Origin of the sequence: Actinomadura sp. NPDC000929 (genome assembly GCF_040492065.1) — a bacterium.
GTDB classification, from domain to species: domain Bacteria; phylum Actinomycetota; class Actinomycetes; order Streptosporangiales; family Streptosporangiaceae; genus Spirillospora; species Spirillospora verrucosospora.
In genome coordinates, this window is the sequence record NZ_JBEUPA010000002.1 from 57211 (window position 1) to 114083 (window position 56873).

At 72.6% G+C, this 56873-nt stretch carries 49 protein-coding genes and 1 tRNA gene (2 of these 50 only partly in view); 29 read left to right on the forward strand and 21 right to left on the reverse strand.

The window, feature by feature from the left end; genetic code table 11:
- The 5 genes from ABWI04_RS01075 to ABWI04_RS01095 all read right to left on the reverse strand — a co-directional run.
- Positions 1–9 carry the start of a radical SAM/SPASM domain-containing protein gene (locus ABWI04_RS01075; RefSeq protein ID WP_353831046.1) on the reverse strand. The gene continues 1107 nt to the left of window position 1, outside the view, so the window shows 9 of its 1116 coding nt (coding positions 1–9); the start codon lies at positions 7–9; its stop codon lies beyond the left edge, outside the window.
- 588 nt (positions 10–597) lie between these two features.
- Complete coding sequence (locus tag ABWI04_RS01080) at positions 598–2109, reverse strand: RtcB family protein (protein ID WP_353831047.1); 1512 nt, start codon at positions 2107–2109, stop codon at positions 598–600.
- Between the two features lie 213 nt (positions 2110–2322).
- The gene (locus ABWI04_RS01085; RefSeq protein WP_345185152.1) at positions 2323–3246 is read right to left on the reverse strand and encodes a DMT family transporter; all 924 of its coding nucleotides are present in this window, start codon (positions 3244–3246) and stop codon (positions 2323–2325) included.
- 495 nt (positions 3247–3741) lie between these two features.
- Positions 3742–3817, reverse strand: a tRNA-Glu gene (locus tag ABWI04_RS01090).
- A gap of 71 nt (positions 3818–3888) precedes the next feature.
- A complete protein-coding gene (locus ABWI04_RS01095; RefSeq protein WP_345185150.1) occupies positions 3889–5529 on the reverse strand; it encodes a metallophosphoesterase family protein in 1641 nt (546 codons plus the stop codon).
- 23 nt (positions 5530–5552) lie between these two features.
- On the opposite strand from ABWI04_RS01095, the gene ABWI04_RS01100 reads away from it, so the two are divergent.
- Both ABWI04_RS01100 and ABWI04_RS01105 read left to right on the forward strand, forming a co-directional pair.
- Entirely contained in the window at positions 5553–5903 is a 351-nt protein-coding gene (locus ABWI04_RS01100; protein ID WP_378190846.1) for a metallopeptidase family protein, read from the forward strand.
- Positions 5904–5998: 95 nt separating this feature from the next.
- The gene (locus tag ABWI04_RS01105; protein ID WP_353831048.1) at positions 5999–7327 is read left to right on the forward strand and encodes an MFS transporter; all 1329 of its coding nucleotides are present in this window, start codon (positions 5999–6001) and stop codon (positions 7325–7327) included.
- On the opposite strand, the gene ABWI04_RS01110 is transcribed toward ABWI04_RS01105, so the two are convergent.
- Positions 7324–7638: a PspC domain-containing protein gene (locus ABWI04_RS01110; protein ID WP_345185144.1), complete on the reverse strand. Its 315-nt coding sequence runs from the start codon at positions 7636–7638 to the stop codon at positions 7324–7326. The genes ABWI04_RS01105 and ABWI04_RS01110 overlap by 4 nt on opposite strands.
- Before the next feature lie 138 nt (positions 7639–7776).
- Here ABWI04_RS01110 and ABWI04_RS01115 point away from each other — a divergent pair, with 138 nt between their 5' ends.
- Positions 7777–8928: an acyl-CoA dehydrogenase family protein gene (locus ABWI04_RS01115; protein ID WP_353831049.1), complete on the forward strand. Its 1152-nt coding sequence runs from the start codon at positions 7777–7779 to the stop codon at positions 8926–8928.
- Positions 8929–9025: 97 nt separating this feature from the next.
- Complete coding sequence (locus tag ABWI04_RS01120; RefSeq protein ID WP_345185137.1) at positions 9026–10048, forward strand: aspartate-semialdehyde dehydrogenase; 1023 nt, start codon at positions 9026–9028, stop codon at positions 10046–10048.
- Here ABWI04_RS01120 and ABWI04_RS01125 read toward each other — a convergent pair.
- The 4 genes from ABWI04_RS01125 to ABWI04_RS01140 form a co-directional block, all read right to left on the reverse strand.
- A complete protein-coding gene (locus ABWI04_RS01125; RefSeq protein WP_179844599.1) occupies positions 10045–10257 on the reverse strand; it encodes a DUF2277 domain-containing protein in 213 nt (70 codons plus the stop codon). The two genes, ABWI04_RS01120 and ABWI04_RS01125, sit on opposite strands and share 4 nt — an antisense overlap.
- A 134-nt stretch (positions 10258–10391) precedes the next feature.
- On the reverse strand, positions 10392–11900 hold the full coding sequence (locus ABWI04_RS01130) for a M28 family peptidase (protein WP_353831050.1): 1509 nt from the start codon (positions 11898–11900) through the stop codon (positions 10392–10394).
- Between the two features lie 83 nt (positions 11901–11983).
- Positions 11984–14395 carry a M4 family metallopeptidase gene (locus tag ABWI04_RS01135; RefSeq protein WP_345185132.1) on the reverse strand — a complete coding sequence of 804 codons (2412 nt, stop codon included), beginning with the start codon at positions 14393–14395 and terminating at the stop codon, positions 11984–11986.
- A 334-nt stretch (positions 14396–14729) separates the two neighbouring features.
- On the reverse strand, positions 14730–15758 hold the full coding sequence (locus ABWI04_RS01140) for an alpha/beta hydrolase (protein WP_353831051.1): 1029 nt from the start codon (positions 15756–15758) through the stop codon (positions 14730–14732).
- 138 nt (positions 15759–15896) lie between these two features.
- On the opposite strand from ABWI04_RS01140, the gene ABWI04_RS01145 reads away from it, so the two are divergent.
- Both ABWI04_RS01145 and ABWI04_RS01150 read left to right on the forward strand, forming a co-directional pair.
- A complete protein-coding gene (locus ABWI04_RS01145) occupies positions 15897–16628 on the forward strand; it encodes an isocitrate lyase/PEP mutase family protein (RefSeq protein ID WP_345185127.1) in 732 nt (243 codons plus the stop codon).
- Between the two features lie 175 nt (positions 16629–16803).
- Entirely contained in the window at positions 16804–17628 is an 825-nt protein-coding gene (locus tag ABWI04_RS01150) for an oxygenase MpaB family protein (RefSeq protein WP_353831052.1), read from the forward strand.
- 117 nt (positions 17629–17745) lie between these two features.
- Here the strand turns inward: ABWI04_RS01150 and ABWI04_RS01155 are convergent, their stop codons facing one another.
- Positions 17746–19170, reverse strand: a complete 1425-nt coding sequence (locus ABWI04_RS01155; RefSeq protein ID WP_353831053.1) for a pyridoxal phosphate-dependent decarboxylase family protein — start codon at positions 19168–19170, stop codon at positions 17746–17748.
- Between the two features lie 71 nt (positions 19171–19241).
- Between ABWI04_RS01155 and ABWI04_RS01160 the strand changes: the two genes are divergently transcribed.
- Positions 19242–20186, forward strand: a complete 945-nt coding sequence (locus ABWI04_RS01160) for a helix-turn-helix domain-containing protein (protein ID WP_353831054.1) — start codon at positions 19242–19244, stop codon at positions 20184–20186.
- A gap of 19 nt (positions 20187–20205) precedes the next feature.
- Here ABWI04_RS01160 and ABWI04_RS01165 read toward each other — a convergent pair whose 3' ends face one another.
- A complete protein-coding gene (locus tag ABWI04_RS01165; RefSeq protein WP_353831055.1) occupies positions 20206–20982 on the reverse strand; it encodes a phytanoyl-CoA dioxygenase family protein in 777 nt (258 codons plus the stop codon).
- 51 nt (positions 20983–21033) lie between these two features.
- Positions 21034–22869 (reverse strand): bifunctional metallophosphatase/5'-nucleotidase, encoded by a 1836-nt coding sequence (locus ABWI04_RS01170; RefSeq protein WP_353831056.1) that lies wholly within the window; start codon positions 22867–22869, stop codon positions 21034–21036.
- A gap of 225 nt (positions 22870–23094) precedes the next feature.
- On the opposite strand from ABWI04_RS01170, the gene ABWI04_RS01175 reads away from it, so the two are divergent.
- The 6 genes from ABWI04_RS01175 to ABWI04_RS01200 all read left to right on the forward strand — a co-directional run bounded on the left by ABWI04_RS01175 (position 23095) and on the right by ABWI04_RS01200 (position 29985).
- Positions 23095–23985 (forward strand): S1 family peptidase, encoded by an 891-nt coding sequence (locus tag ABWI04_RS01175; RefSeq protein ID WP_353831057.1) that lies wholly within the window; start codon positions 23095–23097, stop codon positions 23983–23985.
- Between the two features lie 365 nt (positions 23986–24350).
- A complete protein-coding gene (locus ABWI04_RS01180; protein ID WP_345185098.1) occupies positions 24351–25943 on the forward strand; it encodes an AMP-binding protein in 1593 nt (530 codons plus the stop codon).
- Positions 25940–27172: an acyl-CoA dehydrogenase family protein gene (locus ABWI04_RS01185; protein WP_353831058.1), complete on the forward strand. Its 1233-nt coding sequence runs from the start codon at positions 25940–25942 to the stop codon at positions 27170–27172. Before ABWI04_RS01180 ends, ABWI04_RS01185 begins: the two co-directional genes overlap by 4 nt.
- A 25-nt stretch (positions 27173–27197) precedes the next feature.
- Complete coding sequence (locus ABWI04_RS01190) at positions 27198–27956, forward strand: enoyl-CoA hydratase/isomerase family protein (protein WP_353831059.1); 759 nt, start codon at positions 27198–27200, stop codon at positions 27954–27956.
- A gap of 8 nt (positions 27957–27964) precedes the next feature.
- Complete coding sequence (locus tag ABWI04_RS01195; protein ID WP_353831060.1) at positions 27965–28912, forward strand: VOC family protein; 948 nt, start codon at positions 27965–27967, stop codon at positions 28910–28912.
- Positions 28903–29985: an acyl-CoA dehydrogenase family protein gene (locus tag ABWI04_RS01200; RefSeq protein ID WP_353831061.1), complete on the forward strand. Its 1083-nt coding sequence runs from the start codon at positions 28903–28905 to the stop codon at positions 29983–29985. The genes ABWI04_RS01195 and ABWI04_RS01200 overlap by 10 nt, the downstream gene beginning before the upstream one ends.
- 31 nt (positions 29986–30016) lie before the next feature.
- On the opposite strand, the gene ABWI04_RS01205 is transcribed toward ABWI04_RS01200, so the two are convergent.
- Both ABWI04_RS01205 and ABWI04_RS01210 read right to left on the reverse strand, forming a co-directional pair.
- Positions 30017–30628, reverse strand: a complete 612-nt coding sequence (locus tag ABWI04_RS01205) for a 2'-5' RNA ligase family protein (protein WP_345185161.1) — start codon at positions 30626–30628, stop codon at positions 30017–30019.
- 137 nt (positions 30629–30765) lie between these two features.
- On the reverse strand, positions 30766–31356 hold the full coding sequence (locus ABWI04_RS01210) for a TetR/AcrR family transcriptional regulator (RefSeq protein ID WP_353831062.1): 591 nt from the start codon (positions 31354–31356) through the stop codon (positions 30766–30768).
- Between the two features lie 85 nt (positions 31357–31441).
- Between ABWI04_RS01210 and ABWI04_RS01215 the strand changes: the two genes are divergently transcribed.
- Positions 31442–32437, forward strand: a complete 996-nt coding sequence (locus tag ABWI04_RS01215) for a hypothetical protein (protein WP_353831063.1) — start codon at positions 31442–31444, stop codon at positions 32435–32437.
- A 142-nt stretch (positions 32438–32579) separates the two neighbouring features.
- Positions 32580–33839: a hypothetical protein gene (locus tag ABWI04_RS01220; protein ID WP_353831064.1), complete on the forward strand. Its 1260-nt coding sequence runs from the start codon at positions 32580–32582 to the stop codon at positions 33837–33839.
- Positions 33840–33983: 144 nt separating this feature from the next.
- On the opposite strand, the gene ABWI04_RS01225 is transcribed toward ABWI04_RS01220, so the two are convergent.
- Entirely contained in the window at positions 33984–34796 is an 813-nt protein-coding gene (locus ABWI04_RS01225) for a hypothetical protein (RefSeq protein ID WP_353831065.1), read from the reverse strand.
- 174 nt (positions 34797–34970) lie between these two features.
- On the opposite strand from ABWI04_RS01225, the gene ABWI04_RS01230 reads away from it, so the two are divergent.
- The 6 genes from ABWI04_RS01230 (at position 34971) to ABWI04_RS01255 (ending at position 41206) form a co-directional block, all read left to right on the forward strand.
- The gene (locus ABWI04_RS01230; RefSeq protein ID WP_345185074.1) at positions 34971–36161 is read left to right on the forward strand and encodes a histidine kinase; all 1191 of its coding nucleotides are present in this window, start codon (positions 34971–34973) and stop codon (positions 36159–36161) included.
- Positions 36162–36216: 55 nt separating this feature from the next.
- Entirely contained in the window at positions 36217–36966 is a 750-nt protein-coding gene (locus ABWI04_RS01235) for a LytR/AlgR family response regulator transcription factor (protein WP_345185071.1), read from the forward strand.
- Between the two features lie 86 nt (positions 36967–37052).
- Positions 37053–37361: a DUF485 domain-containing protein gene (locus ABWI04_RS01240; protein ID WP_329096165.1), complete on the forward strand. Its 309-nt coding sequence runs from the start codon at positions 37053–37055 to the stop codon at positions 37359–37361.
- Complete coding sequence (locus ABWI04_RS01245; protein ID WP_353831066.1) at positions 37358–39088, forward strand: sodium/solute symporter; 1731 nt, start codon at positions 37358–37360, stop codon at positions 39086–39088. Before ABWI04_RS01240 ends, ABWI04_RS01245 begins: the two co-directional genes overlap by 4 nt.
- Positions 39089–39239: 151 nt before the next feature.
- Positions 39240–39599 (forward strand): DUF485 domain-containing protein, encoded by a 360-nt coding sequence (locus ABWI04_RS01250; RefSeq protein ID WP_378190867.1) that lies wholly within the window; start codon positions 39240–39242, stop codon positions 39597–39599.
- Positions 39596–41206 carry a monocarboxylic acid transporter gene (locus tag ABWI04_RS01255; protein WP_345185061.1) on the forward strand — a complete coding sequence of 537 codons (1611 nt, stop codon included), beginning with the start codon at positions 39596–39598 and terminating at the stop codon, positions 41204–41206. Before ABWI04_RS01250 ends, ABWI04_RS01255 begins: the two co-directional genes overlap by 4 nt.
- Before the next feature lie 138 nt (positions 41207–41344).
- Here the strand turns inward: ABWI04_RS01255 and ABWI04_RS01260 are convergent, their stop codons facing one another.
- Positions 41345–41929, reverse strand: a complete 585-nt coding sequence (locus ABWI04_RS01260; RefSeq protein ID WP_345185059.1) for a DUF2867 domain-containing protein — start codon at positions 41927–41929, stop codon at positions 41345–41347.
- A gap of 118 nt (positions 41930–42047) precedes the next feature.
- Here ABWI04_RS01260 and ABWI04_RS01265 point away from each other — a divergent pair, with 118 nt between their 5' ends.
- Positions 42048–42590 carry a TetR/AcrR family transcriptional regulator gene (locus ABWI04_RS01265; protein ID WP_345185056.1) on the forward strand — a complete coding sequence of 181 codons (543 nt, stop codon included), beginning with the start codon at positions 42048–42050 and terminating at the stop codon, positions 42588–42590.
- A 4-nt stretch (positions 42591–42594) separates the two neighbouring features.
- On the opposite strand, the gene ABWI04_RS01270 is transcribed toward ABWI04_RS01265, so the two are convergent.
- Positions 42595–43152: a maleylpyruvate isomerase family mycothiol-dependent enzyme gene (locus tag ABWI04_RS01270; protein WP_353831067.1), complete on the reverse strand. Its 558-nt coding sequence runs from the start codon at positions 43150–43152 to the stop codon at positions 42595–42597.
- A gap of 71 nt (positions 43153–43223) precedes the next feature.
- On the opposite strand from ABWI04_RS01270, the gene ABWI04_RS01275 reads away from it, so the two are divergent.
- From ABWI04_RS01275 to ABWI04_RS01285, 3 genes are read left to right on the forward strand one after another with little or no spacing between them, the layout of a single operon-like run.
- Complete coding sequence (locus ABWI04_RS01275; RefSeq protein WP_345185051.1) at positions 43224–43826, forward strand: TetR/AcrR family transcriptional regulator; 603 nt, start codon at positions 43224–43226, stop codon at positions 43824–43826.
- A gap of 57 nt (positions 43827–43883) precedes the next feature.
- Positions 43884–45245, forward strand: coding sequence for a vWA domain-containing protein (locus tag ABWI04_RS01280; protein WP_353831068.1), 1362 nt, complete (start codon positions 43884–43886; stop codon positions 45243–45245).
- 23 nt (positions 45246–45268) lie between these two features.
- On the forward strand, positions 45269–46900 hold the full coding sequence (locus ABWI04_RS01285; RefSeq protein ID WP_353831069.1) for a hypothetical protein: 1632 nt from the start codon (positions 45269–45271) through the stop codon (positions 46898–46900).
- On the opposite strand, the gene ABWI04_RS01290 is transcribed toward ABWI04_RS01285, so the two are convergent.
- Entirely contained in the window at positions 46890–48179 is a 1290-nt protein-coding gene (locus tag ABWI04_RS01290; protein ID WP_353831070.1) for an SDR family NAD(P)-dependent oxidoreductase, read from the reverse strand. The genes ABWI04_RS01285 and ABWI04_RS01290 overlap by 11 nt on opposite strands.
- A 120-nt stretch (positions 48180–48299) precedes the next feature.
- Here ABWI04_RS01290 and ABWI04_RS01295 point away from each other — a divergent pair, with 120 nt between their 5' ends.
- Positions 48300–49244 carry a leucine-rich repeat domain-containing protein gene (locus ABWI04_RS01295; RefSeq protein WP_345182879.1) on the forward strand — a complete coding sequence of 315 codons (945 nt, stop codon included), beginning with the start codon at positions 48300–48302 and terminating at the stop codon, positions 49242–49244.
- Positions 49241–51202, forward strand: a complete 1962-nt coding sequence (locus ABWI04_RS01300) for a hypothetical protein (protein WP_353831071.1) — start codon at positions 49241–49243, stop codon at positions 51200–51202. Before ABWI04_RS01295 ends, ABWI04_RS01300 begins: the two co-directional genes overlap by 4 nt.
- A gap of 28 nt (positions 51203–51230) precedes the next feature.
- Here the strand turns inward: ABWI04_RS01300 and ABWI04_RS01305 are convergent, their stop codons facing one another.
- Positions 51231–53108 carry an ATP-binding protein gene (locus ABWI04_RS01305; protein ID WP_353831072.1) on the reverse strand — a complete coding sequence of 626 codons (1878 nt, stop codon included), beginning with the start codon at positions 53106–53108 and terminating at the stop codon, positions 51231–51233.
- On the reverse strand, positions 53105–54643 hold the full coding sequence (locus tag ABWI04_RS01310; RefSeq protein ID WP_353831073.1) for a DUF2201 family putative metallopeptidase: 1539 nt from the start codon (positions 54641–54643) through the stop codon (positions 53105–53107). Before ABWI04_RS01310 ends, ABWI04_RS01305 begins: the two co-directional genes overlap by 4 nt.
- 183 nt (positions 54644–54826) lie before the next feature.
- Here ABWI04_RS01310 and ABWI04_RS01315 point away from each other — a divergent pair, with 183 nt between their 5' ends.
- The gene (locus ABWI04_RS01315; protein ID WP_353831074.1) at positions 54827–56605 is read left to right on the forward strand and encodes an ATP-binding protein; all 1779 of its coding nucleotides are present in this window, start codon (positions 54827–54829) and stop codon (positions 56603–56605) included.
- 146 nt (positions 56606–56751) lie between these two features.
- Positions 56752–56873 carry the 5' portion of a DegT/DnrJ/EryC1/StrS family aminotransferase gene (locus tag ABWI04_RS01320; protein WP_353831075.1) on the forward strand. Its footprint extends 988 nt past the window's final position, so 122 of the gene's 1110 nt are visible here — the first part of the coding sequence; it begins with the start codon at positions 56752–56754; its stop codon lies off the right edge, out of view.

Here is a 56873-nt window from a genome sequence, read left to right on the forward strand (position 1 = left end):
CGCCGTCACGTCGGGATATGCCGGCGTCAGTTCGTCGATCGCGTAGACGACCGGGCTTTCGTCGCCGGGGCGGACGAATGTCAGATAGGGCGAGGTCTGCAGCAGATCCGAAGTCCGCCGTACCCCCGAGGCGGAAGCGGGGGTTGATTGCTCAATTCGAGGGGATAATCCATCCGTTCGCAGGTCAGACCCATTCACTCGGGCGCCTCCCAGTTGCCGATGGCTTCAGGTGGTCACACACAAGCGTCATACGGCGGGCGCGGTTCGACATAAACCGCCGCCCGCGGCGGGAGCATCTGGGTGATCTTGACCTAACTTCCCGTGGATTTCAACCCCTTGTCCGCCGGGCGGCTACGGGTTGACGGCGAACGGGGAGGTCGCGCGTATGGAGCGGCGCTCCGCCACTTTTCGGACGGTCGATTAACCGGCCGCCCAGGCTTCCATTCGCCGATGGCGTATCAAGGCTGATCTTTCAACTATTCCGGTGAAGGCGGCCGGCTCGAAAGGGGCGGGCGGCCCGCGGGAAAGGGCGTCCGGCCTGCGGGAAAGGGGCGGGACCGGCATCCTCCGCCGGGACGGCCGGCCCCGCCCGGCGGGTCATCCCTTGACGGTCAGTAGCGGCCGCAGCTCGACCACCGGGTCCGCGACGCCGGCCCGTTCGAGGCTGGACACGACCGGGCCGATGTCCTTGTACACCCACGGCGCCTCCTGCTTGAGGTCGCGCCGCCAGGCGGCCATGACGTCCGCGCGGCGGGTGACCGCGGGGTCGCGGTGGTCGAGGGGCGTGACCACGCGGAACCCGGTGAGGAACGCGTCGAGTTCGGCGTCGCCGGCCCGGGACGCCGCGCCGCGCGGAACGCGGCGGCCGGCGCCGTGGCACGCGCTGGCCAGCGTCCGCGGGTCGCCGCGCCCCCGCAGCACGTAGCTGGCCGCCCCCATCGACCCGGGCACGATGACCGGCTCGCCCCACATCGCGTACGGCCCGCCCGCCGTGTCGGCGTACCCGCCCGCGGGCGTCGCGCCCTTGCGGTGCACGACCGACCCGTCGTCGTGCCGCCACAGCAGGTTGTGCGGGGCGTCGTAGACCAGGTCGCCGGTGAGGTCGCCGCACTCCGCGGCGAGGCCCTGGCGCAGCATGAGCGAGAGGAAGAACCGGTTGCCGACCGCGAAGTTGGCGGCGTTGCCGAACGCGTCGAGGTAGCGCCGCAGCGCGGCCTTGTTCCGCTCGCCGAGCAGGATGGGAAGGATCTTGTTGTCCGGCAGCGGGACGGACGCGGGCCACGCCTTCCTCGCCCGCTCCAGGCCGTCGGCGTTCGCCTGGTGCCCCAGCGACAGCGAGCCGCTGTGCACCATCAGCACGACCTGCCCGGGCTCGAACCCCCAGGCGTAGGCGGCCTGCCGGTCGTGGACCGACGCGACGTACTGCAGTTCGGCGAAGTGGTTGCCGCCGCCGACGCTGCCGATGATGCTGTCGTAGCTGGTCCCGCCCGCACTGTCGATCCAGTCGCGGAACGGCTCGGCGGTCGTGACCGGGTACCGCTCGCCGTGGATCCGGCCCGGCCGCACGTCCTCGGGCCGGTACTGCGACCAGATGCCGCTCGCGGGATCTCCCGGCGCCGCGAGCAGGCCGGGCAGCCCGTCGCGCAGCAGGGCCTCCCGCTGGAGCCCCGACAGCGCGATCCGCCGGCCGCCCTCGAAGAACAGGTGCCGCAGCCGCCCTTCCAGCGCGTCCAGCCGGGGACGGACCTGGTCGACGGTGAGCGAGGTCGTCTCCAGGCGCATGCCGCAGTTGATGTCGTTGCCGACCGCCTGCGGGATCAGCGCGCCGCTGGTCCGCAGCACGGTGCCGATGGGGATCCCGGCGCCCTTGTGGAGGTCCGGAGTGAGCGCGACGCGGTCGATGACCGCGCCCGGGTGCCCGGTCGCGTCGGCGAGCCGCGCCAGGGTGCCGGCGGTTTCGAGCACGGTGAGGATCTCGTCGATGGCGCTGGGCTCTATCGGCACGTCGGCGCCGGCGCAGATCTCGACGGGGATGTCCCACCGGTTGGGGAGACGGAGCCAGCCGTCGTCCATGCGGACGAGGCGGGAATCCTGCGGGGACGCGGTCATGGGCTTTCCTTGGTGGCTGCTGGATTTCGGGCATGGGTCTCAGACGTGATCGTCCAGAGCGGACGCACGGGACATCGCTCCGTGGGCGATGGACTCCCCGAGGTTCAGCAGCCGCGAGGTGGGACGAACATTAGCCGGGCCCGGCGGCCCGGCCAACCGGATTAGTCCGGTGGCACGCGAACGGCGGGGAGGCAGAGCCTCCCCGCCGCCGGGTCACTCAGAGCCGTCCTGACGACTCTGGATCACCGCCGCTCCTAAGGAGGCGACGAGGATCAGGCCGATCGCCGCCAGTCCCAGGGGGCCGGGGGCGGTGTGCGCCGCGACCATCCCCAGGAACGTTCCGAGGAGGGTTCGCAGCGGGGAGAGCATCACGGTCGTGGACGCGAGAAGCCCCCTGTCGAAGGCCCACACCATGACGACTCCGTTGAGAAGCGAGAGGACCATCCCGCTGCACGCGCAGATCAGCAGATACAGCCAGTAGCCGTCGGTGATGCCGGCCCAGTCGCTCTCGAACGCCAGCGCGCCCAGCCCGAGGACGACGAAGCAGGGGATGCCGGCGAGAGTGTTGATCTTCCCGCGGACATCCTTGCCGAAGACCTCCATCTTCCTGCTGTAGTAGGCGTAGGTGGCCGCGGTGAGGAACAGGGTTCCGAGTCCCAGCCCCCAGTCCGGAACGAGCAGGCCCAGCACCTGGATCCGCGGTATCGCGTCGGTGAAGGCTCGCCCGCCCGCGCCGCCGGCCGTGTCGGCGGACAGGAGCCAGATACCGAGCCCGGCCAGGACCGGCCACATGGCGGTCGAGTACCTCCCGCTCCTGGCGTCCCGCACGACCCTGGGGCCGATCAGGAAGATGGCACTGAACAGGAACGAGAGCGGCTGGAGGAGTTGCAACTGAACCCACCGCAAGCCGTTCTGGTAGGCCAGGTTGTTCACCCCCATGCTGAGGCCCAGCAGGAGGGACGGCATCCATACGGACCAGCGGCTTCGCAGCGACGGTCTGAAGAACACCCACATGACCGGCGTTCCGAAGAACACGGAGACGCAGGCCGCCGTCAGCGGCCCGACACTCTTGGTCACGCCCGTCAGCGCCAGGATGAAGCCGTTGGCGACACCCGCCGCGCTCGCGATCATGACCATCGCGAGCATTCCTTTGTCCGCAGCCCGGAGATCGCTCGACAGCGTCTCCAGGTATCTGCGGACGCCTGCGAGCAAAACTCGCGGGCGCCATTTCTTTTCCACCGGAACCCCTTTGTTTGTTGGGGCGCACAAAGGGATCCCGGAGGCGTTGGCCCCGGCCCTTCGTGCGCCCGCTTCCACGGACGACTGAAGAGCCGAGACGGCTTTTTCAGTTTTTATTTCGCGGCGATCTTATCAGGCGAGTGGAAGGGGGAACGGGAACCGTTTCCGTCCGAGAGGCCGCTCCGCCTCGCGCCGCCAGGGGCCGGGCGAACGCCGCCCGGGTGAACACGCCCCGGGTGCTCCGCGGCCGGTGCAGGGGGATCGCCGGAGGGGTCCTCGACGCCGATCTGAAGGGGCGGTGGAGGGCTGGGACCCCATGCGACTACGGAGTGCCATCGGAGGCGTCACGGGAAGTGACGACCTGGACGGCTAATGATCATGCAGCAGTGTGGGTGGTACCCCCTACCGGATTCGAACCGGCGCTACCGCCTTGAAAGGGCGGCGTCCTAGGCCGCTAGACGAAGGGGGCCCGTGGTGGCGGACTTGGTCGCCACTCGACTCGCCAAGTCTAGAGGACGCGGCGGGGCGGCGTGCAAACGGTTACCTCGGAGAGGTGGTGCGCGACGGGGTGACGGTCGGGGACGGGGTGCGGGACGGCCAGTCGGACGGGAACTCCGAGGGGAACGGGGACGTCGGGGACGCGGGCGGGGACGCGGCCGGGGGCTGGGGCGTGACGGGGCGGTCCGGGGCGGGTTCGAGGTGGCGTTCGATCTGGGCGGACGTGAGGCCGAGGCCGCCGAGGCGCAGGTCGTCCCAGCCCTGGAGGCGGTGGCTGGCACGGCTGAAGTAGAGGACGGACAGCTCGATGGGGGTGGGCTCCTCGTGTTCGAGGCCGCGCAGGCCGGCGCCGCCGGTGGAGCCTTGGACGAACAGGCGGGTGCCGGTGGGCAGGAGCTTGGTCGAGCGGGTGTGGGTGTGGCCCGCGAGGACCATGGGGGCGACGCCGGAGAAGCCTTCGCCCTCGGTGGGGTCGTGGGTGACGACGAGGTCGGGGAGCTTGCCCGCCTTGCGGAGCTCGTCGGCGTGCCTGAGGCCCTCGGCGCGGAGCTGGTCGGCGCCGACGTAGTCGTCGCGGGTGCTCTTGTCGGGGGTGAAGCGGGGGTCGCCGAGGCCGTACACGCGCAGGCCCGCGACCTCGCGGGTCTCACCGTCCAGGACGATGGCGTTCTTCTCCCGCCCGACGGCCTTCTGGGTGACCTTGGAGTCGTGGTTGCCGCGGACGTAGACGTAGGGGACCTTCAGGCCGGAGATCTCGTCGGCGAACTTGTCCTCGGGCTTGCTGCCGTGGTCCATCAGGTCGCCGCTGTCGATGATGAGGTCGACCTTGAACTGGGTGCTGACGGACTTGATCACGTTCCAGGCGGCGGGGTTGAGGTGGATGTCGGAGACGTGCAGGACGCGGATGGTGGAGGGGTCGGGCTCGTAGGTGGGGAGGGTGGAGGTGGTGGCGTACAGCTCGGAGACGTTGCCGACGAGGCGGGCGAGCTGGGCGCGGTAGGCGGAGAAGCGCTCGACGATGCTGCGGGCGTCGCCGACGACCTGGGGGGCGTTGGCGAGCAGGCCGGTGTAGCGGGGCTCGGCGATGGACTGGGGGTTGAACGTCCCCCAGGTGATGAGGGTGAGGGCGACGAGGCCGGCGGCGGCGGAGCCCAGGCCGAGCAGGGCGCGCCGCCAGGAGCGGAAGAGGGCCAGGGACGCGACGAAGCTCGTGGCCAGGCCGATGAGGACGGCGCGCAGGAGGAGCTCGGCGAGGCCGTGCCGGAGCTGGCCGGCGATCTGGTCGGTCAGGCGGTCGACCTCGGTGTCGTCCTCGATCAGCTTCTTGGCCTGGTCGGGGCGCAGGTCGGTGAGGCGGGCCTCCAGGGAGACCGGGCCCCCGTGGGTGTCGAGGCGGAGGGAGCCGAGCGGGGGCAGCTTCAGGGTCGTCCCGCCGTGCAGGGACGGGTGCAGGGTGAGCTGGACGTCCGCGGGGCCGACGGGGGTGACGTAGCTGCCGCCGGCGAGGAGGCCGAGATAGCCTCCGGCGAGGCCGACGACGATGACGAGGGAGAACCGCGTCCAGCGGCTGGTGAGGACGGGCCGGGCGCGGCGGGTGACGGGCGAGCAGGCGGCGCGGGCGCGCGCGGCCTGTGCGCGCACGGCGGCGAGGGCCTGGGTCGACGCGGCGCGGACCTTGGGCACGTGTTCCCCTTCTGTCGAGCAGAATGACCAGTGTGATGGAGTTGTCGCGAGAGGCGTTCGAGGACCTCGTGGCGGAGGCTCTCGACAGTGTGCCGCCGGAGCTGACCGCCCACATGCGCAATGTCGTCATCGTCGTGGAGGACGACGCGCCCGAGCGCGGCCTTCTCGGCCTGTACCAGGGCATCCCCCTCACCGAGCGGGGCGACTGGTACGGGGCCGTCCTGCCCGATCACATATCGATCTACCGCCACGAGATCCTCCGGATCTGCGACACCGCGGAGGACGTTGTGGAAGAAGTCCGGATAACAGTCGTACACGAGATCGCGCACCACTTCGGGATCAGCGACGAGCGACTGCACGAACTCGGATATTGATCAGGGAAATGCGCACTGTAGGTCACGCGACTGCCACGCAGCGTGAGTTAATAGGGGAGGGCGCCCGGCACCGGGCGGGCTGAACTGGAGCGTGCGTGGCGGGAAGGCAGACCGGCCGGCATCGTCGTCCGCCGGATGAGCAGGCGACCTACCGCGAGGTGTTCGCGGTGGGCGAGTTCCGCGCTCTCTGGCTCGCGCAGGCCCTGTCGTTCGTCGGCGACCAGCTCGCGCAGGTCGCGCTGGCCGTGCTCGTGTACGACCACACCAGGTCGACGCTGCTCACGGCGTTGATGTACGCGCTGACCTACATCCCGCCGATCGTGGGCGGGCCGGTGCTGTCCGGCCTCGCCGACCTGTTCCCGCGCCGGACGGTCATGGTCGTCTGCGACGTCCTGCGGGCCGGGCTGGTGGCGGTGATGGCGCTCGTGCCGATGCCGGTCGCGGGGCTCGCGGGGCTGGTGTTCCTGACGGTGCTGCTGGGGACGCCGTTCTCCGCCGCCCGCGCCGCGGTCATGCCGGACGTGCTGGAAGGCGACCGATATGTGGCGGGCTCGGCGATCGCGAGCGTCACCCAGCAGATCACGCAGGTCCTGGGCTTCCTCCTGGGCGGCGCGGCCGTCGCCGTCGTCGGGACTTACGAGGCCCTCGGGCTGGACGCGCTGACGTTCGGCGCGTCCGCCGTCGTGCTGATCGGCGGGCTGCGGCGGCGGCCCGCGCAGCGGAGCAGGGAGCCCCAGTCGCTCGGGCTGTGGCGGGGGACGCGCGACGGCGTGCGGCTGGTGTTCGGCGATCCGGTGCTGCGGTCGCTGGTGCTGTTCGCGTGGCTGTGCGCGTTCTACGTGATCCCCGAGGGCCTGGCCGTCCCGTACGCGGCGACGTTCGGGGGCGGGGCGGTGACGGCCGGGCTGCTGCTGGCGGCGATGCCGGCGGGCATGGTGGTGGGGTCGCTGATGTTCAGCCGGTTCGTCCGTCCGGCGAGCCGGCTCCACGTCATGGGCTGGATGTCGATGCTGGCGTGCCTGCCGCTGATCGGCGCGGGCGCGCATCCGCCGCTGTGGTGCGTCGTCGTGCTGTGGGCGCTGTCGGGCGTCGGCGGCGCCTACCAGCTCGCCGCCAACACCGCGTTCGTGGGGGCGGTGCCCGCGTCGGGGCGGGGGCAGGCGTTCGGGCTCGCCCAGTCCGGCATCCTCGCCGGTCAGGGCGTCGGCATCCTCGTCGGCGGCGCCGCCGCCCAGGTGCTGGGGCCGGAGACGGTGGTGGCGCTCGCGGGCGTCCTCGGCCTGTCGGCCGCCGCGATCCTCACCCTGGGCTGGAACCAGGTCCGCGGCGGCGTCGTCGCCGGGACGCGCGAGCACGTCGAACCCGTCGTCGTCACCCCCTCCGCCGGGGGCGGCGACGAGCTGTCCGGCATCCCGGCGTCCTAGGCGTGGGTGCGGTTCTTGTTGACCGCGTCCTTCGTCTTCTGCACCGCGTCCTGGACGGTCGGGGAGTCGCTCGCCTTCTTGAACAGGTCCTCGGCGACCGACTTCTGCGCGCCCTCCTCGGGGATGAGGAGCCACGCGATCGCGTAGAGCGCGACGCCGGCGCCGCCGAAGATCGTGAAGATGGCCAGGCCGAGCCGGAGGATGTTGGGGTCGACGCCGAGGAACCGGCCCGCGCCGGAGCACACCCCGGCGACCATGCGTCCCTCGTGCGTGCGGCGGAGTTGCCTGCCCGTGGTCTTGTCCATGTCCATGCCTCGATCATGCCCAGCGAAAGGTAACTCTGACATCCGGATTCGCCCTGATTCATCCCTGATCGCACCCCTGCCCGGTCAGGGTCGGCCCAGCGACGTACCCTCGTCGCGGACGGCCCCGGACGGAGGAGACCCCGCATGGACGTGCTGCGCGTAGACGACCGGCTCACCGACGAGGAGCGGATGGTCCGCGACACCGTGCGCGCCTTCGTGGCGGAGAAGGTGGCGCCGCACCTGGCGGCCTGGTTCGAGGACGGGACGTTCCCCGCGCGCGAGCTGGCCCCCGAGCTGGGCAAGCTGGGCCTGCTCGGCATGCACCTGGAGGGCTACGGCTGCGCCGGGACGAGCGCCGTCGCCTACGGGGTGGCGTGCCGGGAGCTGGAGGCGGCCGACTCGGGGCTGCGCAGCTTCGTGTCCGTCCAGGGCTCGCTGGCGATGGCGGCGATCCACAAGTACGGGTCGGAGGACCAGAAGAACGAGTGGCTGCCGAGGATGGCCGCGGGGGAGGCGATCGGCTGCTTCGGGCTGACCGAGCCCGACCGCGGCTCCGACCCCGGCGACATGCTCACCCGCGCCGTCCGGGACGGCGCCGGCTGGGTGCTGGACGGCGCCAAGATGTGGATCACCAACGGTTCGATCGCCGACGTCGCGGTGGTGTGGGCGCGCACCGACGACGGGATCCGCGGCTTCCTCGTCCCCAAGGGCACTCCGGGGTTCACCACGAGCGACATCCACCGCAAGCTGTCGCTGCGGGCATCGGTCACCTCCGAGCTGGTGCTGGACGGCGTGCGCCTGCCGGAGTCGGCGATGCTGCCCGGAGTGAAGGGCCTGAAGGGCCCGCTCGGCTGCCTCTCGGAGGCCCGGTACGGGATCCTGTGGGGCGCGGTCGGGGCCGGGCGGTCCTGCTACGAGGCGGCCGTCGACTACGCCAAGACCCGCGTGCAGTTCGGCAAGCCGATCGGGTCGTTCCAGCTCACGCAGGAGAAGCTCGCCTGGATGGAGGTCGCACTCGGCCAGGCGGGCCTCGTCGCCCTGCACGTCGGGCGGCTGAAGGACGAGGGGAACGCGACCCCGCAGCAGGTCTCGTTCGGCAAGCTCGCGAACGTCCGCGCCGCGCTGGACGTGGCCCGGGAGGCCCGCACCGTCCTCGGCGCCAACGGGATCACGCTCGAATACCCGGTGATCCGGCACATGAACAACCTGGAGAGCGTCCTGACCTACGAGGGCACCCAGGAGGTTCACCTGCTGACCCTCGGGAAGGCCGTCACCGGGCTGGACGCCTTCCGTTAAGCAGTGCTCGACCCCTCCGCGTAGGGTTAATCACTGGACGTCCTGTATCCGACCTGGGCAGACTCGCCCGGTCAAGCGATCTACACGAGGGAGCGGCATGAGAGTCGGCATCGTCGGGGCCACCGGACAGGTCGGGGCCAAGATGCTCGAGATCCTGGCCGAAAGAGGATTTCCGGTCGACGAGCTGCGGCTCTTCGCCTCCGCGCGCTCCGCGGGCCGCAGGCTCCCGTGGAACGGCGGCGAGGTCACCGTCGAGGACGCGGCGGCCGCCGACTACACCGGGCTCGACATCGTGCTGTTCTCCGCGGGCAAGACCACGTCCAAGGAACTGGCGCCGAAGGTCGCCGCCGCCGGAGCCGTCGTGATCGACAACTCCTCGGGCTGGCGGATGGACCCGGACGTCCCGCTGGTCGTGGCGGAGGTCAACCCGCACGCCGCGAGGCAGCGCCCGAAGGGCATCATCGCCAACCCGAACTGCACCACGATGGCCGCCATGCCGGTGCTGCGCCCCCTGCACGCCGAGGCCGGGCTGACCGCCCTCGTCGTCTCCACCTACCAGGCCGTCTCCGGCAGCGGCCTCGCCGGCGTCGCCGAGCTGCACGACCAGGCCGCCAAGACCGTCCAGACCGCCGACCGGCTGACCCACGCCGGGACGGCCGTGGAGTTCCCCGAGCCGTCGGTCTACGTGCGCCCGATCGCGTTCAACGTGCTCCCCATGGCGGGCTCGATCGTCGACGACGGCCTCGCCGAGACCGACGAGGAGCAGAAGCTCCGCAACGAGAGCCGCAAGATCCTTGAGCTTCCGGACCTGAAGGTCTCGGGCACCTGCGTGCGCGTCCCCGTGTTCACCGGCCACTCCCTGCAGGTCAACGCCCGCTTCGAGCGCCCGCTCAGCCCCGAGCGCGCCAGCGAGCTGCTGGCGGGGGCGCCCGGCGTCGTCCTCTCGGACGTCCCGACGCCGCTCCAGGCCGCCGGCCAGGACCCCACCTACGTGGGCCGCATCCGCCGCGACGAGACCGTCGAGAACGGCCTCGCCCTGTTCTGCTCCGGCGACAACCTGCGCAAGGGCGCGGCCCTCAACACCGTCCAGATCGCCGAACTGGTCGCCGCCGAGGGCTAACGGCGCCCCCGCACCTCCAGGGTTTCGAGAAGGGCGGCGGTGCTCCGCGCGATCTCCTCCACGGCCCGGTCGAACGCCTCCGCGTTATGCGAGGCGGGCGCCCGGAACCCGGAGATCTTGCGCACATACTGGAGCGCCGCCGCCCGCACGTCCTCGTCGGTGACGTCGTCGGAGTACGGCGGTCGAAGCGTCTTGATACTGCGGCACATGACTCAAGTCTGCCCCGCCCCACCGACAACCCGCACCGTGCCGCCAGGCAGGCGAGGCGATTCCGTCGCTGTGCCCTCCCCCGCCGGGCCAGAGGCCAGGCGGAGGAGGGCACTGCGATCGACACAGCCTGCGGCTACTTGGTGATCTTGATGGTGTCGAGGCCGGCCTCGATGAGGCTGCCGGTTCCGTTGTCGGCGGCCTCGGCGACGATGCGGACGGTCTGGCCGGCGTAGGCGGAGACGTCCGCGGTCTGCGTCTGCCAGGAGCCGGCGCGGTTGGCCGCCGCTCCGGCCTGGTCGAGGACGGTCGTGGAGCCGTTCGGCCCGACGACCCGCACCCGCAGGTAGTCGTCGGTGGAGCTGTTGTTCAGGTGGGCGAGGTACCAGGAGAACGACAGCGTCTTCGAGCCGGCGGGCAGCGCGATCGCGGGCGACTGGACGGTGGTGGTGCCGCCGTCGAGGTCGTAGGTCCCGGCGTCGGTTCCGGCGGCCGCGCCCGTCACGAGCGCGCCGCTGCCGCTCGCGGCGGCGAGCTGCAGGTTGGTGCCGGAGTAGCTGGTCGGCTGCGGGGTGCCCCGCTCCCAGCGGCCCGCGGTGGCGGTGTCGGTGCCGTTCGGGTTGGTCGTCCAGCCGGTGCCCGATTCGAGGTCGTCGGTGAAGACGGTGTCGCCGGGCGGTTCCGTGGTGCCCCCGTCGCCGCCGAGCGTCCAGACGGCGTGGGCGATGGCGTCGGCGTTGCGGTCGAGGGCGGTGTCGTCGATGTTGGACGTGGTGTCGCAGGACGAGTGGTAGCAGCGGTCGAACGCGACGCCGGCCTGGCCGCCCCACAGCTGCGCCTGCTGCGTCGTCTTGCGTCCCTCGGCGCCGGTGAACAGGCCTCCGGCGGCGATCCCGTACCGGATGAACGGCCCGTAGTCGGAGCGTCCGTCGAACGCGGTGTCCTGGACGGGCACGTTGATCGACTGGAAGTGGGCGCGCAGCGTCTGCTCGATCTCGGCGGATCCGGCGGGGCCGCCGCTGCCGCTGGAGCCGTCGCCGTCGTAGGCGAAGTAGCCCGGGTTGGGGGAGCCGACCATGTCGAAGTTCAGATAGCCCTTGATCTTCGACCGCTCGGTGGAGGCGAGGTTGTTGACGTAGTTGGTGGAGCCGACGAGGCCGAGCTCCTCGGCGCCCCACCAGCCGAACCGCAGGTGCCGCTTGGGCGCGTACTTCTCGCGGGCGATGGTGAGGGCGATCTCCAGGTTCGCGGCCGAGCCGGAGCCGTTGTCGTTGATGCCGGGCCCGGCCGTGACGCTGTCGAGGTGCGCGCCGGTCATCAGGACGTTGTTCGTGTCGCCGCCCGGCCAGTCGGCGATGAGGTTGTAGCCGGTGGAGCCGTTGTAGGTGAACGACTGGACGCTGGTCTGGTAGCCGGCGGCGTCCAGCCTGCCCTTCACGTAGTCGATCGAGGCGCGGAAGCCGGGGCGGCCGTGGGCGCGGTTGCCGCCGTTGGCGGTGGCGATGCTCTGCAGCTGGGACAGGTGCGCCTTGACGTTGGCGAGCGAGATGTCGGGGGCGGCCAGCGGGGCGGGCGCGGCCGCGGCGCCGGACGGGGCGAGCAGGGCCGACGCCGCGAGGGCCGCCGCGCCCAAGCTCGCGATCATGCGCGATCTCATGCGTTCCTCCAGGTAGGGCGCGGCCCGCGACGGGGGAGCGGGCCCCGTCGCGGGCCGCGGGCGGGGGGCGGTCAGGCCTTGGTGATGGTGACGTTGTCGATGCCGGCCTCGACGAGGCTGCCGGTTCCGTTGTCGGCCGCTTCGACGAGGATGCGGACGGACTGGCCGGCGTAGGCGGACAGGTCGTACGTCGCCGTCTGCCACGCCCCGGCCTTGTTGGCCGCGGCGCCGCTCTGGTTCAGCACGGTGCTCGACCCGTTCGCGCCGACGACGCGGACGCGCAGGTAGTCGTCGGTCGAGCTGTTGTTGAGGTAGGCGAAGTTCCAGGAGAACTTCAGCGAGAGGGTGCCGCTCGGCAGGCTGATCGCCGGCGACTGGACGCTGCTGACGCCGCCGTCGAGGTCGTAGGTTCCGGCGTCGGTTCCGGCGGCCGCGCCCGTCACGAGGGCGCCGCTGCCGCCCGCGGCGGCGAGCTGCAGGTTGGTGCCGGAGTAGCTGGTCGGCTGCGGGGTGCCCCGCTCCCAGCGGCCCGCGGTGGCGGTGTCGGTGCCGTTCGGGTTGGTCGTCCAGCCCGTCCCGGACTCGAAGTCGTCGGAGTAGACGGAGCCGGGCTGGCCCTGCCCGACGGTCAGCGTGTAGGTGGCCGTGCGGTCGACGGACGCGCCGTCGGCGAGCACGGTCAGCCGGTAGGTGCCGTCAGCGGTCCCGGCCGGGACGGTGACGGTCATCGTGGACGACTGCCCCGAGGTGATCGTGGATGGGGAGAACGTCGCGGTCGGGCCGGACGGGCTGCTCGTCGCCGACAGCGAGATCTGCTGGGCGGTGCCGCCCGTGGTCTGGGTGGCGACCGTGGCGGTCGCCGTCCCGCCCGCCTGGGCGCTGCCCGAGCCGGGGCTCAGCGTGACCGAGAAGTCGTTCTGCTGGGTGCCGCAGGCCGCCTCGCCGCTCTGCGCGGGAACGTTGATCGCGCTCCACGCCGCCTTCACCGCGTTGCACTCGGTGGCCGAGCCGGGGAACAGCTGCAGCGCCGCGTTGATCGTCTCGACGCGGGCGCGGGCGTGGCTCCAGCTCGTCACCTTGCGGTTCAGGCCGCCCATGAAGATCTGGCCGGCCTTCTGGATGCCGATGCCGGTGACGGTGGAGTTGTTGCAGGTGGGGCTGGTCGGGTTGCCGTTGCTCGGGTTCGAGCCCTCGGCGAGCAGGTAGAACCAGTGGTTCTGCGGGCCGGCGGCCGCGTGCACCTCGGTGCTGGGGATCGAGGACGAGTAGCAGTTCGGGTCGCCCAGCGCGGACGGGTTGTACATGTTGCGGATAGGGCCCTGGCCGACCAGGTCGACCTCCTCGCCGACCAGGTAGTCCGGCGGGTCGAGGGTGGCGGGCTCGTTCATGTAGTGCTCGGTCAGCGCGCCGAAGATGTCGCCGGCCGACTCGTTCATCCCGCCCTTCTCGTTCCCGTTGCCGCCGCTGTCGCCGCCGGGCGTGGTGGTGAAGACGGCGTGGCCGTTCTCGTGGCCGACGACGTCGACCGAGGTGGCCTGCTTGGTGCCGGCCTGGTTGTGGCCGAAGTTGGTGTAGCTGCCGTTCCAGTAGGCGTTGACGTCGCTCAGGCCGACGCGGAGCGGGAAGCCGCCGCCGCTGCCGTTGATGCCGTTGCGGCCGAGCCAGGAGCCCAGCATGTCCCATTCCTTCTGGACGGCGTAGAGCGCGTCGACGCAGGCGGTCTCCAGGTCCGTGCCGCTGCCGCTGCCCCAGGCGCTGTCGGTGCCGGTGTAGGCGGAGCCGTTCTGGCCGCCGCACCGGATGCCGGAGCGCTGCGGGTCGGTCATGGACGTGGCGGCGGTGCTGAGGTCCACGGTGCCGTGGTAGTAGCTGCGGTCGTCGGCAGCGTCCCGGACCTCGTCGTAGGTCTTGACGACCTTGCCGCTCTTGGCGTCGACGAACACGTGCAGCTTCGTCGGGGCCTTCTTCTGGGTGCCGCTGACGACGGTCTCGTAGACGAGCCGTCCCGCGCCTTCGGCGAGCACCGTCAGGCGGGGCGTGGAGGCGGTCTCGACCTTGGACACGCGGGCGCGCGAGGTCCTGGCGGCCTCCGCCTCGCCGACCGATGCCCTGGTCGACACGTCGAGCGTGCGGGTCTGGTCGACGGAGGTGCTCAGCACGCCGCCGCTCGCGTTGGTGGTGACGACGAAGTCGCCGCCGTAGACGGGCAGGCCGTCGTAGGTGCGCTCGTAGGCCACGTACTGGAGGCCGCGCAGGCCCGAGGTGACCCCGCGCCGGACGATCTTGTCCTTGGGGGCCTTCTTGAACGCGGCGGGCTTCGCCGCGACCAGGCGGTCGGCCGAGGCGGCGGCGACGGCGCGGGGGTCCGGCTTGGCCGGGGCGCCGGGGGCGGTGCGGGGTGTCGCACCTGAGGCGGGCGAGGACATCGCCACGGCGAGGCCGACGGACAACGCCGCCGCCCCGATCGCGGTCTGGTGTCGCACGGGGGTGCTCCTTCCACGTGCCGGGCGGGCGGAGGGGGTGGGCACGTGGAGGCCCTTGTAAGAGCGCTCCATGAACCGCCGCCCGCCCGGCGGGGGGTTTGGATGGGGGACTCATCCGGATGAGCTGACCCGAAGTGCACCCTGGTTGGAGAAAGGTGTCAATAAATCCATTTGGTTCTGGATTTTCAATCCTGCCGGGCGCCTCTCTGAAATCCATTGAATTCCGTGGCGGAGCAGCGCGAACGGGCCGGGCCGGGAGATCGGCCCGGCCCGGCGGGCAGGGAACCGCGAGGGCGGCGCGCGCGTTGAGACGCCGGCCGCCCGGCGGGGTCGGTCAGGGGGCGATGCGGCGGCAGAGCCAGGAGAGCGCCAGGGGGTAGCGGTAGTCGATGCCGCCGTGACCGGCGTCGAACAGCTCGAAGTGGATCGCGTCCTCGGCGACGCCGGCGTCGAGCAGCGCCCGGTGGAACGCCTGCGCGCCGATGTCGAGGTACCACTCGTCGCGCGTGCCGCCGTCGATCCAGATCGCCCGCTGCGAGCGCATCGCCTCGGCGTGCTCCGGCACCATCCGCACCGGGTCCCAGGCGAGCCAGCGCTCCCACACCCGCGGCCGGAGCACGCCGGTGACCGGGTCGAACGGCAGCTCGGGCGTGCCGTCCTCGCGCGCGGAGTAGCACGCGGCCATGCCGAGGATGTTGAGCAGCTCCATGTCCTCGGGCTTGGTGAACGAGGTGCGGCCGTTGAAGTCGTCCCACCAGCGCAGGATGTCGCCGTCGTACTTGCGCAGGTGCCGGACGCACTTGGGGAACTCGGTCAGGTAGCAGTACTCGAACAGGGCGTCGCCCGCGTGCGTCGCGAGCGCGCCGAACAGGTCGGGACGGAGCATCGGCGTGATCATCGCGCCGTAGCCGCCGCTGGACTTGCCGCTGATCGCCCGGTGCTCGGGCGCGTCGAGCGTCCGGTAGTGGCCGTCCACCCACGGGACGATCTCGTCGCAGATGTAGGAGTGGTAGCGGCCGGTGCCGGGGGAGTCGACGAACTGGCTGCCGCCGTGCGCCGTCCAGGCGTCCACGAAGACCACGATCGCGGGCGGTGCCTCCCCGGAGGCGAACACCTCGTCGGCCGTCTCGGGGAAGGGCCGCCGGTAGGGCGTCCGGTTCCGCCAGATCCCGACATGGCCGGTGAAACCGGTGATCACGTAGACGCTGGGGTAGCGGCGGTCGGGTTCGTCGTCGTAGCCCGGCGGTACGTACACCAGCACCGGCCGCTCGTGCGGGTCGTCCAGCGGGTTGCCGCGCAGCAGCTCGCTGCTGACGACGTGGTCTTCGAGGCGGCCGGCGAGATCGGCGGACCACGGCTGCATTGCGTACTCCCTCGTCGCAAGCGGATGATCACCTTGACGCTAACCCATGGCCGGGACGGCGGGACGGGGCCGCCGCCGGGCGCGGGTGTCACAACGCGGCCGCGTTCTCCGTCCCTCTGGGGAAGGAAGGGGACAGATATGACCGACAACGCCGCACTGCTGCGGGACCTGCACCGTCCGGGCGAGCCGCTGCTGCTGCCCAACGTGTGGGACGCGGGGAGCGCGAAGATCGTTCAGGAGGCCGGGTTCCCGGCCCTCGCCACCGCGAGCGCCGCCGTGTCCGCCATGCTCGGCTACCCCGACCACGAGGGGGCGCCCGTGGAGGAGATGCTCGCCGCCGCGGAGCGCGTGATCCGCGCGGCGACCGTCCCCGTCACCGTGGACGCCGAGGCCGGGTACGGGCTGCAGCCGGGGGAGCTGGTCGAGCGGCTGCTCGCCATCGGCGCGGCGGGCTGCAACCTGGAGGACACCTACGCCGGGGAGCTGGCCGAGCCGGAGGCGCAGGCGGAGTACATCGCGGCCGTCCGGGAGGCGGCCGGCGACGCCCTGGTGATCAACGCCCGCGCCGACACGTTCGTGGCGAAGCTCCCGGACCCGGTCGAGTCCGCGATCGCGCGGGGACGGCTGTACCTGGAGGCGGGCGCCGACTGCGTGTACCCGATCGCGGCGCCGCCGGACGCCGTCCCGGCCCTGGTCAAGGGGATCCCGGGCCCGGTCAACGCGAACAACTTCCCGGGCACGTCGCTCGCGGAGCTGGCGGAGATGGGCGTCGCGCGCGTCTCCTACGGCCCGATGCCGTACCTGCGCGCGCTGGACTCCCTGAAGGAGTTCGCGGGCCGTGTCCTGGCGATGGAGAATCCCTACGCCTGACCGGGCCGCCCGCCGCACGGACGTTCGGCCTCGGCCTCCGTGCGGGCCGCGTGTGAGGGCGCTCTCTTCCCGGGCGCCTTGCAAGTGCGCACTTACGATGGCACAGTGAGACGAAATTCGACTCGTTGTATCAATCGTGGGCGCAGGCGCGAGCCCGTACGGAGGTGGGGCCGGCATGACCGCGACCGTGGAGGAGACGCCGCCGAAGGTCGTCCTGGACTCGATCAGCGGGGTGGCCCTGGCCGCCGCCGCGTCCAACGTCGTCATGCAGCTCTCCCGCCTCCCCATCGGGCACGGCGTCGCGGAGAGCACGGTCGACAGCGGCCGCGTCGACAAGCACCCGGTCAAGCGGGCCCGCACCACGCTCAGCTACATCGCCGTCGCCATGCTCGGCACCGAGGCCGAGCGCGAGGCCATGCGCCGTGAGGTGAACCGCGCGCACCGGCACGTCCGCGCGAAGGAGCCCGTCGCCTACAACGCGTTCGACCGCGACCTCCAGCTGTGGGTCGCCGCGTGCCTCTACGTGGGCGTCGAGATGATCTACACGATGCTGTACGGGACGCCGTCGCGCGACCAGGCCGCCGACCTGTACCGGCACGGCGCCCGCTTCGGCACCACCCTCCAGGTCACCCCGGACATGTGGCCGCCGGACCGGGACGCCTTCGAGGACTACTGGCGGGCGGGCCTGGCGAAGATCGAGATGGACGACGTGACCCGCGGCTACCTGCGCGACCTCGCCGAGATGCGCTTCCTGCCCGCGCCCGTCCACCGGACGTTCGGCCGGTTCCACCGCTTCCTGACGATGGGCTTCCTTCCCCAGCCCTTCCGCGACGAGCTCGGCTTCCCGTGGACGCCCCGCGACCAGGCGCGCTTCGACCGCTTCGTCCGCGTGCTGGCGGTGAGCAACCGGGCCCTGCCGCGCCCGGCCCGCGAGTTCCCCTTCAACCTCTACCTGCGCGACGTCCGCCGCCGCCTCAGGACCGGGCGCCCGATCGTCTGACCCCCCGGCGCCCGGGTCAGCGGCGCGCCGTGATGCGACGCCCCTCCGGAGGGCCGCCCGTCCGTCGAGGAAGTCTCCATGCTGGGCGCCCTCGCCCGCGTCCCCTGACTCGCCGGCTCAGGCGCGCGCCTTGGTCACGGCGGTGACGAGCTCCTCGACGTCCGCGAGCGTGGTGCGGTGGCTGATGACGCAGGCGCGCAGGGCGGCGCGCCCGTCCAGCCGGACGGGGCTGATCCACGCTCGCCCGCTCCCCACGACCGCGCGGGCGAGCGCGTCGTGGCGCTCCCACGTCCTGTCGGCCGGGTCGGCGAAGCACACGACGGGCAGCGGGGTGTCGTTGACGATCTCCCAGCCCGCGGCGGCGAGCCCCTCGCGCAGCGCGTCCGCCAGGCCGGCGTCGCGTTCGAGCTGCTCGGCGTAGCCCGCGCGGCCCGCGACGGCGAGGCTGAGGAACAGCTTGAGCCCCATGAACCGCCGCGACCACTGCTGGCTCGACGTGTAGGGGTCGACGGTGCCGTGGATCTCGTCCGGCATGTAGGACGTGGTGACCCGGAAAGTCTCCGCCAGGCCGCCGGCGTCCGTGCCGAGCAGCGCGCCCGCGCCCATCGGGACGCTCAGCCACTTGTGCGCGTCGAGCGTGATCGAGTCGGCGCGCTCGATGCCGTCCAGCGCGGGCCGCAGCCGGTCCGACAGGGCCGCGGCGCCTCCGTAGGCGGCGTCCACGTGCAGGCGGAGGCCGCGGTCCGCGCAGAGGTCGGCCAGGTCGTGCAGCGGGTCGATCGCCCCGGCGCCGGTGGTGCCGGCGGTCGCGACGACGAGGAACGGCAGGTCGCCGCGCGCGCGGTCGGCGGTGACCAGCTCGGCCAGCCGGGCGGCCTCCATCCGCAGCCCGGGCCCGGTCGGGACGAGGCGCACGGCCTCCCGCCCGATCCCGGTCGCGTGCGCGATCTTCAGCCAGGCCAGGTGGCTCTCGGCCGACGCGTACAGGACCGGGCGGCCGGGGAGCGCCCGCAGCCCCTTCTCGCCGTACTCGGGCCAGGTCCTGGTCAGCGCCAGCAGCACGGCCGTCAGGTTCGCCTCCGCGCCTCCGCTCGTGAACGACCCGGCGACCCGCTCCGGCGGGTAGCCGAGCCGCCCGCCCAGGAACCGCAGCAGGTGCGCCTCCATCTCCGCGGCGGCGGGCGCGTGCGACCACGCGGCCAGCTGAGGGTTGAACGCCGCCGCGAGCGTCTCGCCGACCACGCCCATCAGCGTCGGTGTCGGGTTGAACAGCCCGAAGTACCGGGGATGCGTGGTGTGGACGGTGGTCGCCCGCAGCAGCTCCGCGACCCCGTCGACCGCCTCGCGGGGCGGGACGGGACGGGTGAAGTCGTACGCGCCGATCGCCGCGCGCAGCTCCGCCACGTCCACGGGGGCGCTCACGTCCCGTCCGGCGATCCGTTCGCGCTCGTCCCGCAGCAGGTCGACGACCTGCCGCCACACGCGCTCGGCCGCTTCGGGGGGCGGGTCGAAGGAGGCTCGTCCAGAGGGGAAGTCGTCCATGCGTCCGAGCCTGGCGCGCGCCGCCCCCGGCCCCAAGTGGCAGAAGTGACCATCACCGCTAAATTAGTGACATGCACACACTCGCCGTCGCGGTCACCGAAGGGGTGCCGATCTTCGAGCTGGCGATCCCGTGCGAGGTGTTCGGGTACGAGCGCCCGGGGCTCGCCGACTCCTGGTACGACTTCCGCCTCTGCGCCGCCCCCGGCACTCGCACCGCCGCCGGGTTCGTCCCGCAGACCGGCCACGGTCTCGACGCGCTCGCCGACGCCGACACCGTCGTGATCCCCGCCTGCGCGAGCGTCGTCGACGAGCAGCCGCCGGACCTGGTCGACGCGGTCCGCGCCGCGCACGGCAACGGCGCCCGCATCGTCTCGCTGTGCACGGGCGCGTTCGTCCTCGCCGCCGCGGGGCTCCTGGACGGGCGCCCCACGACCACCCACTGGATGCACGCGGGCCAGCTGGCCGCCCGCCACCCGAAGGTGCTGGTGGACGCGTCCGTCCTCTACATCGACGACGGCGACGTTCTGACCAGCGCGGGCACCGCCGCAGGGCTCGACCTGTGCCTGCACGTCGTCCGCAACGACCACGGCGCCGCCGTGGCGAGCGCCCTGGCCAAGCGCCTGGTGATGCCCGCGCACCGTCCCGGCGGGCAGGCCCAGTACATCGCCGCGGCCGTCCCCCCGGCGGACGCGGACGAGCTGGGCCCGCTCCTCGACTGGGCGCGCGAGCGGCTGCACGAGCCGCTCACCGTCGCCGCCCTGGCGCGCCGCGCCAACGTCACCACCCGCACGCTGATCCGCCGCTTCCACGCCGCGACCGGCACGACCCCCATGGCGTGGCTGCGCGGCATCCGCGTCGACCGCGCGCGCGAACTCCTGGAGACCACGTCCCTCCCGGTCGACCAGATCGCCGAGTGCTGCGGCCTCGGCAGCCCGGCCAACCTCCGCCACCACTTCACCCGGGCGGTGGGCGTCCCGCCGACCGCCTACCGCCGCGCCTTCGCGCCCGTCCCCTGACCCGTCCCGCGCCGGGACGTCACGGTTCGAGCGCTCCGACGATCGCGATCTCCACCGGGGAGGCGGCCGCCGGACGCTCGACGCGGAGGGGCCCGGCGGGGGACAGCTTGGGCTGCGCCATGAAGCGGGGGTGCTCGCCGAGGTGCGGCTGCCCGGCGTGGACGAGGAAGGGGTGGCACAGGTAGACGTCGCCCGCGCGGCCCGTGGCGAGGGCCGTGGGGCGGTGGGCGCTGGCGGCGTCCGCGCGCCGGGCCAGTTCGCGCGCGTCCAGGCCGTCCTCGCCCTCGGGCGCCAGGACGCGGGCCGTGTCGCGGTGGGAGCCCGGGCGGAGGCGGGTGGGAGCGTCGTCCTCCCCGACGTCGGAGAACAGGAAGAACATCTGCAGGGCCCGGTCCTTCGACGCGATGTTCGCGCGCCAGGTCATGTAGTCGCCGGCGAGGGAGCCGGGGCCGGGGAAGCTGACGTCGACGTGCCAGCCGTCGACGACCGACGCCTCCGGGGAGGGGAAGCGGACGACGAAACCGCCGAGGCTCGTGCGCGGCGCCCAGCGTCCCGGCCCCACCAGGGCGTCGAAGGCGGCGTGCAGGCGCGGGGTGTTGGCGGCGGCGGCGAAGGGCGGCTGCGCGTAGTCGGGGCGCGAGGCGATGTTCGGCCACGTGGACGGGTCGCCGGGGTCCGCGTCCAGGTCCCGCCATACGGCCTCGCGGCATTCGTCCGCGAGGGTGCGGGGGAACGCGGCCTCGACGTGGACGAAGCCGTCGGCGACGAAGGCGGCCATCTGCGCGTCGGAGAGCATGAGCCCACGATGGCCGCCTCGGCGGCGTCGCCGCCAACGGTTTATCCGGGATCAGAAGACCGGGGCGCCGTCGCGGACGAGCCTCCAGTTCCCGACGTGGAACGTGGCGGGGTCGATGGTCCCCGCGGCGGACGCGTACTCGACGATCGCCTCGCGGATCGCCACCTGCGCGTTGTAGACGACCGGCGCCGCGGCGACGTGGGGGAAGCCGCCGCCGCCCGACTGGCGGTAGTTGTTGACCGCGACGACGAACTTCTGGTCGTCGGCGACCGGCGCGCCCTCGTAGGCCAGGCCGGTGATGCGCGAGCCCTCCGGCTTGGCGATGTCGACGTCGTAGGTGACGCCGGAGAACTGGTCGTAGTTGTAGTCGGGGCGGTTGTTCGCGTTCGTCCACGAGGCCGGGTCGACCGGGGCGCCGGGGTCGACCTGCTTGAAGTACCGGGCCGAGTACTCCAGGTACGCCTTGATCTGGGAGCCCGTCAGGATGCTCGCCAGCAGCGTGTTGTCGTAGATGTAGAGGCCCGCGATGTCGCGGATGGTGACCTTGCCGGCCGGGAAGGTCGCGGCGCGGCTGAACGGCGCGGCGATCGAGACGACCGGCAGCGACGCGTTCTCGGTGCCCGCGACCGCCTCCCTGACCTTCGCGGTCTGCACCTGGTGGACGTAGTCCAGGATCGCCGTGTCCTTCCAGCACGACTCCGCCGCCGACATCTCCTCGGTGGAGGTGGCGACCTCCTTGTTGACGTAGGCGACCACCGCGTCGTGCTGCTTCTTGACGAGGGTGACGAGCGCCGGGTCCTCCTCGACGGTGTTGCTGTTGACGGTCGTCGCGGACTTGCCGGTGACCGTCCAGCGGCCCCGCTCGTGGACGAGGGTGAGGTCGAAGACCGACAGGCGCTGGCCCCAGCACTTCGGCTCGCTCATCACGACCGTCCGGCCGGTGGCCTTGTTGGTGACGAACCGCTCGGGGATCTCCAGGTGCGCGTGCCCGAACAGGATCGCGTCGATGCCCGGGACCTGCTCGGCGACCAGGGCGGCGGCGTTCTCGACGGGCAGGGCGTCGCCGTAGGACGAGGTGCCGCTGTCGCCGGAGTGGGCGCTGACGACGACCACGTCGGCGCCCTTCGCGCGGATGACCGGGACCCAGCGCCGGGCCGTCTCCACGAGGTCCAGGAAGTCGAGCCTGCCGGAGACGTTGGCCTTGTCCCAGATCGCCACGCCCGGGTTGGTGAGGCCGAGCAGCCCGACGCGGATCGGCGGGTGCCCGGGGACCCGCATCGTCTTGATCATGTACGGCCGGTAGGCGGGGCGGCGGGTGCCCGCGTGGAGGGCGTTGGCCGCGAGCACCGGCGCGTCCATCTGCTCGATCCACCGGTTCAGGAACGGGATGCCGTAGTTGAACTCGTGGTTCCCGAGGGCCACGGCGTCGTAGCCGACGGCGTTCATCTGCCGCGCCATCGGGTGGGTCGCGCCCGTCCTGGTGATCGGCTCGACGGAGGCGTAGTAGAAGCCGAGCGGGGTGCCCTGGAGGGTGTCGCCCGCGTCGAAGAGCAGGGTGCGCTCGCGGCCGCGGTCGGCGCGGATCTCGTTCACCAGGCTCGACACGCGCGCCAGCCCGACGACGTTGCCGCCGCTGTCGCTGTACTCGGCGTCCTTGTAGTAGTCCCAGTCGACGGCGTGGCTGTGCAGGTCGGACGTGCCCATGACGGTGATCGTCACGGACCGGCCGCCGGCCGCGGCCCGCGCGGAGCCGGGCCATCCGGCCAGGGCCAGCGCGCTCGCGGCGGTGAGACCGCCGAGGACCTGCCGGCGGCTGACGTCCGGCACGCGGCACGAGCACCAGCGGGGCTCGGGGGCCTGGGGACTGTGGCGGTCCGGATTCTGCATGGCGCTCTCGTTCCTTCGGCGGAGGGGACGGCAGAACGATAGAGGCGCAGCTCACGATCGCTTTCGGCGAGATCCTCCGATCCTTGGACGGGTTCGTTGGCAGTCCTTGTGCACGGCGCCTGACCTGGGTCTATCTGATCTTGTGCCTGAGACGTGCGGACACCGCCCCGCGGCGGCCGGTAGCGTCCCACGGGCCAAGATCAACTCGACCGATCGGAGCTGTCCTTGCGGACGCGCGACAGGAAGACGACGGGAACCTGGCGGAGGATCGCCTGCGCGGCGGTGCTGGCCGGCGGGACGGTGCTGGTGGGCGGCGCGGTCGCCGCCCCGGCGGCGCACGCCGGCGAGCCGCCGCCCACCCCGAAGATCATCGGCGGGACGCCGGCCGACCAGGCGTACCCGTTCATGGCCTCCTTGGAGTACGAGCGGAACGGCAACCCCGACTCGCACCGCTGCGGTGGCGGGCTCATCGACAAGGAATGGGTGGTCACCGCCGCCCACTGCGTGACCCAGGCCGGCCAGAACGGGGCGCCCTTCTCGGTGATGGATCCGGGGCTTTTCCATGTCCGGGTCGGATCCGGTGACCGGACGCAGGGCGGCAGCATCGCCAGGCTCAAGGGGATCGTCGTCCACCCCGGCTACCGGTCCCTGGACGATCGTTCCGAGGGCAAGGACATCGCGCTCCTGCACCTCGACACCGCGGTGCCGCAGGCGCCCGTCCGGCAGGCCACGACCATCCCCGCTCCCGGGACGCCCGTCCGGCAGATCGGCTGGGGCTACACCTCCACGAGTGACGGCGATCCGAGCCGACTGCCCGTGCTGCTGCAGCAGCTCGACACGAAGGTGATCTCGCCGACCACCAAGAAGTGCCAGGTGGACGCGAACGGCGACGATTCGTGGGGCTACCGCGACCACGACATCTGCACCGACAATCCCGAGGGCGTCCGCGGTCCCTGCGGCGGCGACTCCGGCTCGCCGCTGCTGATCAAGGTAAAGGGCCGCTGGGTCATCACCGGGGTCGACTCCCGCGGCGTCGGTGACGTCTGCGGCGAGACGCCCGACCTGTACACCAGCGTCGGCCACTACCACCGGTGGATCGCCGGCGTCATCGGCTGATCTCGTCCTGCGCGAACGCCCGGCCGGGCTGTGCCCGGCCGGGCGTTCCGTCGTATCGGGGGTACCTCGTTTGCTGGGACGCGTGTCCGAAACCCGGCCGTCCGCGTGGTGTGGCCTGCGTCACAGTGGCGATCGGATGTCCCAGTAGCTAACCGCTTGAACGGCTTTGTGGCCTTTAAGTCACTATTGCCGTGTTTAGCGTTTCGTGTTCCTCTATTTAAGGCAATGTCTGATTGCGGACCGCCGCCGCCCGTTTCCGCGCCGCCGTCCGCCCGCCCGCCGTCGAGCCGCCCACCGAATCGCCCAGCCACCGAGCCGCCAGCCATCGAGCCGCCCCACGCCACGCAGCGACAGCGGAGGTCCGGATGCGCAAGGAGACGCTGGAGAGCTTCGTCCTCGGGGACGTCCTCCGGTCACAGGCGCAGGTTCACCGAAGACAGACGTTCCTCAGATTCCGCGACGGGGAGATCAGCTACGGGGAGGTCGACGCCGCCGCCGACCGGCTGGCCCGCGCGTTCTCCACCGCCGGCGTCGCGCGCGGCGACCACGTCGGCGTGATGCTCCCCAACTGCGCCGACTTCGTCCACGTCATCTTCGCGCTGGCGCGGCTCGGCGCCGTCGCCGTGCCGATCAACATCGCCTACCGGGGCGAACTGCTGCGGCACGTCCTGGACGGCTCCGACTCCCGGTGGCTGATCGTCGACGGGCCCTACGCCGAGCGGCTCGTCGAGATCGCCGGCCGCCTGCCCCGGCTGGAACGGGTCGTCGTGCGGGGCGCCGCGGAGGCCGGGGTGCTGCTCGACCGGCTCGGCAAGCCCGCGCGGGACATGTCCGCCCTCCCGGCCGGCGGGTCCGGGCCGGTGGAGGTGAAGGTCGGCTTCGGCGACATGCAGGCGATCATGTACACGTCCGGTACGACCGGGCCGTCCAAGGGCGCCATGGTCCCGCACGCGCTCGCGCTGACCTGCGCCTACGACTCGCTGGACTTCCTGGACCGCTGGGGCAAGACCGTCTACTGCCCGCTGCCGCTCTTCCACGCCGCCGCGCTGTGGGACGGCATGCTCTCGGCCCTGCTCGGCGGCGGCTCCATCGCGATCGTCGAGCGGTTCAGCGCGTCCAGGTTCTGGGACGACGTGCGCCGCTTCGACGCGCAGGTGTGCATGAGCGTGTTCTCGATGATCCCGATCCTGCTGAACCGCCCGCCGACGTCCCGCGACCGCGACCACCGGCTGGAGACGTTCTACATGGGCAAGTCCAACCTGGACGAGCCCCTGCGGGAGCGGTTCGGCGTCCGGTCGGTGGAGACCTACACCAGCACCGAGGCGGGCATCGCGACCGGCAGCCCGTACGGGGAGTGGCGGCTCGGGTCGTGCGGGCAGGCGCACGAGGAACGGTTCCAGGTGGCGGTCGTGGACGAGTGCGACCGGGAGGTCGGGCCGGGGGAGCCGGGCGAGCTGGTCCTGCGCCCGAAGCAGCCTTTCGTCCTCACCACCGGCTACTACGGCGACTGGGAGGCGACGACCCGCTGCTTCCGCAACATGTGGTTCCACACGGGGGACCGGGTGTGGCGCGACGACGACGGGTATTTCTACTTCCTCGACCGGATGAAGGACGCCATCCGCAGGCGGGGGGAGAACATCTCGGCCTTCGACCTGGAGACCGAGATCAACCGGCATCCGGCGGTGCTGGAGTGCGCCGCGATCGGCGTGCCCTCGGAACTGGAGGACGAGGACATCAAGGTGTCGGTCGTGGTGCAACCGGACACCGGGCTCGCCCCGGAGGAGCTGGTGGCCTACTGCGAGGAGCGGCTGCCGCGCTCGATGGTGCCGCGCTACGTCGAGTTCATCGACGCGCTGCCGCGCACCCCGACCGACAAGGTCGCCAAGTACCGGCTGCGCGCGCAGGGCGACGGCGGGATCACCCCGACCACCTGGGACCGGGAGGCGAGCAACCCGTGAACTGGGACGACACGCCGGAGCAGGCCGCCTTCCGCGAGGAGGTCCGGGCCTTCGTCAGGGAGCGGTTCCCCGCCTCGTACCGTCCGGCGGGGGGCGAGGAGCAGAGCCTCGAACCCGAGGACGTCGCCGGCTACAACTGGCCGGTCGACCGGGTCGCCGAAGATCCCGAGCGGCGCGAGGGGGCGCGGGCCTGGGCGGCGGCGCTGGCCGAGCGCGGCTGGATCGCGCCGCACTGGCCGCGGGAGTACGGCGGCGCGGGGCTGTCGGCGCTGGAGGAGTTCGTCCTGCACGAGGAGATGATGCGGGCCCGGGTGCCGACCGTGAACGGCATCGGCGCGTTCCTGCTCGGCCCGACCCTGCTGGTCCACGGCACCGACGAGCAGAAGGCCGCCCACCTGCCGCCGATCGCGGCGGGCGAGGCGACCTGGGCGCAGGGCTTCTCCGAGCCGGAGTCCGGCTCCGACCTGGCCTCGCTGCGCACCCGCGCCGTCCGCGACGGCGACGAGTACGTCGTCGACGGCCAGAAGGTGTGGACGTCCCTCGGCCAGTACGCCGACTGGCTGTTCGTGCTCGTCCGCACCGACCCGTCCGCCGAGCGCCCCCACCGCGGCATCACGTTCCTGCTGGTCGAGGCGGACGCGCCCGGGGTGACGATCCGCCCCATCACCGACATCCGCGGGGCGGCGCCGTTCTGCGAGATCTTCTTCGAGGGCGTCCGGGTGCCGGTCGCGAACCGGGTCGGCGAGGAGAACCGCGGCTGGTACGTGGCGATGTCCGCGCTCGGCTTCGAGCGGGCCGGGATCGGCGCCACCATCAAGTACGAGCACGCCCTCGCCGATCTGGTGGCCTGCCTGAGGTCGCCGGAGGGGCGGCGGCACGCCCGGCACGGCCCCGCGCTGCGGCAGGAGATCGCGCGCCGGCGGACCGAGATCGCCGTCCTGTACAACCTGGCCCGCTACACCGTGTCGCGGCAGGCGGCGGGCGACGAGCCCGGCTTCGAGGCGTCCGTCAACCAGCTGTTCGGGGCCGAGCTGCACCAGCGGCTCGCGCGGACGGGCGCGCTGGCGTTCGGGCGGTCCGCCGCCCTGTGGGAGCGCGAGGGGGCGCCCCTGGACGCGGTGTTCACCCACATGCGCCGCGACTCGGTCGCGTCCACCTTCCTCGGCGGCACCACCGAGATCCAGCGCAACGTCATCGCCACCCGGGGCCTGAACCTGCCCCGCGGCTGACCACACACGGGAGGAGCGCACGCACATGCTCGACGAGAACGGCTACGAGACGATCGACCTGCGGATCGAGGAGCGGGTCGCCTGGCTGACGCTGAACCGGCCGGACAAGCTCAACGCGCTGACGCCCACCACGATGACGGAGCTGCGCGACATCTTCACCCGCGTGGACGACGACGAGGACGTCTGCGTCGTGGTGCTGCGCGGCGCGGGCGAGCGCGCGTTCTGCGCCGGCATGGACCTGTCCTGGTCGGAGAAGCTGACCCCGCGCGAGCGGATCGAGCAGGGCCGGCTCGGCGAGAAGACGTTCGCGATGATGGAGCGGCTGTCCGTCCCGGTGATCGCCGCCGTGCACGGGTACGCGGTCGGCGGCGGGCTGGAGCTGGCGCTCGCGGCCGACTTCATCATCGCCTCCGACGACGCCAAGATGGGGCTCGTCGAGATCACGCTGTCGGCGCGTCCCCCGTACCGCCCGAAGATGACCGAGGACGGCGACCCCGACCAGCCCGAGTTCGGCGGCTCGGCGCCCGGCTGGGGCGGCGTGAAGCGGCTGCCGGAGCGGATCGGCAAGGCCCGCGCCAAGGAGCTGCTGTTCACCGGCGCCCGCATCGGCGCCGACCGGGCGCTTCGGCTCGGCCTGGTCAACGACGTCTACCCGGCGGCGGAGTTCGACAGGCGGATCGGTGAGCTGGCCGAGCGGATCGCGGCGATGAACCGCTACAACCTGCGGCTCGTCAAGGAACTCGTCACCTACGGCTACGACTGGATCGAGCCCCACCCGAGCTAGGAGGACCCGTGCAGATCTACCGCATCGATCACGTCGCGCAGGTGACCCCCGACCTCGACCAGCAGGTCGCCCTGCTGGAGGGGCTGTTCGGGTTCCGGCGCGTCCGGAGCTGGGACAACCCGGCCGAGGGCGTGCGCGGCGCCCGGCTGGAGATCCCCGGGAGCCGCGGGCAGGCGTGGGAGGTCGTCGCGCCGGCCGGCGACGAGTCGTCCCTGCAGACCTGGCTGGACGAGCACAAGGGGCGCCCGGGCCTGCACCACGTCGGCGCGGAGGTGCCCGACCTGGAAGCCGTCCGCGCGGAACTCGAAGTGCGCGGCATCAAGCCGACCGACTGGGCGTGGGGACGCTGGCTGGAGGCGTCGCTGAGCCCGCCCGAGCACGGCACCGGCGTGCTGTGGCGGCTCCGCGGACCCGGCAGCCTCGACATGTGCGGCGACACCGCCGGCCCGGCCCCCGAGCCGCCCGGGCCGTCCGGGGCGGACGGCCCGTCGCTCGGCGTCGTGGCGCTCGACCACATCTGCCAGGCGTTCCACGACCGGGACGTCCTCGCCCGCTGGTACCGCGACCTCGCCGGGTTCGTGCAGGTCTGGCGGACGGCGGACGCGGAGCACCCCGACATGGCCGACCTCGTCCTGAACATCCCCGGCTCGACGATCTGCTGGGAAGTGATCATGCCGCGCGGGGAGGACTCGTTCATCGACCGCTTCCTGGAGCGCGGCGGCCCGGGCGCCCACCACGTCACCTTCGAGGTGGCCGACTGGGACGCGGCCCTGGCGGCCTGCGAGCACCACGACGTCCCCACCTTCGACGACGAGGAGGGCGTCACCGACGGCGCCGCCTGGAGGCACACGTTCGTCCACCCGAAGCACACCGGCGGCATCCTCGTCCAGCTGTTCTGGGAGGAGCGGCCGGGCGTGTGGGTCCGCTCGGACAAGGTGCCGCCGCCATGGACCTGAGCCTGACCGAGGACCAGGAGCTGATCGCCGCCACGGCCCGCGAACTCCTGGAGTCCAAGGCCGCCACGGCGGGCGCGCGGGCCCTCGGCGACGACCCGTCCGGCCACTCGGCGCCGCTCTGGAAGGAGATGGTCGAGCTCGGCTGGACGGGCCTGGCCTTCCCCGAGGAGCACGGCGGCGTGGGCGGCGACTTCCTGGACGTCTGCCTGCTGTTCGAGCAACTGGGGTACGCGCAGGTCCCGAGCCCGCTGCTGGCCTCGGTCGCGTGCTGCGGCATGCCGGTCGCGCGGTTCGGGACGTCCGCCCAGAAGGAGCGCTGGCTGAACGCCATCTCGGTCGGCCAGATCGTGACCGCCGCACCGCTCCCGTGGGACCGCCCAGGCGAAGGCCCGATCGCGTCGCGCTCCGACTCCGGGTACGTCCTGGACGGCACGGCCACGTTCGTGCCGTTCGCCGCGTCCGCCGAGCACATCCTGGTGGTGGCGCGACTGGACGGCGAACCGCGCGCCTTCTGGGTGGACACCGCGGACGTCACCCTGAAACCGCTCGGAACGATCGGTCACGACCGTCCCTGCCACGCCGAGCTGGAGGCCCTCTGGGTCCCCGGCGAAGCCGCCCTGGGCGCGGACGCGGCCACCGCGATCTCGCTGTTCGGCGCAGCCGCCACCTGCGCGGAGATGGTGGGCGCGGCCCAACGCGTCCTCGACATGACGGTCCAGTACGCCACGGAACGGGAGCAGTTCGGCCGCGCGGTCGGGTCGTTCCAGGCCGTCCAGCACCACTGCGCGAACATGGCCATCGACGTCCTGGGCTCCCGCTTCACCGCCTACGAGGCCATCTGGCTTCTCTCCGTGAACCGAGAAGCCGCACAGCAGGTGGCGATGGCCAAGGCCTGGGTGAGCGAGGCCTACGAACGCGTGTGCGCCCTGGGCCACCAGGTCCACGGCGCCATCGGCTTCACCCAGGAACACGACCTGCACCTGTTCTCCGAACACGCACTGGCCACGTCCCTGGCCTTCGGCGACGCCGACCTTCACCTGAGCAACCTGGCCGACGCCCTCGACCTACCCTGACGCCGATGCCCGGCCGGACCCCGGCCGGGCGTCAGCCCAACGCGACCTCTGCGAGCGGCTCCCACCGGTACAGGTGGCCGTCCCGAACCTGGGCGACCAGATGCGCGGAACCCACCCGCAGGGGCACCGGCTCGGGCTGCGCATGGAGAGCGTCGACGATCGGGGCGGCGGGCCCGTCGGCGTTGCTGTAGGCGACGGAGACATGCGGCGTCCAGCCGGGCTCACCGTCGAGCGGGTGCACCCCAACGGTCTCGGCAGCGGCCTGGCGCATCGCCTCCCGGACCGGGTCGAGCCCGCGCTCCGGACGGATGCCGAGCGCCACCCCTTCGCTGTGCACCCACAGCCGCCCGACCTCCGCCTCGACAGGCGCGAGCGCACCCAGCCGGCGACCGACGCCCGCGACAAGCGCCTCGACCTGCTCGCGAGGGATCTCGTCCTCGAACCCGACGATCTGCGTGGTCATGTGCACCCATTCGGCCGGTATGAGATCCAGCCCGTCCACCCCGGCGAGCATGTCCTGGTACCGACGAACCAGGTCCAGGACCCGAGGCTGCGCGTCCGGCAGGATGTGCCAGAGCAGCATCCGCCGCCCAGGCCGCATCCCCGGCAGCCACCACCAGTGGTCGGACATCCGTTCGGGCATCGAGTCCACAGCCCCTCCAAAGCGCTCAGCGCCAGCATGCCGGACCAGGCGCACAGGCAGGCGACCCCGGCCGCCGGCCCCCCGCCCGGCCTGGTCAGTCGGTGGGGGTCAGGTGCTCCCCGCCACGGCGAGTGGCGTCAGCGGCGGGGCGCGGCGGTCAGGCAGCTCGTGATCAGGTCGGTCAGCGCGCCGGTCGCTTCGGCGGCGGTCGTGCGCCCGTGGGTGAGTTCGGCGGCGATCGCCTCGGCGGCGCCCAGTGCGCCGGCGCAGCGCAGCCGGAGCGCCTGGGCGCCAAGGCCGGAGTGGGGGGCCAGCGCGTCGGCCATCAGGTCGATGTAGTCGTCGAGCAGTTCGTGCTGGACCGCTTCCATCTCCGGGCTGCCCTTCAACGCCGCCGAGACCGCGTTGAGTTCCGGCATGGCCGTGGCGCAGGTGAGGTAGGCCCGGCTCATCAGCCCCGCGACCTCGTATGCGCCAGGCCCTGCTTCCGTCAGTGCCTGCGTCAGCGCGGCCCGGTGTTGCTCGTCGAGCCGCCGGTAGAGCGCGATGAGAAGCCCCTGACGGGTGCCGAAGTGGTCGTACACGATCGGCCTGCTCACTTCGGCGGCCTCAGCCAGCGTGACCAGGGTCAGGCCGTCGGCCCCCCGGTCGCGGACGATCGCCGTCGCCGAGTCGAGCAGTTGCTCCCGCCTGGCCTGTTTGGACAGCCGGGTCGTTGGCGCCCTCATCGTCCTCCCTTGCGTCACGGCACCAGCTTAGGCTACAAAGTGTAGGCTACAAAATGTAGCTTAGGTGAGTGAGAGGACTCCGCAGATGAAGCAGCCGGTTTTGATCATGGGCGGATCGGGTCAGGCGGGTTCGGACACCGCTGCCGTCCTGCGGGAGTGGCATCCGGATCTGCCCCTGGCCATCGCGGGCCGCGACCTCGACCGCGCCCGGAAGGTCGCCGACGGACTCGGCAATGCCACCGCCGTCACCCTCGACCTTCAGCGTCCCGACCTCGGCCTCCCCGCCGAGCAGGACTTCTCCGCCGTGGTCGCAGCCGTGCGCGACTCCCGCCTGTACGGGCTCGGTTACGCCCAGGAGCGCGGCCTGCCCTACCTCAGCATCTCCAGCGGCCTGGTCGGCATCGCCCCGGAGGTCGTCGCCGGCGCCCAGCGGGCGAGTGCCGCTCCGGTGCTGCTGGCCAGTCACTATCTGGCCGGCCTCGTCGTCCTGGTGGCCCTGGACCTGGCCCGGGAGTTCGGGCGGCTCGACGCCGTCCGGATCGCGGCCGTCCTCGACGACCAGGACGCCGGCGGACCGGCGGCGCTCGACGACCTGGAGGGCCTGGCCGCCGTCACCTCCGCCGGACTGGTGCGGCGGGACGGGGCCTTCACCTGGGTCTCCGGGGCAGAGGCGGAGGTGGGTGTGCCCGGAATCGACGGTGTCGTGCTGCCCGGCCGGCGGATCGCCGTCCTCGACGTCCCGAGTCTCGCCCTGGCCACCGGGGCGGGTGACGTCCACTTCGACTTCGCCGTCGGCGCTTCGTCCGGCCGCAGACGCGGCGGGGCGGCTTCCACCGAGGTCCTCATCGACCTGGAGGGAACCGGCCCGTCCGGCGACCCTCTCCACACCCGCCGCCACCTCTTCCACCCCGCCGGCCAGCGCCCCCTCACGGCCCTCGGCATCGCCCTCGGCGTCGAGCGGCTCCTCGGCCTGCGCGGCGAACCCGCCGGCCCGGGCCTGCACACCCCCGAAGCCCTGCTCGACCCGGCCTTCACCGTCGAGCGGATGACGGCCATCGGAACCACTTTCGCCACCGTGTGACGCTTTGGGGGGAAGGACCGGGAGGCTTGCGTAGCGGGGGTTCGGGTGGGGCTGGATACACCCCCTGAGGGGTCTTTGTTCACCGGCCTTCGGGTGTGTAGGTCGATGGTGTGGAGGTGCCCGCTTTCCTAGCGTCGTGGGCATGAAGATGAGCTTCGTGAGCGGGCGCATTTCGCGGGTTCTGCTCGGTACCGCGCTGGTCGTGTCGGGGGCGGGATGCGCCGCGCGGTCCGGGGGGCATGCCGCGGCCGCGGCCGGGCGGTCGGACGCGGACGCCGGCGGCGGGCGAGGGACGGTGGTGTCGGTGACGCCGGTGGTTCGCATGTCGCGGGCACAGGTACGCGACTACCTGGGCGACGAGGGGTTGACGTCTCCGCCGCGCAGTGGGGTGAGCGGCTTCAAGGTCCTCTACCGCACCGTCTCGGCGACCGGGCGGCCCACGCTCGCCAGCGGTGTCGTGGTTCTGCCCAGCGACACCACCGGGACGTTGCGGGCCGTCAGCTTCACCCATGGAACCCACGCCGGCCGCAGCACCGCCGGTTCGGTCGCCGCGGACGGGCAGAGCAGGATCGCGGCGGTCTACTACGCCGCCGCCGGATACGCCGGGGTCGCCCCCGACTACCTCGGGCTCGGCGAGGGGCCCGGTGCGCATCCCTACCTGGACGCCGAGTCAGAGGCGTCCGCGTCGCTGGACATGCTCCGCGCCGCCCGCGACGTCGCCACCCGGCAGGGCAGAGGCTTGGAGCGGCGGGTGCTGGTCACCGGCTTCTCGCAAGGGGGTCAGGCCGCCATGGCGCTCGGACGCCAACTGCAACGCGGCGCCGACCCCTACCTGCGGCTGGGCGCCCTGGCCCCGGTCAGCGGCACCTACGACCTGCGACGCGCGCAGCTACCGGCCTCTCTTTCCGGCGACTCACTGGACCCGCGCGTGTCGGCGTTCAACCTCGCTTACGCCACGGTCGCCTGGAACCGGCTCCACCACCTGTACAAGGACCCCTCGGAGGTCTTCCAAGCGCCCTACGACACCACCGTGGAGCAGCTCTTCGACGGCAGCCACGATGAATCGGACATCTTCCCGCAGCTTCCCGCAAGCCCCGAGGAACTGGTGACCCCGCGCTACCTGCACTGGCTCAAGCAGCCTTCGGGGGCCCTGCTGCGGGCGATCCGCGCCGCTGACGGCACCTGCGACTGGGCTCCGGACGTCCCGATCCGGCTGTACGGCGCGTCCGGCGACGAGCAGGTCACCTACGGCAACACGCGCAACTGCGTCCGCGCCCTGCGCGCCCGCGGCACCCGGCCGCAGGTGGTCGACTACGGCACCGGCAGCGGCACCGACCACTTCGCCACCCTCCACCGCGCCCTGCCCGACACCCTCCACTGGTTCCGCGCGCTTCCGGCCTAGATCTGCCGGGAGAGAAGCAGTGAGGGCCCGGCGTGCGCCGGGCCCTCTGCTGTTCGGGAGCGGCCGCCGTGCGGCGGCCGCTCCCGGTTGGTGACCGCCGCCCGTGGTGCAGGAGTTCTCCTCAGGGAGGACGGTGCTCTGGGTCTACCAGGGAGGAACCATGCCGAAGACGACCTGGCCTCCATGGCTGATGTTCGCCAGGTCCGATGCCAGGCCGATGGTGGCGACACCCTCGTCGTGGACACTGACGTTGCTGTGGCCGAGGACCTCCGCGATGAAGATCCGGCCCCGCACGCCGACGTAGACCCGGCTGTTGCCGAAGGCCCTGCCGAGGTGGACCTGGCCTTCGTTGCGGACCTCGACGCGGACGCGGTCGGCGACCTCGCAGATGACGGCCTGGGCGTTGGCGACGTGGATCCGCGACGCTCCGGACAGCCGGCCGATGGCCGCCCGGCCTCCGTTGACGACGGTGACCCGCGTCTTCCGCCAGGTGGCGGAAAGGGCGCCGTCGCCGGACACCTCGCCGACGATGGCCAGGCCTCCGCTGACGCGCAGGTGGCTCTGGACGGAGACCTCGCCGATGATGGCCAGGCCGCCGCTGACATCGACGTAGGTGTTGTCGCGGATCTCCTCGATGAGAGCCCGGCCGCCTTCGACCAGGACGGTGGCGCAGCCGAGGACCTCGTCCACGGTGAGCCGGCCGCCCTCGCCGACCGTGGCGAGGGCCTGGTCGGAGATCTGGCCGATGGTGACCCGTCCGTGGGCGCTGACGCGGGCGGAGCAGCAGACCGCGTCGATGGTGGCCTGGCCGCCGCGGAAGACGGTGACGTGGCCCGAGTGGAGAACCTGGCCGATGGTGGCCCGGCCGCCGTCCAGGACGGCGACGGTGCCGCTGACGGCCCAGAGGTCCACCCTCTCTCCAGGGCGGACGACGATGCTGAATTGACTGAGATCCATTTCGATCCCTCGTGGTGTTGTTTGTTTTGCGCCCTGCTGATGCGAAGGCACTGGAGATGACGATATAGACCTCCAGGCCCCGCGACGGTGTCCGCCGGCGGGAATCCCGCGGCCGCCGGAGACGACGGCTCCCTGCCGGGCCCGCGTGCGGAGCACCCGGCGTAGGTTTGGCGGATGAGTGTGGCCTTTGCCGTTGTCGCGACGTTGGTCCTTACCTGGGTGCCGGCGTTGGTGTGGGGGCGGCGGCATCGGCGGCGGGGGGACCTCGGAGGGCCGGAGCGGCGGGCGACCTTCGAGACCCTGCACACCGCTTCGCGGGCCGCGCCGGCGTTCCGGGGCGGGTTGACGGAGCAGGGGGCGCAGAAGGCGGCCCGGCATCTGCGGGCGCTGCTCGGGTGCGAGGCGCTCGCCATCACCGACGGGGAGCGGCTGCTGGCCTGGGACGGGGAGCACGACCACCACGCGGTGGACGGGCCCGGGCACGCCGAGGCCACGCGGGGGAACGGGCGCACGCAGGTGCACGACGTGGAGTGCGACCGGCTCGACTGTCCGATCCGGAGGGTCGTGGTCGTGCCGCTCGCCACCGACGACCGGGTGGTCGGGACGCTGGCCGCCTACGGGGAGGACGTTCCGGCGGGGTTGATCCGCGCCGCCGAGGAGGTCGCGCAGTGGGTGGACGCCCAGCTCGAACTCGCGGAGCTGGACCATTCGCGGACGCTGCTGATGGAGGCGGAGATGCGGGCGCTGCGGGCGCAGATCTCGCCGCACTTCATCTACAACTCGCTGACGACGATCGCCTCGTTCGTCCGGTCCGATCCGGAGCGGGCGCGGGAGCTGCTGCTGGAGTTCGCCGGGTTCACGCGGTACTCGTTCCGGCGGCACGGCGACTTCACGACGCTGGCGGAGGAGCTGCGGTCGATCGACCGGTACCTGCTGCTCCAGCGGGCCCGGTTCGGCGAGGAGCTGCGGGTGACGCTGCGGATCGCGCCCGAGGTGCTGCCGGTGGCCGTGCCGTTCCTCTGCCTGCAGCCGCTCGTGGAGAACGCCGTCCGGCACGGGCTCCAGGACCGGTCCGAGCCCGGGCTGATCACGATCATCGCGGAGGACGCCGGGTCCGACTGCGTGATCAGTGTGGAGGACGACGGGATCGGGATGGATCCCGAGGACGTCCGCCGCCTGCTGTCGGGGGAGCGGCCCGAGCCGTCCGCCGACGACGCCGCGGGGATCGGGCTCGCCAACGTCGACGCGCGGCTGCGGCAGGTGTACGGGGATGAGTACGGCCTCGCGGTGGAGACCGGGCCGGGCGCCGGGACGAAGGTCACGGTGCGGGTGCCGAAGTACCGGCCCGGGGTCACGGCCTCTTGACGCCCGGTCGCTCCTTGACTGGAATGTGGCGGACGGCGTGGGAAGGGACGGTGCGGTGACCCTGCGTGTCCTGGCGGTGGACGATGAGGCGCCCGCGCTCGACGACCTCGTCCACCTGCTGCGCGCCGACCCGCGCATCGGCGAGATCGACACCGCCCGGGACGGGGCCGCCGCGCTCCGCAAGCTCGACCGGGCCCTCGCCGAGGGGCGTCCCGTCGCCGCGGTCTTCCTCGACATCCGGATGCCCGGCCTGGACGGCACCGTGCTCGGCCGCGTCCTCGCCCAGTTCGCCCGGGCCCCGCAGATCGTCTACGTCACGGCCTACGAGGAGCACGCCGTCGACGCGTTCGAGATCAAGGCGACCGACTACATCCTCAAGCCGGTGCGGCCGGAGCGGCTGGCCGTGGCGATCCGGCGGGTCACGGAGGCCGTCGGGGAGGACGAGGCCGCGCCGGGGCCGCCGGAGCCGGAGGCCATGCCGGTCGAGCTGGGCGGGGTGACCCGGTTCGTCACGCCGGGGGAGGTGCTGTACGTCGAGGCCCAGGGCGACTACGCGCGGCTCCACACCTCCGGCGGCAGCCATCTGGTGCGGATCCCGCTCGCCGCGCTGAGCGAGCGGTGGAGCGGCGCCGGGTTCGTCCGGGTGCACCGCAGCCATCTCGTGGCGCTGGCGGCCATCACGGAGCTGCGGCTCGACTCGGGGCGCTGCACGGTGGTCGTGGGCGGCGCCGAGCTGCCCGTCGCGCGGCGGCATGTGCGCGAGTTGCGGGACCTGCTCGTCCGCCGGGCGAGGCGGTCGCCCTGAGCGGGCCGGACGCGCGGGACGCCGCGCCCGGGCGGACGCTGGTCACCGGGCCGCGGACCCGGGCCGTCCGGCGGCCCCGGTACCCGGTGACGCGGGAGATCGACGAGCAGACCGGGCTCGGCGAGGCGTACATGCGGTCGCTGGTGCGCGCCCAGTGGCGGCTCGCGGCCCGGCTCTGCCTGGTCCTCGCGGTGGTGGTGCTCGGCCTTCCGCTGCTGTTCGCGCTCGTCCCCGCGGTGCGCGAGCAGGAGGTGCTCGGGCTGCCGCTGCCGTGGGTGCTGCTCGGCGGGCTGATCTACCCGTGGTTCGTCGCCTGCGGCTGGTGGTACGTCCGGCAGGCCGAGCGCAACGAGGACGACTTCGCCGACCTCGTCGACCGGGCCGACCGGCCGTGAGCGCCGCGTACGGCCTGGCGGGCGTGCTGCTGGTCGTCGTCGCGACCATGCTCGTCGGCGTGCTCGGGGTGCGGATCTCCCGCACCACGTCCGACTTCTACGTCGCGTCGCGGACGGTGACGCCGCTGCGCAACGCGTCCGCGATCGGCGGGGAGTACCTGTCGGCGGCGTCGTTCCTCGGCATCGCCGGTCTGATCCTCGCCTACGGCGCCGACATGCTGTGGCTGCCCGTCGGCTGGACGGGCGGGTACCTGGTGCTGCTCGTCCTGGTGTCGGCGCCGCTGCGCCGCTCCGGCGCCTACACGCTGCCGGACTTCGCCGAGGCGCGCCTGGAGTCCATGGCGGTGCGCCGCGCCGCGAGCGTGCTCGTGGTGCTGATCAGCTGGCTGTACCTGCTTCCGCAGTTCCAGAGCGCCGGGCTGGTGCTGCGCACGGTGACGGGCGCGCCGGTGTGGACGGGCGGCGTGCTCGTCGCGGTCGTCGTGGCGGCGAACGTCCTGGCCGGCGGGATGCGCAGCGTCACGATGGTGCAGGCGTTCCAGTACTGGCTGAAGCTGACCGCGCTCGCCGTGCCGCTGGTGTTCCTGCTGATGGCGTGGCGGTTCGACGGCGCGCCCGGCCTGTCGTCGGACGTTCCGCCGCGGTTCGGCGACCGCACGACCGTCGCGGTCGGCATGGCGGTCACCGTGGAGGTCACGGCGCCCGTCCAGGTGACCGTGGACGGGCGGGTGGACGGCCGCGCCTACTCCGGCTTCCCGCTCGCGCTGGGGCCCGGGCCGCACCGCTTCGACAAGGACACGTCCGTCACGTTCCCGGCGGGCGCCGACGTCCCGCACGTCAGCGGGCGCCCCGCGACCACCGGCCGGGAGTGGGCGCTGCCGCTGGACGGGCGCGACCACTCCCTCTACGCCACCTACTCGCTGATCATCGCCACGTTCCTCGGGACGATGGGGCTCCCGCACGTCCTCGTCCGCTTCTACACCAACCCGGACGGCCGCACCGCCCGCCGCACCACCGTCGTGGTGCTGACGCTTCTCGGCGCGTTCTACCTGCTGCCCGCCCTGTACGGGGTCCTCGGACGCCTCTACACCCCCGAGCTGCTGATGACCGGGCGCGCCGACGCCGTCGTCCTCACCCTGCCCGGACGGCTCGTCGGCGGCCTCGGCGGCGACCTGCTGGGGGCGCTGGTGACGGGCGGGGCGGTCGCGGCGTTCCTGTCGACGTCGTCCGGCATCACCGTGTCGGTGGCCGGGGTGCTCGCGCAGGACATCCTGCGCGGCGGCGTCCGCTCGTTCCGCGCCGGGACGCTGCTCGCGCTCGCCGTCCCGCTGGGGCTGGCGATCGCGGCCCGGTCCCTCGCCGTCGCGGACGTCGTCGGGCTGGCGTTCGCCGTCGCCGCGTCCACGTTCTGCCCGCTGCTCGTCCTCGGCGTCTGGTGGCGGCGGCTCACCGTGCCGGGCGCCCTCGCCGGGCTCGTCCTCGGCGGCGCGCTCGCGGGCAGCGCGGTGGTGGTGACGATCGCCGCCGGGCCGCCGGCCGGGCTGCTCGGCGCGCTGCTCGCCCAGCCCGCGGCCTGGACGGTCCCGATCGCGTTCACCGTCATGATCCTGGTGTCGCTGTGCACGCCCGGCCGGGTCCCGCGCGGCGTCGCGCGGATGATGGTGCGGCTGCACACCCCGGAGTCCCTCGACGTCGACCGGGGCACGTGGCGGCCCAAGCGGGTGTGACCGTTCGTCGCGCGAGAGCGACCGTTCGGCGACGGAGGCGGCCTTTGGCCGACGGTGAACGGCGGCTGGTCGCAGCCCTGCCCCCGACCCCTCGTCCGCCACCAGCAGGATCTTTACGGTTGCGCGTGACCGGCGTCACAACCGAGGAGGGGTGGGCGTGTCCGTCGACAAGAGCGCCCCCGGCACCGTCTATGAACGGTTCCAGGGCAGCACGGAGTTCCAGGAGCTCCGGCGAAGATTCCGCCGATTCGTGTTCCCGATGACCGCGGCGTTCCTCAGCTGGTACCTGCTGTACGTCGTCCTGTCGGGGTGGGCGCGCGACTTCATGGGCACCGAGCTGTTCGGGGCCGTCAACGTCGCCCTGGTGTTCGGGCTGCTGCAGTTCGTCTCCACCTTCCTCATCGCCTACCTCTACGCGCGGCACGCCGAGCGCCGCCTCGACCCCGTCGCCGACGGGATCCGCGCCCAGATCGAGGCCGAGTCCTCCCCGGCCGCGGAGGAGGCCAAGTGAGCAACGAGACCCTGTCGATCATCCTGTTCCTGGTCTTCGTGGCGGCCACCCTGGCGATCACCGTGTGGGCGAGCCGCAACACCCGCAACGCCACCGACTTCTACGCCGGCGGGCGGTCGTTCTCCGGCCTGCAGAACGGCATGGCGATCGGCGGCGACTACATGTCCGCCGCGTCGTTCCTCGGCATCGCCGGGCTGATCGCCCTGTACGGCTACGACGGGTTCCTGTACTCGATCGGGTTCCTCGTCGCGTGGCTGGTGGCGCTGCTGCTCGTCGCCGAGCTGCTGCGCAACTCCGGCCGGTTCACGATGGCGGACGTGCTGGCGTTCCGGATGAGCCCCCGCCCGGTCCGCACCGCCGCGGGCGTCTCCACCATCGTCGTGTCGATCTTCTACCTGCTGGCGCAGATGGTCGGCGCGGGCGCGCTGGTGTCGCTGCTGTTCGGCTTCACCAGCGACTTCGCCAAGGGCGCGACGATCGCGCTCGTCGGCGTGCTGATGATCGTGTACGTGGTGTTCGGCGGGATGAAGGGCACCACCTGGGTCCAGATCGTCAAGGCCGTGCTGCTGATGACGGGCGCCACCCTCATCACGCTGCTGGTGCTGGGCAAGTTCGGGTTCAACCTGTCCAGCCTGCTGAACGACGCCGCCGACCAGAGCGGCAAGGGCGGCGAGTTCCTGGAGCCGGGGCTGCGCTACGCGACCGAGAAGCAGGGCCTGGAAGGCAAGCTCGACCTGATCAGCCTCGGTCTCGCGCTCGTCCTCGGCACCGCCGGGCTGCCGCACATCCTGATCCGCTTCTACACCGTCCCGACCGCCCGCGACGCCCGCAAGTCGGTGCTGTGGGGCATCGGCATCATCGGCGTGTTCTACCTGCTCACCCTGGTCCTCGGCTTCGGCGCCGCCGCGCTCGTCGGGTCCAAGGAGATCGCCAAGGCCAACCCGGCCGGCAACACCGCCGCCCCGCAGCTCGCCCAGCGCATCGGCGAGATCGTCTTCGGGGACGCGGGCGGGACGATCCTGCTCGCGGTCATCGCGGCGGTCGCGTTCGCGACGATCCTCGCGGTCGTGGCGGGCCTCACGCTCGCCTCGTCCTCGTCGTTCTCCCACGACCTGTACGCCCACGTGTTCAAGAAGGGCAAGGCGTCGGAGCGGGACGAGGTCCGCGTCGCCCGCATCTCCGCGTTCGTGATCGGCGCCGTGGCGATCGTCCTCGGCATCTACGCCCAGCGCCTCAACGTGGCGTTCCTGGTCGCCCTCGCCTTCGCGGTCGCGGCGTCGGGGAACCTGCCCGCGATCCTGTACAGCCTGTTCTGGAAGCGGTTCAACACCACCGGCGCCGTCTCCGCCATCTACGGCGGCCTCGGCTCGGCCATCTTCCTGGTGGCGTTCTCGCCGGTCGTGTCGGGCTCGGAGAAGGCCCTGTTCACCGACTCCGACTTCAGCTGGTTCCCGCTGGAGAACCCCGGGATCATCTCCATCCCGTTCGGCTTCCTGTGCGGCTGGATCGGGACGCTGCTCAGCAAGGAGTTCAACGCGGCCAAGTACGCCGAGATCGAGGTCCGCTCCCTCACGGGCGCGGGCGCCGAGCCGGCGGGCGAGCACTGACCGACCCGAGCACCGACCGACCCGAGCACCGACCGACCACTGTGAGCCGCCGCGCGGGCGGGCGTCGCCCTCCCCCGCGCGGCCCGCGGCCCCGTCCCCTTCTGCCCCCGCGGGGACGGGGCCGCACCATGCCCGGCGTCAGGCCGGCGCCGTCTCGCGGGCCTTCCACGCACGCCCGATGGTCCGCATCAGCGCCGGGTACACGAGGGTGTACCGGAACGGCAGGATCGCGGCCATGTAGGCCTTCCCGAGCAGGCCGTTCGGCTTCACCAGGACGGCCATCTGGGCGCGGTGGCCGCCGGAGCCGTCCGGGACCCAGCTGAGGTGCATCACGCCGTGCACCGTCCGGTTGGCCATCTCGGCCGCCCACTCGTCCCCGGTCAGGTAGAGCGGCCGGAACGGCAGCGAGCGGGGGGCGGGACCCGCCGGGCGGCCGCGCAGATCGTCGGGCAGCCGCTCGCGGAGCGACCGCACCCGCCCGTCGAGCCCGGAGTCCTCCCCGTCCCAGCCGAGCAGCCGCCCGAGCCGCCAGCGGACGGCGAAGAGCACCCCGGCGACGCCGGGCAGGTGGTTCTCGCTGGAGGTCATCTGCTCCAGGAGCTTCGGGAAGTCGTCCGGGCCGCCGGCGGCGGGCAGGGCCCACACGTCCTCAAGCCGGAAGTCGGGCGCGATCTCGTGGATCCGCCAGGGACGGTCGGTGTGCGCGCTCGCCGGGAGCTTCATCGCCAGGCCACCTCCTCGGTCGGCGGACGCGCCGTCGCGCCCGCCTCGCCCTCAAATATACGCCACCGTATGAATCGTCCCCGGGAGGGGGAGGCGATAATGGGCCATGCCCGCCGTCATGCGCACCCCACGCGAGAGCTGGATCGAGCAGGGCCTGAAGGCCCTCGCCGCCGGCGGGCCCGACGCGGTCCGGGTCGAGGCCCTCGCCCAGGCGCTCGGCGTCACCAAGGGCGGCTTCTACGGCCACTTCCCCGACCGCAGGGCGCTGCTGGCCGCCATGCTCGACCACTGGGAGGCGCGGTCCGTCGACGACCTGCGCGACCGGGTCGACCGCGAGGGCGGCGACGCCCGCGCGAAGATCCGGCGGGCGGGCATGCTCACCCGGGCGGGCGACCTGCTGCACATCGACCTCGCCATGCGCGACTGGGCCCGCCGCGACCCGGACGTCGCCGAGCGCGTCCGCCGCGTGGACAACCAGCGCATGGACTACCTGCGCGAGCTGTTCGGCACCTTCTGCTCGGACCCCGACGAGGTCGAGGCCCGCAGCATGCTCGCGTTCTGCCTCCTGGTCGGCAGCCACTTCCTGGCCGCCGACCACGGCGCCCGCACCCGGAACGAGGTCGTCGAACGCGCCGGCGCCCTCCTGCTCGGCGACGCCTGACCCCTCACACCGGGGGAGACCAGAGCGGGTCGCGGCCCAGGAGGGCGGCGATGTTGTCGATCGTGGGGCGGGACGGGTCCTCGGCGAGCGGCGGGCGGTAGGCGCCGCCGGGCCCGTTGAGGGGGCTGCCGGGCGCGGTGTTGGCGCGGGCGAGAGGCAGCGCGGCCTCGGCGATCCAGGACGGGACGGCGGCCGTGGTGCGGAGCGCGCGTGCCAGGTCCCAGCGGTGGACCAGCATGTCGACCGCGTGGATGCCGAGCACCCATTCGGTGGACAGGGGGCCCAGCCGCGGCATGGTGACGGTCTCGCCCGCCCGTTCGAGCACGGCGAGGCAGCGGGCGGCGACCAGGGCGAAGTCGTCGCGCGGGTCGCCGGCCGGTTCGAGGGGCGGCAGCGCGGTCCGTGCGATGGCCTCGTGGCGCTCGTTCATGTGGCGGACCAGGTCGGTGACCGTCCATCCCTCGCAGGGGGTCGGGGCCTCCATCGCGGCGTCGGGGATCAGCGCCACGTCGTGACCCGTGAGGGCCACGGCCGTGGCGTCGAGGCTGAGCAGGTCGGTCATGCGGCGTCCCATCGTTGCCGAACGGTCGTTCGCCAAAACCATAGCGTACGTCCGTTCGCTATCCTGGCGGCATGTCTCCTCGTCACTCGGCGGCCGAAGCGGCCCGGACGCGCGAGCGGATCGTGGGCGCCGCCGTGCGGGACGCCTCGCGGTTGGGCCTGGAAGGTCTGACGGTCGGTTCGCTGGCGCAGCGGCTCGGCATGAGCAAGGCGGGCGTGGTCGGCCCGTTCGGGTCGCGCGAGCGGCTCCTCATGGCCGCGCTGGACCAGGCCTGCGAGGTCTTCCGCGCGGCGGTGACCGGCCCCCTGGAGGGCCTGCCGCCCGGGCCGGAGCGTCTCGGGCGGTTCATCGACGGGTGGGTCGGCTACCTGGCCGACTGCCCGTTCCCCGGGGGCTGCTTCATCACGGCCGCCACGTCCGAGCTGGACGGGCGGCCGGGGCCGCTGCGCGACCGGCTGCGCGAGATCGTCGCGGGCCACCGCCGGGCGCTGGCGGCCGAGGTCGCCGCCGCCCAGGCCGCGCTGCCGGGCCCGCACCGTCCCGCGCAGGAGGTCGCCACCACGCTGACGGGCCTGTCGATGGCGGCCAACCAGGAGATCCAGCTGCTGGACGACCCCGCGGCCGCCGCCCGCGCGCGGGCTGCCATGCGCCACGCGGCGGGGCTGCCCGCCTGAGCCCCGGTAGTCCGTAAACCGGTGGAACCGGGCGCGGGTTGCCGGGAAGGTGGGGGCGTGGGGTACGGAGAGATCGGGCGGCCGCGTGCGCCGGTCGTCGAGCTGGCCGACCGGCGGGCGCTGGAGCGGTGGCGGCCCGCCGACGCGGAGGTCGTCGAAGCGGCGCGGCGGCTGAAGGAGCGGGCGCTGCTCGAACTGGGGATGACGCACAGCGCCGTCGCGTCGTGGCTGTTCAGCAAGTGCCACCACCAGGTGCCGACCACGGCGGTGGACACGGCGGCCGTGGTCGCCTCCGGGGACGGCTCCTGCCTCCTCCTCTACAACCCCGAGTTCTTCGTGGGGATCGGGAGCGAGGGCGTGCGGTTCGTCCTGTTCCACGAGGCCCGGCACCTCGTCCAGCGGCACCTCTTCGCGGACGCCGACCTGCGGAGCGACCCGGTGTTCACGCTGGCGTGCGAGGTCACGATCAACCATGTCGCGATGGTCCGGCTCGGCGGCGGGCTGCCCGAGATCGGCGGCGAGCCCGTGGGCGTCTCGCCGCACGGCGTGTACGGGTCCTACGCCGAGGACCTGCGGGGGCAGGGCGTCGAGCCGCTCCCGTTCGAGGAGTGGGTCGAGACCGACATGAGCGTCTACCGGGAGCTCGGACGGATGCGGAACCCGCCGGGCGTCGGGCGGGCCGTCTGCATCCACGTGCTCGTCGACGCGCTCGACCAGGAGACCGCCGGACGGGTCGGGGACGACGTGCTGCGGAGCGTGCTCCTCGCGGCGCGGCGGGGCGACCGGGTGGCGCGCGACGAGCTGCTCGACCTCCTGCGGCGCACCGAGGGGGCCTCGGAGGGCGTCGACAAGATCTGGGGCGACCTCGGGGCGCACGCGCTCCGGGGCGTCACCTCGGCCACGCGGCGGGTGGAGTGGTGGCAGCGGTGGCTCATGGACGTGCTCGCCTCGAAGCTGGAGGAGGGGGAGCGGCTCGTCTACCCGAAGAAGCGCGGCGCGGTGCTGGCGGCGCTCGGGCACGAGCCGATGCTGGCGCGGCGCGGGCCGCAGCGGGTGAAGTCGCTGGTCATCGCGCTGGACACGTCCGGGTCGATGCCGGACGGCCTGGTGGAGTGGCTGGGCGAGCTGGTCGGCCGGATCGACGGGGCCGAGGTCGAGTGGGTCGCCTTCGACGCCTCGGTGAAGCCGTTCCGGCCCGGCGAGCCGCTCCGCGGCGGGGGCGGGACGGACTTCGACGCCGTCCGGCGGCACGCGGAGGGACGGGACGAGCCCGCCGACGCCGTCATCGTGGTGACCGACGGGTACGCCGACCCGATCCTCCCGGCGGACCCCGGGAAGTGGATCTGGCTGATCACCTCCGGGGGCGACGAGTGGCCGGAACGGCGCGGGATGGCGTGCCATCGGGTCCGCCAGGGGTGATCTTTCGGCTACGGTGACGGCTCATGGCCCCCCACCCCAGGACCCGCGCCCGGAACATCGCCCGCTGCACGGCCGGCCTGCTCCGGTTCGCGACGCCCGGCGAGATGGACGCGCTGCTCGGCCATCTCCCCAAGAGCCGCGTCGAGGTCGCGATGCAGAGCTACGGGAGGCCGAACCGGGTCGTCATCGAGGCGCTGCTGCGCCGCGGCCGGCCCAGCGACCTGGACCTGCTCGTCCAGCACGCGGTGCTCGCGGGCGACCCGCCCGAGCTGCTGGGACGGCTGCTCGACCTGGACGACCCCGAGGTCAACGCGACGCTGCTGACCGCCGAGAGCGCGCTCGGGCGCATCCCGCGGAACCTGCGCCGCCAGCTCGCCCACCAGACCTCCCGGCGTGACGGCGTGACGCCGCTGCCGCTGCCCGCCGAGGTGCGGCGGACCCTGCTGTCCACGCGGGGGCAGGAGCCCCTCGACCACGCGCTGCTGTGCGCGGCCGACCCGGACCTGGCCGGGGACGCGCTGCTCTACCTCGGCGCGGGCGCCGATCCGCACGGCGCCGTCCTGGCCTGCCGGACGCTGCTCGACGCGGGCCGGCGGCACGAGGTCCGGCAGCTCGTCGAGGACGGCCGGCTGCCCGCGTTCCGCTGGGGACCGGAGGACTCCGAGCCCAGCGTGCTGGCGTACGCGCAGGCGGCGCTGGCGAGCGCGGAGGGGGAGCGGCGGTTGCGGGAGCTCTCGGAGCGGGTGCGCCGGCCGGAGTTCCTCCGCTCGGTCGCCGAGATCGCCGACGTGGACGGCTGCGAGCCGTGGCGCGGCGCGCCGCTCGTCCGGACGGTGGTGAACCGCCGCCATCCCTGCGTCCCGCGCGTGGGCTGGGACGCGGTGCTGGCCGACGAGCCGCGCCGCAGGGCGGCGGAGGGGCCGTTCCCCCTGCGCGCGGCCCGGTTCGTGGCGAGGCGCACCGATGCCCCGCTCGACCTGGTCCGGATCGTCGTCGCCGACCATCCGGACCTGGCCGCCCTCCTGCCCGACCCCGCGCCCGAGGTGCTCGCCGACCTCGCCGGGACCGGGGCGGGCGCGGACGTCATCGTCAAGGTCGCCGGGAACGGCTTCGCCGCCGGGACGCTGACCGCCGAGTTCGTCGCCGCGACCCTTCCGGAGGCCGCGCTGCGGGCGGTCGCCGAGACGCTGTGGATTCCGGGGATGCGCGGCACGGCGCAGGTCAGGGCGCTGATCGGGCTGGACGGGGACGTCACCCTGGCGCCGGCGTTCGTCGACGAGACCGGCCACGGGCGGACGCGCCGCCTCCGCGAACCCGGCGTGCGCCGCCACTGGGACCCCGTGCTCGCCTACGGCGAGGCCGCGGGCCGGCTGTTCACGACGGGCCGGGACGTCACCGCCGACGCGGTGCTCGCGGCGGTGGACGTCGACGCCGTCCTCGCGGCTGTGGAGGTCGAGCCGCTCCTCGGCGAGGTCGAGGGCGTGCCCGATCCGCGGGTGCTGCGCCGCCTCGCCGAGCACGTCGACCGGCATCTCGGCGGCCGTCCCGAAGCGTGGATGGTGGCGCTGAAGCTGCTGGAGGACGGGTTCGTCGGCACGCTGCCCGAGCTGCTCGCGACCGCCGGCGCCGTCTCCGGCCCGGCCGTCACCAGTTGACGACCCGGTAGTCCTTCAGCAGGCAGCCGCTCGGCGGGTCGCCGTCGCGCTCGCCGCGCACGATCGGGTGGTAGATGCGGGCGGCGGCGTCGACGACGTCCAGCGGCGGGCGGAACCCGGCGGCGGTCCGGCGCGCCCGCGCGGGCTCGGGCTGCTGGTCGGTGAACCAGCCCGGGTCGACGCTGGTGACGTGCACGCCGTGCTCGGCCAGCTCGGACGCGGTCGTGCGCGTCAGCATGTTCAGCGCGGCCTTCGCCATGTTGGTGTGCGGATGCTCGGCGCCCTTGTACACGCGGTCGAACTGCCCCTCGACGGCCGAGACGTTCACCACGTACCGCCGCGGATGCCGCGAGAGCTCCAGGAGGGGACGCAGCCGCCCCAGCAGGACGAACGGCGCCGTGACGTTGATGAGCTGCACCTCCAGCAGCTCGACCGGGTCGACTTCGTGCACCAGCCGGGTCCAGGAGTTGACCGGGGACGGGTCGGGGAGCAGGCCCGCGACGTCGACCGCTCCGGCCGCCAGAGGGACGGGCAGCGCGGCGGGCGCGGGCAGCGCCGCGAGCTCCTCGCCCGCCAGCAGTTCGGCGTACGACTCCGGCGGATGCCGCAGCGTCTGCGCCGCGAGGTTCACGAGGATGTCGAGCGGCTCGCCGGTCTCGACGAGCGCGTCGCACCACCGCACGAGGGACGGGAGGTCCCGCAGGTCCATGCCGACGACCGTGAGGCGGTCGCGCCAGTCGTCCCGGTCGGCGACCTCGGCGAAGCGGCGGCGCGCGTCGGCGGGGAACCGGGTCAGGGCGGTCACGGCGGCGCCGTCCCGCAGCAGCTTCAGCACGAGCTCGAACCCGGCCTTGACCCGCCCGCCCGTGACGATGGCGCGGCGTCCCGCCAGGTCGGCCCGCGCGTTCCGGTGCCGCCGGTGCTCCCGCGCGCACGGCGGGCAGAGGCGGTGGTAGAACGCGTCCGCCTCCCGGAAGTGCGCCTTGCAGACGTAGCAGGCGCGCAGCCCGCCCGTCACCGTCCCGGACGGGACGGCCTCGCGCGGCGGTTCGGCGGGCGCGCCCTCGACGCGTCCCGCCGCGCCGGTGGCGGTCGCCGCGAGCATGCGCGCGTCGGCCGCCGCGCGCCGCCGCCGGGCCTCCGCCCGCTCGCGCTCCCGGGTCCGCCGCACGAACGCGCCCGCCGCCGCCCGCACCCGCGCCACGTCGGGGTCGCCGTCCGGCGCGTCCGCCAGTTCCGCCAGGACGCGCAGGCAGGTCCGCACATCGTCGTCGCGCATGCGCGCCATTAAAGACCCGCGGACTCCCGCCCCGCGACATCGCCCATCAAGATCACAAAACGGCCCCGTCGCGCCCGAACCGTGAGAAGTCTGTCGCTCCCCGCTGTTAGCGTCCGTCCAATGAAGGCTGCCGATCTTGAGCAGACGCTCCGGGACGACCCCGGCGACCTCGCCTCCTGGCGCCTCTACGGCGCCCGGCTGCGGGAGCGGGGCGACGCCCGGGGGACGCTCATCGAGCTCCAGCAGCGCCGCGACCGCACCCGCCCGGCCGATCGCGAAGCTCTGGACCGTGAGATCGCCGCCGTCGTGGACGAGCACCAGCGGAGCTGGGACGCGGCGCTGCCGGAGGGCGCGACCGTCCTGGAGCGCCGGTACGGGTTCGCCACGAAGGTCGCCGTCGAATGGTCCGACAGCGCGCCCGTGACGATCGAGCAGGTCATGCAGGCCCCCTTCGTGACCGCGCTTCGAATCGCGCCCTCCGAGACCCAGGAGCGGGACGACTACGAATGGGGGGACCCGTCCGAAGCCGCGCTGCCGGTGCCGGCGCCGTCCATCGACACCGGCGCCCTCGCGACGCTCGACCTCGGCCGGCTCGTCGAACTCGATCTGTCGTACCTGCGCATCGGCGCCCCCGGTGCCGAGGCCCTCGCCGTCTCGACGTACTTCCGCTTCGAGGCGTCCGGCGCGGGCGGCTTCGGCCCCTCGGCGGGGAGCGGGCGAACCGAGATCCTCGACCTGCGGTACTGCCGCGTCGGGGACGCCGGCCTGGCCGCCCTCGCGGCGTCCCAGGGCTTCGCCGGCGTCCGCCGCCTGCACCTCCAGCGGAACCTGCTCTCCGCCGAGGGACTGCGCGCGCTGCATCCTCTCGCCGGACTGGCCGAGCTCGACCTGCGATACAACGAGATCGGCGCGGAGGGGGTGCGGGCCCTTCTCGCCGCGCCCTTCGTCGGCTCGCTGAAGAGGTTGCTGCTGTACCGCGACGACGTCGGAGAGGCCGGGGCGAAGATGCTCGCGGACGCCCCCCACCTCCCGCCCGGACTGCGCAGCTACTGGAGGAACGTGTGAGCATCGAGCTCCGCGACGGCTTCTTCGCCCTGTCGAACGGCCGGGCCCCCGCCGAAGAGGCCGACCGCTACCGCGCCCTGGTCGACGCGACCGACACCGAGCCCGTGACGACGATCGACGGGCTGGCGGTCGGCTGGCATCCGACGGCGAGGTTCAAGGCGGTGCGCTTCGTCGACGCCGAACGCATCGACGCCGGTGTGCGGGATCTGTTCGCACGGCCGAGCGAGAACGCGCCGTACCTCGCCGCGGTCTTCGTCGATCCCCGCGAGTTCTCGTTCCGCACGTTCGAGAACATCCTCCCGCTCGACCACCGGTTCGCGGACGTCCCGCTGGAGTTCGAGCTGGCCGGGCGCGACGAGGTCGCCGAGGGCGTTCAGGCGTTCTCGCTGCGGCTCCCCGGCGCCGCCCGGGCCTGCCTGGAGCAGCTCGACTCACTTGACCTGTACGTGCCGCCGCTCAACGCGGGCTCGCGGGGCGGCGACCGGTTCATCTTCCACTCGGCGCTGCTGGCCGAGGCCCTCACCGGCGCGGTGACCAGGGCGATGCCGCGGTCGGCCCTCGACGGCTTCTCGCACGTGAACCCGGTGTTCCGCTGCAACCGTTTCGAGCCGGGCGACGCCGGCTTCCACCGCCACCTGGACACCCCCTACTACGACGCCTCGCGCCGGCACGTCTCCCGCTACACGGTCCTGCTGTACCTCACCGGCGGTTCGGCCGATCCCGCCCTCGCCCTCGAAGGCGGCGCCGCGATCGGGACGATCGATCCCTTCACCTGCGTGATCTTCGACCAGCGGTACGAGCACGAGGGCGCGCCCTACCGCGACGGCCGCAAGGTCTTCCTGCGCACCGAGCTCGTCTTCACCGATCCGGACGTCGCGCACGATCCCGAGATCGGCGCGCTGTTCAGCAAGGCCTGCTACCTGACCGGCGAGAGCGTCTTCGCACCGGAACTCGCCCGCCATGCCGACGCCTACTACAACCAGGTCGCCGCCGCGCACTGGAACGGCCTGACCGCCGGCGCCGGCCGCGAGCCCTTCGTCCACAAGCGGTTCCGCGGTGTGCACTTCGTCGCGAACGGCTATGACTTCTGGTTCGCGAAGAGCGACGAGACGACGCTCGCCGAGTGCGCCGCCATCACGCTGCTCGACTACTTCAACTGCAAGCTCGGCGACAGGGCCTTCCGCACCCTGTGCGACGCGGAGGTGATCGAGGCCGACGGCACGGACTGGATCCCGGCCTTCCTCGGGGACAGGCGCGGTGGTCCGGCGGTCGTGCCGTTCGACAAGTCCATGCTGTTCCCGGATCCGGAGGCGCCCTGCAGCGAGGACCTGCCCGACTGCGCTTGCCTGATCTGCAGCGGTAGCGTGATCGGCCCCTATTTCGAGAGCGCGCGCAACGCGGAGATCATCAAGCACTACACGCGCGCACAGGACTCCGCGAAGGCCGACGTCATGCCCGCGCCCGTCCTGATGCTCGGCGAGGACGTCCATCTCGACCCGGACATGTTCGTCGTCGAGGGCAACCGCATCCACGTTCTCGGCAAGGAAGCGCCGGCGCCGGTGAACTTCGCCGCCTGCCAGGGCGGCCCCCGCTTCCCGGACGCCAAGGACTTCATCGCCTCCGCGGCCGAGGTCGGCGTGGCGCACTTCCTCGTCCCGCCGATCCTGTTCGCCGACTCCGCCGACACCTACCACCTCAAGTTCGACTTCTTCCGCAACACCTGGATGGTGAAGCACGAGCAGTCCACCGTCTCCGTGCCGATGATCCGTCCGTTCGACGAGGACGAGATGGGCTACGAGTACGAGTGCGAATGCGGCTGTGACTGTGACTGCGGTTGCGACGAGGACGAGTGCCTGTGCGACGACGACTGCGAGGAGTGCGGCTGCGGATGCGCCGAAGAGGATGACGAGGACGGCGAGGACGGCGAGGACGCTCGTCGCGACCTCTCGACGGTGTAGGCGCCGCGCCCGGTGACCGCCTGGGCGGTCACCGGACGCGGCCGTTCGCGGACAGCTGGGCCATCCGCGCCAGGGCCGCCACCCAGAAGCGCTGCCGCTCCCGGGTCTGCCCGACCAGGTAGGCGGCCCGCAGCTTCGGCGGCAGGTACGGCAGCAGCCGGGCCACCACGTCGAGATGCCTCTCCAACTGCGACACCTCGGCGTTGGAGAACACCTGGTGGACCAGATCGGTGTCGTCGGTGCCCTCCTGCGACGTCTCGGCCGCCTTCGCCAGCCGGGCCTCCCAGTCGGAGCAGTTCTCGGCGATCTCCACCAGGCCGATCGGCCGGCGGTCCGCCAGGCGGGCCTCCAGCCCGGACAGCGGCACCGGGGCGTACTCGCCGTCGCCGAGGTACATCGGGGCCGGCTGCAGCGGCATCTCCGCCCGGTGCAGCTTGATCAGCCGCTCCATGGTGCGCTTGGTGATCCAGTCCCGGCCCTCGTCGTCGATGTCGTGCTTCCACCACTCCAGGACCGTCTCGGCCGTCTCCCCGTAGGTCGAGATCAGCCACTCGTTGGCCGGGATGTCGTCCGGGTGGACCTCGTAGCTGATCGTGAACCGGCTGGCCTGGGCCACGTTGTTGGCGGCCACCATCAACTTGCGGCCCAGGTGGTAGGGAGGGTTCTGCAACGCCACCTGCGCCCGCAGGCCGGGGATCCGGCGGCCGGCGAGGGTCCACTCCTGAGTGATCTCCATGAGCCTGGCGAAGGCCGCCTTGTCCATCGGCCGGCTGTACTCGTCCCAGATCAGCACCTTGGGCCTCGGGTCGAGCAGCGACCGGGCGAGCATGGCCTCCAGCGACCCGTCCGGGGTGGGCACCGGCACGCACAGGTCTTCGACGCCGGTGACCGGCAGCGAGAAGTAGACGGGCTCGTGGCCGGTCTCCTCCCGGGCGATCTGCTTGGTGATCTGCGTCTTGCCGCATCCTGGCGGGCCCTGCAGGAGCACCGCCCAGCGGTTGGCGATCGCGGCCCGCAGGATGCGGCGGACCGGGTCGGCGACGGTGGCGGGGTTGGCCGCCCCGACCGCCGCGGCGATGCCGTCGAGCACCTCCGCCGTGCGGTCCCGGCCCGGCCGCCCGTCCCGGCCCTCCTCCGCCAGCGCCAGCCGGGCGCCGTTCTGGATCGGCAGACCCCAGGCGAGCGGGAAGCCAGCGCGGGCGCAGTCCAGGACATGCTGCAGGGTGCGCGGCGAGAGCAGGTGGCGCAGCTCCGGGCTGAGCCCGGCCCAGTCGCGGAACACCTCACGCAGATCCCAGCCGGGATACCGCTCGGCCAGCGCCTGCCGCCACGCGGTGTCGTTCGCGGTCAGCCGGATGGTGACCATCCGGTCGAGGATCGCCGGGTCGGACCGGCGGCCGGTGGTCTCCGCCAACGACTCGTTGTCGGTCAGGAACACCCCGACGCAGCCGAGCTCGCGCAGGTCGTACTCGCCCAGGCTCCAGTCGCAGGCGATCTGCATCAGCTGGGACTGCACCGCGTTGCCGGCCTGCAAAGAGTCGTCGATGAGCAGCACGAACGGCTTGCCCGGGACGAGCTGCCGCATGACGAGCTGGCGCAGCGCCAGCTCCCCGCTGCGGTCGTCGCGCACCGGGGCGTTCACCAGCAGGTCATCGGGGGAGAGGTTGGCCGCGGGCACGACGACCAGGGCGGTGCTGGGAAAGCGCTTCGGCACGTACGAGACGAACGTGGAGGTCTTGCCGATGCCGTGCTCGCCGAAGATCTGCCCGGTCTGCTCGGTCGAGATCATCGCGTCGATGAACTTCTCCAGCCTCGTCGCGGGGCCGTGCTCCGGCGGGTCGGGATAGGTGGCGGTGGGTCTCCACCGCCGCCCCGCGGCGGTCACTGTTCGGCTCTCCTCGCTCATCGCCCGGACGTGACCCGGTGGCAGGCCATCGGAGGGTGGTGGTGGTCCGGCCAGTCGTCGCCGCCGTCGGTGATCAACCAGATCCAGTGGTCGGGGGCGCCCGGGGTGACGTGCGGCGCGCGACCGTCGGTCACCATGATGACCGCGTCGGGTTCGGTCTCGAACCGCCTGCCGTCGACCTCCAGCCGGCCCTCGGCGTAGTCGACGACGTTCTGGAAATCGGTGCCGCCTCCGCCCGCCACCCGCTCGCCGGGGACGAACGGCGTCACGACCCCGTCGAAGGCGAGCCAGTGGCTCTCCACCCCGTCGGTGCGGCCGACCAGGGTGGTCAGCCAGTCGACCACGTGGTCGGGCATCGAGCCCGACGTGTCGAAGGCGATGAGCACCACCTTCGTCCGCACCGGCCCCCGCCGGGCCAGCATCGGGGGGTGGCCGAGGGCCAGCATGACCGCGCCGTGCTTCTTCGGGTAGACCAGCCGTTCGCTCTCGCCCAGCTTCGAGGCGAGCACGTCGGCCAGCCACCGCTGCCACCAGTCGACCCGGCGGGTCCTCGGGGTGACGCCGCGCAGCCTGTCCAGGCCCAGGCTCCCCCACAGCCGCTCCAGACGCTCCCCGCCGTCCGTCGTGCGGCCGGCCAGGTCGAGGAGTTCGCCGCGCGCCGCCGGATTCCCGCGCAGCGCGGCCCGCATCACCTCGCGCAGGACGTCGTCGCCGAGCCGCTCCACGGTCTCGGCGTCCAACGGGACCACCCGCCGCTCCGCCCGGTCGCCGTCGTGCGCCTCGCCAGAGCCGCCGGGGTCGTCGCCGGTCAGGTGGACGCAGTACGCCGTGACGGGTTCGGTGAGCGCCTTCATCCGGCGCAACTCGCCGTACACCGTGAGGTCGGTGTGGCTGAACTCGTCGTAGGGGAGCGGGGCCAGTCCCTGCCGGCGCAGGTCTTCCCGGTACGTCCCGTAGACCAGGTCGGGGTCGACGCCGACCGGCTCCCGCTCCTCGCCGCCGGATGCCGTGCCCGCCGGAACCGTGCGCGCGGGAACCGTGGGCAGGGCGGACCGTCCCAACCGGCGCAGGGCGACATGGTTGATGGACACTTCGGCGGCGGTCGTGAACACCGGATCGGAACGCAGGTCCTCGTCCACGTAGAGGTGCCGGTGCATCAGATGCCGGGCCTCGTGGAACAGCACGAACCTGACGCCGTCGTAGTCCAGCTCCATGAAGAAGTACGGGTTGTAGAGCAGGGCGCAGCTTCCGTCGCCGGTGGCCATCACGGCGGCGGTGGGGATCGCGGTGGTCGGGATGTGGTGATGGCACTTGGCGTACAGCCAGGACGCCACCACGCTCTGCCCGGCGCCGAAGCCCAGCAGCACGGACTCCTTGCGCCGGCGGGCCTGCTCGACGATCTCATGGTCCGCGTCCTCCTCCGCCAGGAGCCGGCGCAGGTCCAGCGGACGGCGCTCTCGCCGGGGCCGGTGGCCCGGGCGGGCCGCGGCCCCTCCGACCGGATGGCGACCCGCGGAGCCGAGGTCGCCGGTCACGGCCTTTCCTCGTGAATGGCGCGCTCCCCTGCTTCGCGGGTCATCTGGACGCGGGAACGATAGCGGGCCGGTAGGACGAAGCGAGGGCCGCGGCCGGGCGCGGCGGCGCGGCCGGGGGGAGGGGGACGGGCTCCGTCGTAAATCGGGTGATCCGGGCATCCCCGGTCCGCTGTACTTGATCGCATGAGCATGCCGGACGGGCCGCGGCTGGCCCGCTTCATCGACACGATGATCGACCTCGGGATCACCGGTCAGGTGTTCGGCGAGCACGGCATCGGCAAGACCTCCACGTTCTTCCACCACGTCCGGCGGCGCGAGGACACCGCGCTCGTGTACGTCCCGGCCGCGAACCTCACCCCCGACGACCTGCTCGTCAACGCGCCCGTCCGGCAGGACGGGGAGCTGGTGCTGCGGCAGCTCATCATGCGGCAGCTCAAACCGGGGAAGCCGTTCGTGCTGCTCATCGACGACTCGCTCCAGGCGGGCGCGACGATCCAGTCGCAGCTCATGCAGATCGCCTGCAACTGGACGCTCGGCGAGCACGACCTGCGCGCGCTCGGCTGCGTCGGGGTGTTCCTGACCGACAACGAGACGCTCGCCGAGACCGCCGCGCTCCGCACGGACCCGGCCGTCCTCGACCGGATGGCGACGCTGCGGGTCACCGCCGCCGACACCGCGTGGCGGGCCGCGCTGTCGCGCAGGTTCCGCGGCGTCGACCTCACCGGCGTGTTCCGGGTGTGGGCGTCGCTGCCCGCCGAGCTGCGCCGGCTGCTGTCGCCGCGCACGCTGGAGCACGTCCTCGACTGCGCGCTCGCCGGGCTGCCGCTCGCCTGGGGCCTGCCCCTCGTGGACGGGCGCCGCCTGCGGCTCGTCGCCTCGGACAAGAAGCGGGGAACCGACCAGGCCCCCGAGATCCTCGGCCGCGTCGCCGCCGAGCTGCGCCGCGCCGGGGCGGACGTCCCGGACCCGGCGCACGTCCCGGACGCCGTCCGCCGCGTCGTCCGCACGGCGATCGAGCGGCGCTGGGCCGTGCTCGTGCAGGGACCGCCCGGCTGCGGCAAGACGGAGGTGGTGAAGGAGGTGGTCCGGGACGAGCTCGGCACGGACCCGCTCTACTTCTCGCTGCCCGTCACCAGCGTGGAGGACCTGTGTGCGCCCGTCCCGACCCTGGACGGGACGCTCGACAACCTTCTGTCGGGCCCGTTCCTGGAGCCCGGTGACAAGGCCATCGTCTGGGACGAGTACAACCGCCCCAAGGACAAGGCCACTTTCGCCCGCCTCATGGAGGTCACGCAGGAGTGGTCCCTGGCCGGGCGGCGCATCACGGGCCTCCGCGCCCAGATCGCCTTGCAGAATCCTCCGTACTACCTGGGCCGCAAGCTGCTCGTGTCACGCAACACCATCGCGCAGGCGTCCCGCTTCACCGTCTCGCTGGAAATCGAGCCGGATGACATTCCGGCGAACGAATGGCTTATTTCCCGTTACGGCGCGGTGGCCGAAACCGTCCTGGAGTGGTGGAAGAACGACATCGACGACGAGGGGCGCCAGTGGATGACCAAGCGCACGCTGGAGCGCCTGATCCGCCTGCACGGCACCGGCCTGCCCCTGGACATCGGCAAGATGTACCTGGGCGACGGCGACTACGCGCCCGTGTCGCTCACCGCGCTCGAGGCGCGGCTCGCCCGCCGGCAGGTGACCGGCCTGCGCGAACTTGCCGCCGACCTGGACGTCTGGGCGGAGCGGCTCCGCGCGGCCGGGGACGAGGGCTCGGACGCGACCGACATCGTGCACCGGGTCTTCGCCAACGCCGAGCTGTCGCAGCTCCGCGAGCACGCGGAGGCCGCCGCCCGGCTGGCGCCGCTGCTGCCGCCCAAGCTGAAGGCCACCTACCTGTTCGGAGCCGAGCCGGACCGGCAGCGGTTTTGGACGGGCGTCTTCATGGGAGGTCTCCGAGGGGGATAGATCGGCAAACGTCCTCGCCACTGTCTGACTTGGCTAGAATCCGTCCGTCAGACGAGGCTTCCGCCGAGAGTGCGCATCTTTGTCCGGTCGCGATCTGTCCCCGCGAGGAAGCCCTTGCTCATCGTCTCGCCCTAAGGAGCCTGTGCATGCCCGTGGAATCGGAAAGGCCCGTCCCCGCGGCGAGCCCCGTGATCGGGGAGGCGGAGATCGAGGCGGCCGTCCGCGTGCTCCGCAGCGGCCGGGTCGTCCAGGGCCCCGAGGTCGCCGC

What these genes read in the sequence shown, in the direction of transcription:
- ABWI04_RS01155 (WP_353831053.1), bottom strand. Translation starts at nt 19,170, where the DNA reads ATGGACGACTTCCCCTCTGGACGAGCCTCCTTCGACCCGCCCCCCGAA.
- ABWI04_RS01100 (WP_378190846.1), top strand. Translation starts at nt 5,553, where the DNA reads ATGACCAGTGTGATGGAGTTGTCGCGAGAGGCGTTCGAGGACCTCGTG.
- ABWI04_RS01140 (WP_353831051.1), bottom strand. Translation starts at nt 15,758, where the DNA reads ATGCAGCCGTGGTCCGCCGATCTCGCCGGCCGCCTCGAAGACCACGTC.
- ABWI04_RS01210 (WP_353831062.1), bottom strand. Translation starts at nt 31,356, where the DNA reads ATGAGGGCGCCAACGACCCGGCTGTCCAAACAGGCCAGGCGGGAGCAA.
- ABWI04_RS01230 (WP_345185074.1), top strand. Translation starts at nt 34,971, where the DNA reads ATGAGTGTGGCCTTTGCCGTTGTCGCGACGTTGGTCCTTACCTGGGTG.
- ABWI04_RS01190 (WP_353831059.1), top strand. Translation starts at nt 27,198, where the DNA reads ATGCTCGACGAGAACGGCTACGAGACGATCGACCTGCGGATCGAGGAG.
- ABWI04_RS01305 (WP_353831072.1), bottom strand. Translation starts at nt 53,108, where the DNA reads ATGAGCGAGGAGAGCCGAACAGTGACCGCCGCGGGGCGGCGGTGGAGA.
- ABWI04_RS01285 (WP_353831069.1), top strand. Translation starts at nt 45,269, where the DNA reads ATGGCCCCCCACCCCAGGACCCGCGCCCGGAACATCGCCCGCTGCACG.
- ABWI04_RS01130 (WP_353831050.1), bottom strand. Translation starts at nt 11,900, where the DNA reads ATGATCGCGAGCTTGGGCGCGGCGGCCCTCGCGGCGTCGGCCCTGCTC.
- ABWI04_RS01125 (WP_179844599.1), bottom strand. Translation starts at nt 10,257, where the DNA reads ATGTGCCGCAGTATCAAGACGCTTCGACCGCCGTACTCCGACGACGTC.
- ABWI04_RS01150 (WP_353831052.1), top strand. Translation starts at nt 16,804, where the DNA reads ATGACCGCGACCGTGGAGGAGACGCCGCCGAAGGTCGTCCTGGACTCG.
- ABWI04_RS01275 (WP_345185051.1), top strand. Translation starts at nt 43,224, where the DNA reads ATGTCTCCTCGTCACTCGGCGGCCGAAGCGGCCCGGACGCGCGAGCGG.
- ABWI04_RS01215 (WP_353831063.1), top strand. Translation starts at nt 31,442, where the DNA reads ATGAAGCAGCCGGTTTTGATCATGGGCGGATCGGGTCAGGCGGGTTCG.
- ABWI04_RS01120 (WP_345185137.1), top strand. Translation starts at nt 9,026, where the DNA reads ATGAGAGTCGGCATCGTCGGGGCCACCGGACAGGTCGGGGCCAAGATG.
- ABWI04_RS01145 (WP_345185127.1), top strand. Translation starts at nt 15,897, where the DNA reads ATGACCGACAACGCCGCACTGCTGCGGGACCTGCACCGTCCGGGCGAG.
- ABWI04_RS01080 (WP_353831047.1), bottom strand. Translation starts at nt 2,109, where the DNA reads ATGACCGCGTCCCCGCAGGATTCCCGCCTCGTCCGCATGGACGACGGC.
- ABWI04_RS01110 (WP_345185144.1), bottom strand. Translation starts at nt 7,638, where the DNA reads ATGGACATGGACAAGACCACGGGCAGGCAACTCCGCCGCACGCACGAG.
- ABWI04_RS01085 (WP_345185152.1), bottom strand. Translation starts at nt 3,246, where the DNA reads ATGGTCATGATCGCGAGCGCGGCGGGTGTCGCCAACGGCTTCATCCTG.
- ABWI04_RS01270 (WP_353831067.1), bottom strand. Translation starts at nt 43,152, where the DNA reads ATGACCGACCTGCTCAGCCTCGACGCCACGGCCGTGGCCCTCACGGGT.
- ABWI04_RS01265 (WP_345185056.1), top strand. Translation starts at nt 42,048, where the DNA reads ATGCGCACCCCACGCGAGAGCTGGATCGAGCAGGGCCTGAAGGCCCTC.
- ABWI04_RS01225 (WP_353831065.1), bottom strand. Translation starts at nt 34,796, where the DNA reads ATGGATCTCAGTCAATTCAGCATCGTCGTCCGCCCTGGAGAGAGGGTG.
- ABWI04_RS01180 (WP_345185098.1), top strand. Translation starts at nt 24,351, where the DNA reads ATGCGCAAGGAGACGCTGGAGAGCTTCGTCCTCGGGGACGTCCTCCGG.
- ABWI04_RS01295 (WP_345182879.1), top strand. Translation starts at nt 48,300, where the DNA reads ATGAAGGCTGCCGATCTTGAGCAGACGCTCCGGGACGACCCCGGCGAC.
- ABWI04_RS01200 (WP_353831061.1), top strand. Translation starts at nt 28,903, where the DNA reads ATGGACCTGAGCCTGACCGAGGACCAGGAGCTGATCGCCGCCACGGCC.
- ABWI04_RS01115 (WP_353831049.1), top strand. Translation starts at nt 7,777, where the DNA reads ATGGACGTGCTGCGCGTAGACGACCGGCTCACCGACGAGGAGCGGATG.
- ABWI04_RS01205 (WP_345185161.1), bottom strand. Translation starts at nt 30,628, where the DNA reads ATGCCCGAACGGATGTCCGACCACTGGTGGTGGCTGCCGGGGATGCGG.
- ABWI04_RS01160 (WP_353831054.1), top strand. Translation starts at nt 19,242, where the DNA reads ATGCACACACTCGCCGTCGCGGTCACCGAAGGGGTGCCGATCTTCGAG.
- ABWI04_RS01315 (WP_353831074.1), top strand. Translation starts at nt 54,827, where the DNA reads ATGAGCATGCCGGACGGGCCGCGGCTGGCCCGCTTCATCGACACGATG.
- ABWI04_RS01220 (WP_353831064.1), top strand. Translation starts at nt 32,580, where the DNA reads ATGAAGATGAGCTTCGTGAGCGGGCGCATTTCGCGGGTTCTGCTCGGT.
- ABWI04_RS01290 (WP_353831070.1), bottom strand. Translation starts at nt 48,179, where the DNA reads ATGCGCGACGACGATGTGCGGACCTGCCTGCGCGTCCTGGCGGAACTG.
- ABWI04_RS01165 (WP_353831055.1), bottom strand. Translation starts at nt 20,982, where the DNA reads ATGCTCTCCGACGCGCAGATGGCCGCCTTCGTCGCCGACGGCTTCGTC.
- ABWI04_RS01260 (WP_345185059.1), bottom strand. Translation starts at nt 41,929, where the DNA reads ATGAAGCTCCCGGCGAGCGCGCACACCGACCGTCCCTGGCGGATCCAC.
- ABWI04_RS01170 (WP_353831056.1), bottom strand. Translation starts at nt 22,869, where the DNA reads ATGCAGAATCCGGACCGCCACAGTCCCCAGGCCCCCGAGCCCCGCTGG.